The organism is Streptomyces sp. NPDC002055 (assembly GCF_040296705.1).
GTDB lineage: Bacteria > Actinomycetota > Actinomycetes > Streptomycetales > Streptomycetaceae > Streptomyces.
The window spans coordinates 1-57,355 of the sequence record NZ_JBEOXS010000031.1 but is presented as its reverse complement, the minus strand read 5'-3'; the positions used below and the strand labels follow the sequence as shown (position 1 = coordinate 57,355).

Here is a 57,355-nt window from a genome sequence, read left to right as displayed (position 1 = left end):
GGATGTTGAGCTTGCGCGCCTCACCGACGGCGATGTGCTCCTTCTTGGTGTCCACGATCCAGACGGCGCTGGGCACCTTCTGCATCTCGCGGATACCGCCGAGGGTCTTCTCCAGCTTGGCCTTCTCGCGGGAGAGAACCAGGAGCTCCTTCTTGGTGAGGCCGGAGGCGGCCACGTCCTCGAAGTCGATCTCCTCGAGCTCCTTCAGGCGCTGCAGGCGCTTGTAGACGGTCGAGAAGTTGGTGAGCATGCCGCCCAGCCAGCGCTGGTTGACGTACGGCATCCCGACGCGGGTCGCCTGCTCGGCGATGGCCTCCTGGGCCTGCTTCTTGGTGCCGACGAACATGATGGAGCCGCCGTGCGCGACGGTCTCCTTGACGAACTCGTAGGCGCGGTCGATGTACGACAGCGACTGGAGCAGGTCGATGATGTAGATGCCGTTGCGCTCGGTGAAGATGAAGCGCTTCATCTTCGGGTTCCAGCGGCGGGTCTGGTGCCCGAAGTGGACGCCGCTCTCCAGCAGCTCCCGCATCGTGACGACGGCCATGGCCGTTCTCCTTGAGGTACTCGGTTTCACTGCGGCCGGGTGGCCGCTGTGCCTGACGCCCCGACGCGCCGTGCCACGGAAGAGATCTTCCGAGGACCGAGGGACGCGGCCGCGGCGCTGTCCTGGAGGACTCGATGCGCCGGCGGCGGGGCGTGCGAAGTCGACCCGGTGACCCGGATCGCCACCAGAAGTGTACGGGACCGCCGAACCGCGGTGCGACACTCATCGGGGCTCCCCACCGGGCATGGGAGCCGCCGGGGCGCGGCGGGAGGACGGGGCGGGGCGGGGCGGGGCGGGGCGGGGCGGGGCGGACGTACCCCACACGCGTGACGCGGTTGTCCACAACCGCCCGGTACTCCACGGATCCGCCCCATGATCCCCGCGCCACGGGCGCGCCGGTCCACAGTCGCCCCATGCGATCCGACGCCCGTTCCCGTTTCCCGGCCCACCCGGGGCCCTCCCGTCCGCTGATCGCCCTCCTGCTGCTGCCGGCGCTCCTCGGGCTCGCCCTCGTGGCGCTGCCACCGGGGCCGCTCGGGCCTGCCCCGATGCCGTCGGCACCGGGGGCGAAGCCACTCACCCCCACGACTCGCGGCGCGGCAGTGGCCGCACCGGCCGGGCAACGGGAAGGGGCGTCCGACGCGCACCGGACGCCACCGGACGAACAGCGGGAGGCGGCACCGGACCGTCCCGGTGCGGACGGGCCGTCCATCGGCCGAGCGTGGCCGGTGGGCGGCCCGGACGCCGGCGCACGCCCCGAGGTCGTACACGGCTGGGACCCGCCTCCCTCGCCCTACGCCGCAGGTCACCGGGGCGTGGACCTGGCCGCTCATCCCGGCGGGACCGTACGGGCGGCTGCCGCGGGCCGGGTGACGTTCGCAGGGAGCGTCGCGGGCCGCCCCGTCCTGGTGATCGAACTCGACGGCACCGGCAGCCCACCGCTGCGCATCACCTACGAGCCCGTACGCCCCGAGGTCCGGAAGGGAGACCGCGTCACAGCAGGGCAGCCGGTGGGAACGCTGGACGACGGCCCCTCCCACTGCCCTTCCGGCTGCCTCCACTGGGGGTTGCGCCGAGGGGACCGCTACCTCGACCCGCTCTCCCTGCTCCCCGCCTGGATGCTGCGCGGCGGACCGTCCCGGCTGCTCCCCGTCTTCGGGGTCCCCGAGCCGCACGGGACGGCCACGACCGACCATGCCTCCGCCTCTTCACCCGAGGCCTACCACCCTGCGGCACCCCTGGGCAGCCATGCCCCTTCGGATCCCGGCGCCGGGCCTGGCTCCGGCGGAGACGGACCTCGCAGAGCCGCGACGGACGGAGACAACGCACACAGGGCCGGCGCTCACAGGGATACCCCGGAAGCAGGTGGCACGGAGGCGAGTCGAGCGGACACAGGGCACACGGCAACGGGCCTTCCCGGAGCGCTCTCCGTCGCCGGAGCACTGATCGCCGCGGCATGGTGGGCCCATCACCGGCTCGCTGCCGGACCGCGTGGTCCGGCACCGTCCGCACCCCAGGAGACAACAGGCGCACAGGAGGACGAACCAGCACGGACGGACGAGCGCAAAAGAAGGCGCGCCGTCAAGCCCTGGAGTCCAGTCCCCCTCTGGGGCGACCCTCAGCCCTTGACCCCACGCAATGCCATCGTCACCGCGGCCTCGGTGATCTGCTCCGGGTCCTCGGCCGCGCCGAGCTCGATCCGCCGGACAGCCGCGTCGACGACGCCTTGCAGCAGCATCGCGGCCAGGCGCGGCTGCCCCTGTCCGAGCTCGCCGAGAGCCTCGACGATCATGGCGATCAGCCCGCCGTGGGCGGCGCGGATCTTCTCCCGGGCGCCGGCGTCCAGTTCTCCCGCGGAGATCGCGACGACCGCGCGGTGACGGCGGTCCCCGACGAGGGCGAGCTGCCGGCGGACGTACGCCTCGATCTTCCCCTCGGCCGTGTCGGCCAGCTCCATGGCGGCCTCGACCTCCGCCGCCCAGACCGGGAAGTCGACCGCGCAGAGCTCCTCGACGACGGCCGCACGGGAGCGGAAGTACTCGTAGACGGACGACCGCGCGAGCCCGGTGCGCTCGGCGAGGGCGGGGAAGGTCAACGCCTCCGTACCGCCTTCGGACAGGAGGGATCGGGCGGCGTCCAGCAGGGCGCCGCGCTGCATGGTCCGGTGCTCGGCCACAGAGGCCGCTCGAATCCTGGGCACCCCACCACTCTACGGACGGCACGTCGGGCGCCGCACTCCACACCACGAAGACCGCACGGACGCAGAAGTAATTCATCGTTCACGAAGAGACGATTCAGCGAGCCACGTCGGCCAGCTTGGCCCTCAGCTGCAGGACCGACTTGGTGTGGATCTGACTGACCCGGCTCTCCGTCACCCCCAGGACCTGCCCGATCTCCGCAAGGGTGAGCCCCTCGTAGTAGTAGAGGGTGACGACGGTCTTCTCCCGGTCCGGGAGGGTGTTGATGGCCCGTGCCAGCAGCCGGCGCAGCTCCCGGTCCTCGGCCACCTCGACGGGGTTGTCCGCCGCGGTGTCCTCCAGGGTGTCCATCAGGCTGAGCCGGTCGCCGCCCTCGCCGCCGGAGTGCAGCAGTTCCTCCAGCGCCACCACGTTGGCGAGCGACAACTGACTGAAGACGTTGTGCAGTTCGTCGAGTCCGATGCCCATCTCCGCGGCGACCTCCGCCTCGGACGGCGTGCGGCGCAGCGCCGCCTCCAGAGTCGCGTAGGCGCGCTCCACGGCCCGCGCCTTCTGCCGGACCGAACGGGGGATCCAGTCGAGCGCGCGCAGTTCGTCGATCATCGCGCCCCGGATGCGCGTGATCGCGTAGGTCTCGAACTTGATGGACCGGTCCGGATCGAACTTCTCGATCGCGTCGATGAGCCCGAAGACTCCGGACGACACGAAATCGGCCTGCTCGACATTGGGGGGCAGGCCGACGCTGACGCGGCCGGCCACGTACTTCACCAGGGGCGAGTAGTGCAGGATCAACTGTTCCCGCAGCCTGATGTCGGCCGTGGCCTTGTACGACCGCCACAGTTCGTCGAGCGACGAGGGGGCGGCGGGACGCACGCTGCCGCGGGCCGCGGGTGGCACTGCCGCACGGTCAGACCCGGAGGTGTGCTGGGGCATTCGTCGCCTTGAGCCGTTCTGCCGTCACAGGAGTGAGGACGATGTCTTGGTCGGAACGCTTGTGAGCGTAGCGTGACTGAAGCGTCGCAGAGTGCGAAGAGAGCTGGTTCATGCTTGCGCAGATACGTTCCCGGGCCGCTCCTGGGAGTTACGCCTGTGCCGGCAGGTGTCGGCCGTGCACAGAACACAAAGTCGGCTGTTGGGGTCATCGGCCCAACCCTGTCACCCGATCGCCGCAGGTCAAGGACCGCCTCGCGGGGTACCGGTCGGGCCCCCGGGAGAGCTGGGCAACTGCCATCGTTCGCCGTGCCGTTCGACGAACCCCAGTGACTGCAGTTCGCACAGCCTTGCCAATGCTTCGTCATATCCGGTACCTGCATCCCGGGCGATCCTCGGCACGTCGGCACTCGCCCGTGCCGGCAGCGCGTCCAGCACCCTGGTGGCCGTGGGATCCAGCAGGTCCCGCGCGACGACGGGCCCCCGCCGCTCGGGCGCCAGCTCGCCGATGCTCCCGATGAGTTCGACGACCTCGGCGGTGTCGGTGACCAGCTCGGCACCGCCTCTCAGCAGTTCGTGGACCCCTGCCGAGAGGCCCGACGTCACGGCACCCGGCACTCCCATCGCCACCCTGCCCAGCTGCTGCGCGCGCCGCGCCGTCACCAGGGATCCGCTGCGGTACTGCGCCTCGACGACGACCGTGCCCCGGGTGAGGGCGGCGATCACCCGGTTGCGCAGCACGAACCGGCTGCGCGTGGGGTGCGCACCCGGTGGCAATTCGGCCACCAGCAGCCCCTGTTCCGCGATCCTGCCGAGCAACTCGGTGTGCCCGCGCGGATAGGCGACGTCCACCCCGCAGGCGAGCACCCCGATGGTGGCGCCTCCGCCGGCGAGAGCACCCCGGTGGACGGCGCCGTCGACGCCGTACGCACCGCCCGACACCACGGTCCATCCGGCTTCGGCGAGCCCAGCGCCGAGGGTGGCCGCGACATGGGCGCCGTACTCGGTACAGGCCCGCGCCCCGACGACGGCGACGGACTTGAGGGCCCAGATCCGCAGGGAGGGCCGGCCCCGTACCCACAGCCCGACCGGACGGGCGTCCCCGAGGTCGTCGAGCTGCTGGGGCCACTCCGGCTCACCGGGGCAGAGGAACCGGGCGCCGGCCGCCTCCGCCGCGGCGAGATCCGCCTGCGGGTCGAGCCGTTCGGCCCGCAGGCGGTAACCGGCCCAGCGCGCCGCGCCGACCGACGGCGGAGGCTTGCCGGACCCTCTCACCATCGCCAGCACATCGACCGGTCCGGCGTCCCTCAGCCAGGCCCCGACCAGCTCGTCGCCGGGTTCGACGATCCTGGTGAGCGCCGCACGGGCCAGTCGCTGCGCCACCGGGCCGTCCCGCCCGGCGGCCGCGGTCACCGTGCCCCGCCGGTGAGGACGGCACCACGGCTGACACCCGTCCGCAGTTGCAGGGCGTGCGCCACGTCCGGAGCGATGGGGCGGTCCCGCCCGGCCAGATCGGCGACGGTCCACGCGACCCGCAGGACACGGTCGAGACCGCGCGCCGTGAGCAGCCCGCGCTCCATGTCCCGCTCGGCCGCCGCCATGGCCCCTGCCGCGGGCTGCCAGCGGGTCCGCAGTTCGTGCCCGGGCACCTCCCCGTTGATGCGCCACGGGGTGCCGGACAGCCGCGCGGCGGCGCGTTCCCTGGCCTCGCGCACCCGGCCGGTGACGGCGGAGCTGGACTCGCCGGGCCGGACCCCGCCGGCCAGCTCGGCCCGGCTCACGGGCTCGACGTCCACCTGCAGATCCACCCGGTCCATCAGCGGCCCCGACAGCCGTGACTGATAGCGGCGCACCACCGCGGGAGGGCAGTCGCACCCCCGGCCGTGCAGGGCATGACGGCCACAGGGGCAGGGGTTCGCGGCGAGGACGAGGAGGAACCGGGCCGGCAACCGCACCACTCCGGCGCTGCGCGCCACCACCACCTGACCCGACTCCAGGGGCTGCCGCAGGGCGTCGAGGGCGCGGCCGCTGAACTCCGGGGCCTCGTCGAGGAACAGCACACCCCGGTGCGACAGCGAGACGGCGCCGGGTCTCGGCACCCCGTTGCCGCCGCCCACCAGCGACGGCATCGTCGCCGAATGGTGCGGCGCACAGTACGGCGGGACGGTCAGCAGCGGCTTCCCCGGCGGCAGCAGGCCCGCCACCGAGTGCACCGCGGTGACCTCCAGCGACTCCTGCCGGGTGAGCGGCGGCAACAGCGAGGGGAGCCGCTCGGCGAGCATGGTCTTGCCGGCGCCCGGAGGGCCCTTCAGGTAGAGGTGGTGGCCGCCCGCCGCTGCCACCTCCAGGGCCGACCGGGCTCGCTGCTGGCCCGCGACCGCCGCCAGATCCGGCAGCAGGCCGTTGTCGGAGGACCCGGTGAGGAGGCCCGCCCCGGTGCCCGCGCCCGGCACCGTGAGCCCGGCCAGCATCGGGTCCGGCCGCCCCTCCTCCGGAGCTTCCTCCTCCGGGACCGGCTCGTCGGCGAGCACCGCGATGAGCTGGCGCAGACTGCGGACCCCGAGCACCGAGACCCCGGGCACGAGTGACGCCTCCGCGGCCGTCCGCTCGGGAACCACGACCTGGCGGTATCCGGCCTCGGCCGCCGCGAGCACCGAGGGCAGCACCCCTCGCACGGGGCGCACCCGCCCGTCGAGACCGAGCTCCCCGACCATCACCAGGTCCGCGATCTCCCGCGGGTCGATCCGCTCCGAGGCCGCCAGCACGGCACAGGCCACCGCCAGGTCGAAGCCGCTGCCGGCCTTGGGCACCGACGCCGGGCTGAGCCCCACGGTGAGCTTCTTCTGCGGCCAGTCCGCGCCCGAGTTCACCACCGCGGCTCGCACCCGGTCGCGGCTCTCCACGAGGCTCTTGTCCGGCAGCCCCACGAGGGCGAAGGCCGCGACCCCCGGTTCGAGGTCGGCCTGGACCTCGACGACGACGCCCTCGACTCCGACGAGGGCCACCGAGCACGTACGGGCGAAGACCACTCAGGCCACCCCCCGCACGTGCTCCACGACCGGAGCGCCACGCAGCGGCAGCAGCACACCGACGAGATCGATGCGCACCCCTCCCGGCGGCACCCCGCCGTGCCGCTCCAGCCAGCACTCGGCGAGCCAGCGGGAGGCCAGCCTGCGGAGCCGCTCGGACTTGCGCCGGGTCACCGCCGCCATCGGGTGCTCGTAGTGACCGGCGCGGCGGGTCTTGACCTCGCACACCACCAGCGCGTCGCGGTCCGTGGCCACGATGTCGATCTCGCCCTCCTGGCAGCGCCAGTTGCGCTCCAGGACCGTCATCCCGGCCAGGGCCAGCTTCCGCGCCGCCAGGTCCTCCCCGTAGCGGCCGAGCGCTCCTCGTGCGTTCATGAGTACCACCTCCGTCACCGACTGTGACGGAAGGGCGGGATTCTCGGGGATCATGGCCGAGATCTGTGGACAGCACGGTGATTGTGGACAACGCGGCCACTCGATCGAGTGACCGGCCCGCCTGCCCCGACGCCGGGACAGGCCCCGGTGCCACCCTGGTCCGCGGAAGCACCGGCGGGATCACCCCGCACCGCCGGGGCCGCATCACCCAGCGCAACCGAGCAGCCCGCCCGGCGGGGCCCCACACGGGCCCGCACCGGCCGCCCCGTCAGCCGTTGAAGCCCGTCAGCCGTTGAAGCCCGACTCCCCGGAGGGCAGGTCCAGGTCGGCCTTGTTGAGCTCCTCGATGTTCACATCCTTGAACGTGAGCACCCGCACCTGCTTGACGAACCGCGCCGGGCGGTACATGTCCCACACCCAGGCATCCGCCATCGACACTTCGAAGAACACCTCGCCCTGTACCGAGTGCACCTGCATCTCGTAGTCATTGGTGAGGTAGAAGCGCCGCTCGGTCTCGATCACATATTTGAACAGACCGACGACATCGCGGTACTCCCGGTAGAGCTTCAGCTCCATCTCGGTCTCGTACTTCTCGAGGTCCTCGGCGCTCATGGCATGTTCCCCTTCAGCCGTGCGTCCCCCTATTGTGCGTCAGTTCCACGGGCCCTAGACGATTTCTGCGGCCAGGACCTCGGGCGTGCTCGGGGGACCCTCGTCGAGCAGCGTCCGGAGCAGCCCGGCGAGTCTGGTCGGATACACCGTCTCACGCGTCGCGGACAGTTCCTCCGATGTCCACCATCGCAGGCCCCGTACGCTGCGCCGTTCCAGGTCCGTGTGACCGCTCGTGTCGGTCCGTGTCCGTACGGTACGGCCGAGGTAGTACCACTCGTTCTGCTCCCAGCGCCGGCCGTCGAACGGGAAGGAGCAGCTGCGCCGCCACAGCAGCGGCCCGAGCCGTACCTCGCCGATCCCGGTCTCCTCGGCCAGCTCCCGGCATGCCGCCTGCTCCAGGCTCTCGCCCTCCTCGACCCCGCCGCCCGGTGTGAACCACCAGGTGGAGGCGGGGTCGGCGGGTTCGAAGCCGTGCAGCAGCAGAATCCTGTCGTCGGGGTCGAGCAGGACGACGCGGGCGACCGTGCGCTCCATGGTGTCGGGCCTCCGTCCCTTGCTGTCGAGTCTCCGCCCGTCAGACGCCCGCCGGAACCTGTCGCCGCCCCAGACGGCGGGCGAGGGGCCCGTAGGCCGCTCCGCCGAGGATCAGCACGGCGCCGGACACCACCGCGGTGACCAGCAGCGTCATGGGCCCGGGCTGCGAGACCCCGCCGGGCAGCTTCGCGAAGCCCTGCGGCCGGGCGAGCATCCCGAAGCCCTCCGACGGCCACACGGTGCCGTCCACCCGGGCGTCCACCGCGCTCCGCGGCACCGATCCGTGCTCCGCGTCGGCCAGGTGCTCGCGCGAGTCCACGGAGGCGTGCCGGTTGTCGCCCAGCAGGAACAGCTTCCCCCGGGGCACGGAGGCCTGGAACTTCTCGTAGGAGGCGTCCTTGCCGGAGAGGTAGGCCTCGTCGACGGGCTCGCCGTTCACGGTCAGCCGGCCCTGCGCGTCGCAGCAGCCGACCTTGTCGCCGCCGATCCCGACCACGCGCTTGACCATGGGCATGTCGCCCCACACCGCGTCCTGGAAGACGACCACGTCGCCGCGCCGCACCTCGCCGCCGTCGACGCGCTGGGCGAGCACCCGGGCTCCGGGGGCCACGGTCGGTGCCATGGAGTCGGTCGGCACGGTGTACGGCTTGTAGAGCACCGCGCCCCACGCGAAACCGCCGAGGAAGAGCACACAGCCGACGGCCACGGCCAGTCCGGACAGCACACTGCCCAGCCGGCCGCGGCCGTCATCCGTACGTGGTGCCTCGCTCATCCCAGCTCCTCGCCTCGAAGATCTGGGACCGCACCCTACCCGGCGGTATCGGCGCCGTCAGCCGCCCCGCGTCGCCTCCCTCGATCCCGGCCGTCCCCGCCCGGCCACCACCCCACCGGGCGTGATCAGGGAATTTCCGGGATCGACCGGAGCGTTCCGGTGCCGCTCGGGAACGGCGCTCGGCGCCCCGGCCGGATCGCGGACGTGGCCCGGAGGGCCGGCCGGGGGCGGGGAGAGGTCAGAACCGCTCCAGCGGCTTGTCCACCATGCCCTTGGCGATCAGACGCCGGCGGCGCCACAGCACCAGCGGCACCGCGCCGGCCAGCCCGAGGACCGCGGGCGCCGCGGCGCCCGCGGCGTTCAGCCCGGGCCGGTCGAAGGTGTCCGGCACCGGCAGCGTGCTCCAGCGGCTGATCGGCCAGGCCACCACGATCGCGCGCCCGACGACGTCGCTGTTCGCGACCGTGCCGTTGCCCGGCAGGTTCTGGTGGTAGCGCGAGTCGAGGGAGTTCTGACGGTGGTCCCCCATGACCCAGATACGGCCCTCGGGCACCTTGATCGGACCGAACGGCTTGTCGCCGCAGGGCGTGTTCCCCGGGTAGAGGTACGGCTCGTCGAGCTTCTTGCCGTTGACCTTGACCGGCTGGTTCCCGCCCTTGCACTCGACGGTGTCCCCGCCGACCGCGATCACCCGCTTGATCAGGTCCTTCTCCTCGGCGGACGGCATGAGGCCGATGAAGCTGAGGAAGGCCTGGATGCCCTCGGCGACGGGCCCGGAGTCCGTCTCCGGCATCTCGCCGAGCCACTTGCCGCCCGGGTCGTGGAAGACGACGACCTCGCCGCGCTCCGGCTTCGAGCCGAACCACGGGGTGAGCTTGTCCACCAGCACCCGGTCGCCCCGCTGCAGCGTGTCCTGCATCGAGTCCGAGGGAATCGAGAAGGCCTGCACCAGGAACGTCTTGATCAGGAGGGCGAGCAGCAGGGCGATCCCGATCAGGATGGGCAGCTCCTTCCAGAAGGAGCGCTGCTTCTGCTGCTGCTTCACACGGCTGCCGCCCTCCTCCCCCTCCGCTCCGGGCCGCTCGGGGGCCTCCTCAGGCCGCTCCTCCGGGCGTTCTTCGGGCCCCTCGTGACCGGATCGTGCGCCGACCGCCAAATCCCCCACATCCACTCCTCACTCCACGCTGCCGCCTGTCCCGTACGCGGTGCAGGCCCACCACTCCCATAACGAGCGGGAGTTCCGCAGGGGTCGGGAGTTGGATCGTTCCTTGCATTCCGGGGGACTCACCAGGCCTTTCGGCCCCGGTCCCGTAGGACACCCTAGGCGGTGGAGCACCCGCCGCCGTCGTCGCGCCACGCGCTTCGGGCACGGAGGCGTACGTCTCCGGTTCCTCGAGACGCCGCATATGGCCGAACGGCCAGGCGATGACCACGGCCCGGCCGACCACGAGGTCCTCGGCGACCGTGCCGCTGCCGGGCTCGTCCAGGTGGAAGCGGGAGTCGGCGGAGTTCGCCCGGTGGTCCCCCATGACGAAGATGCGGCCGGGCGGGACCGTGACCGAGAACTTCATGTCCGAGGGGCTGTTCCCGGGGTTGATGTAGGGCTCGTCGAGCGGCTTGCCGTTGACCATGACCTTGCCGTCCTTGCCGCAGCACTTGACGGTGTCCCCGCCGACCGCGACGACGCGCTTGATGAGGTCCTGCTCGTCCTCCGACGGCAGCAGCCCGATGAACGTCAGCAGGTCCTTGCCCTGCTTGACCACCACCGGGTCGTCGCTGATGGGGGTCTTCTCCTTCTCCAGCCAGCCGCCCGGGTCCTTGAACACCACGACGTCCCCGCGCTGCGGCTTCGAGCCGAACCACGGGGTGAGCTTGTCCACCAGGACCCGGTCGCTGATCCGGATCGTCTGCTCCATCGAGCCCGAGGGGATGACGAACGCCTGGACCAGGAAGGTCTTGAGCACCAGCGCGATGGCCAGGGCCACTCCTATGAGGAGCGGCACCTCCTTGGTCGCGGAGAGCCGGCGCCTGCGCTTGACCCGCAGCGCCGCCTTGCGACGCTCGGCCCGGCCGGGTGTCACCCGTCCGGTGGTGGGGCGTTCACCCGTCGGCAGACGGGTGTCCATGCGGTGCTGGCCCGTCCGCGGCCGCCCGCGGCTACCCATGGGTGCCGGCCGTCCCGTGCGCGGCGGGATCCGGTACCCGGTCGAAGGCGTCCGGCCTCTCCAGGGAGGCCCAGTGGCCGCGGGGCCAGCCGATCCAGTCCGCTCTGCCGATCACGCGGTCGACCGGAACCACACCGCCGCCGGGCTCGCCGAGGTGGTCGCGGGAGTCACGGGAGGCGCTGCGGTGATCCCCCATCATCCACAGCCGCCCGTCGGGCACCACGATGTCGAAGGGCACCTGTGAGGGGGAGTCCCCCGGATACAGGTAGTCCTCGTCCACGGCCTGGCCGTTCACTGTGATCCTCCCCCGCCGGTCGCAGCAGATGACCCGGTCTCCCCCGACCCCGACCACGCGCTTGACGTAGTCGGTCTCGGCCGGCTGAGCCAGGCCCACCGCAGCGGCACCCTTCCGCAGCAGTGCGGTCACCGGATTCCCGGGCGGTCCCCCCTGGACGAACGATCCGGTGCCGTCGAAGACCACAACGTCCCCGCGCTGCGGATCGTCCCCGAAACGGTATGCCAGCTTGTTCACCATCACCCGGTCCCCGACCCGCAGCGTGTTCTCCATCGAGCTGCTCGGGATCAGGAAGGGCTGGACGACATAGGCGCTGAGCAGCATCAGAACGGCAGTGCAGAGACACCCCGTCAGCGCCGCGCGCCGCACAGGGCTGCGCCGGGAGAGCCCGCTCCACCACTCCTGCCCCGGAATACGCAGGGAGCGCGACCTCCGTTCAGCCCCGTCAGGGGCTGAAGAGCGGTCGCGCTCCGCGAGTTGTGCGTCGGTGTCCATCGGGGCCAGAGCTTATCCGGCCCGGCCCGGACGGCCGAAAGGAGCTCAGCGCTCGCGCTTCTCCTTGATCTTCGCGGCCTTGCCGCGCAGCTCACGCAGGTAGTAGAGCTTGGCGCGGCGCACGTCACCGCGGGTGACGACCTCGATCTTCTCGACGATCGGGGTGTGCACCGGGAAGGTGCGCTCGACGCCGACGCTGAAGCTCACCTTGCGGACGGTGAAGGTCTCCCGGACACCGGCGCCCTGGCGGCGGATGACCACGCCCTTGAACTGCTGGACACGGGAGCGGTTGCCCTCGATGACGCGCACGTGGACGTTCACGGTGTCGCCGGGGCGGAAGGCCGGGACGTCGGTGCGCAGCGAGGCGGAGTCGACGCTGTCGAGAAGGTGCATGACCGTCTGCTTTCTTCGCTGATGCCACAGGTCATCAGCGGAATACGAGATGAGTTTCGGATGCCATCCGGGATGGCGCTGCGGCGGGCGGACGTCGTTCCCCCTGTGGCAGGGGCGCACGCCGGACACAGCAACGGCTCATTCTTCCACGGCCCCGGGCGCCCGCCAAAATCGGCCGTCCGGCCCCTCCGCCCAGCCGAGCTCGGCCAGGATGCGCCGGTCGTGCTTGTCGAGCGCGGCGGGGTCGCAGCGCTCGATCAGGTCGGGCCGGTTGCGGGTGGTCCGGCGGAACGCCTCGTCGCGCCGCCACCGGGCGATCCTGCCGTGGTGCCCGCTGACCAGCACCTCCGGGATGCCCCTGCCGCGCCACTCAGGAGGTTTGGTGTAGACCGGGCCCTCCAGGAGGTCGGCCATCGCGCCGGGGGCGAAGGAGTCGTCCGCGTGCGACGCGGCGTTGCCGAGGACACCGGGCAGCAGCCGGGCGACCGCCTCGGTGATCACCAGCACGGCCGCCTCGCCGCCGGCGAGCACGTAGTCCCCGATGGACACCTCGTGGACCTCGAGCTTCTCGCCGTACTCCTCGATCACCCGCCGGTCGATGCCCTCGTAGCGGGCCGGGGTGAACACCAGCCAGGGCCGCTCGGAGAGCTCGACGGCCAGCTCCTGGGTGAACGGGCGGCCGCTGGGGGTCGGGACGACGAGCACCGGCGCTCCGGTCCCGGCCTCCCCGGACTCGATGACCGCGTCCAGCGCCTCGCCCCAGGGGTCGGGCTTCATGACCATGCCGGGGCCGCCGCCGTACGGGGTGTCGTCGACGGTGTTGTGCCGGTCGTGCGTCCACTCCCGCAGGTCGTGGACCCGGACGTCCAGCTGTCCGCGGGCGCGCGCCTTGCCGACGAGCGAGACGTTCAGCGGCTCCAGGTACTCGGGGAAGATGGTGACGACGTCGATGCGCATCAGCCGCCGTCCTCCGTCTTCCGCTGCTCCTCCGCCCGGCCGGGGCCGTCGGCCTGCTCGGAGCGGCCGCTCGCCACCTCGGCCTCGGCGCCGTCGATCAGCCCCGGCGGCGGGTCGATGACCGCCCGCTGCTCCTCCAGGTCGATCTCGGGGACGATCTCGGCGACGAACGGCACCATCACCTCGCTGCCGTCCGGGCGCCGCACGATCAGCAGGTCCTGGTGGGGCAGATGGGAGATCTCGGCGATCCGGCCGACCTCGGTCCCGTCGACGGTAACCACGTCGAGGTCCATCAGCTGGTGGTCGTAGTACTCCTCGGGGTCCTCGGGGACCTCCTCGGGGTCGATCTCCGCGATGAGCAGGGTGTTCCGCAGCGCCTCGGCGGCGGTCCGGTCGGCCACGCCCGCGAAGCGCAGCAGCAGCCGTCCGCTGTGCACCCGGCCCGTCTCGATGGTCAGCGGTCCGACCGAGGCCGGGTCCGTGGCCAGGACCGCGCCGGGACCCAGCCGCAGCTCCGGCTCGTCCGTGCGCACCTCGACGGTGACCTCGCCCTTGATGCCGTGGGCCCGGCCGATTCGCGCGACTACCAGCTGCACTGTCGGTTCACTCCTCTTCGCGGCTCGACCGCCGCCCCTCCCGAGGGGTTTCCTCGCGTCGAGGTTCTGCATGAATGGTTGCGGTTGACGGGCTGCCTGCAGGGTTGCAGTCGACAAAGGCCGGGGACGGTCCACTGGACCCTCCCCGGCCCGTGCCGGTGTTCAACCGCCTGTCAGTGGACCTGGTCCACGTCGACGAGGTCGACGCGGATACCACGGCCGCCGATGGCGCCCACGACGGTGCGCAGGGCACGCGCGGTGCGGCCGTTACGGCCGATCACCTTGCCGAGGTCGTCCGGGTGCACCCGGACCTCCAGCACGCGTCCGCGACGCAGGGTGCGCGAAGCGACCTGCACCTCGTCGGGGTTGTCGACGATGCCCTTCACCAGGTGCTCGAGGGCCTCCTCGAGCATCCTCAGGCCTCGGTCGACTCGGTGGACTCAGCAGCCGGGGCCGCCTCGTCCGACTTCTTCTCGGCCTTCTTCGCCTTGGGGGTGATGGCCTCACCCTTCGGCTCCTCGCCGGAGTCCTTCACAGCGGCCTCGAAGAGGGCGCGCTTGTCGGCCTTCGGCTCGGCGACCTTCATCGGCGGCGGGGCGGGCAGACCCTTGTACTTCTGCCAGTCGCCGGTGACCTTGAGGATGGCGAGAACCGGCTCGGTCGGCTGCGCGCCGACACCCAGCCAGTACTGGGCACGCTCGGAGTCGACCTCGATGCGCGAGGGGTTCTGCACCGGGTGGTACAGACCGATCTCCTCGATGGCCCGGCCGTCACGGCGGGTACGGGAGTCGGCGACGACGATGCGGTAGTGCGGCGACCGGATCTTGCCCAGGCGCTTCAGCTTGATCTTGACTGCCACGGGAGTGGTGTCTCCTGCTCTATGACGTGTTTGAACGCACGGCTGCCACGTGGGGTTGTGGGATCCGAGTGCTCGATGGACGCGTCAGCCGAGGGAGAGAGGGGTCCGGACCGGCTGCCGAGTACTCAGCGGTCCATTCTGCCACACCACGGCGGCGTCACCGTACGGCCCCCGGGCGCCCTGGACGGGAGCCCGGCGGACCGTGCGGCGACGCCGCCGGGATCAGGCCGCCGCTGCCGCTTCGGGGATCCGGAACGGCTTGCCGCACCCGCCGCAGACGATCGGCGCCTGCGCCAGCACGGACGGAACGACCCGGACATTGCGCCCGCAGTCGCACACGGCCTTGACCCGCACCCCGCCCCCGGAGGAGCCGTGCCGTGCGGCGGGCCCGCGGAAGCTCCGGGCGGAGTCGGTCGCCGTGGCGGCGGTGTGCGCCTTGAGGGCACGCTGCAGCCGCTCGATGGTCGGGCGGTAGCGCTTGCGCGCATCGGGACTGAGAACGACCAGCGAGAAGCCGCTGCTGGGGTGCGGCTCCTCGGAGTGGTCCAGCCCCATCTCCTCGGCGATCGCGAGGAATCTCCGGTTGTGGTAGCGGCCGGCCCGCGACGTGTCGCGGATCCCGCGGGCCGCGGCGAGACCATGGACGGCTTCATGGAGAAGCCGTTCGAAGGAGAGCTCGGCGCCGCAGGCGGACGAGGACTCTCCGATCAGTGATTCGGGCGCGGCGAGATCCGGCAGCTCGGGGTGGTGCCGTTGAATGTCGGCCCACGCCTGCGCCAGTTCCGCGGCGAGGACAGGTGGTGTCGTGCTCACGTCGTGAACAACGAGCCGGAGTGCCCCGGTGTTCCGATTCCGGGGCAACCCAAATAATTTGCACGTACCAGTCAGTTCACACTCATGCGTCGCGACGAGGGCGGGTGCGCCGATCCATGGAGGAGCTGCGCAGCTCCCACCAAGCCGGTACGTACCATCCCGTACGCCGTGAAGCGTAGGGAATCTCCTCACCCCGGGGCGCGGGGCCGTTCCGGGGCCGTCGCCCCTGGTCCGCGCGGTGTCCCCGGGTCCGGCGGACCCGGCGTGCGCTCAGTACGAGCGCGCGACGATCGCGAGCGTACCGGGGGCGTCGTCGGAGTCCGGCACCGACCCGTCCTCGGCGACCAGACAGCGCACCGTCACCGCCTGCTCGGCGAGCCGGGCCTCGCCCTCGGGGCCCAGGTCGGCCCACGGGATCCGCGCCCAGCCGCCGGCCGTCGCGGCCTCGGCCGCCTCGTCGCGGGTGCGCACGTCGGAGGTCCGGGCCTCGCGGCGCTCGCGGGACTGCCGGAGCAGCAGCGCCTGGTCCTCCTCCAGGACCTTCGGCAGCAGGGTGTCCAGCTCGTCGATCCGCACCGGCTCCTTGCCGCCGGGGCTGTGCTTGCCCAGGATGCGCCGGGCCAGCACGGCGGTGCCGCTCTCCAGGTCACGGGGCCCGACCTCGATCCGGACCGGGACGCCCTTGAGCTCCCAGTCGACGGCCCGGCGGCCGAACGGGGTGTCGGTGCGGTCGTCGACCTGAACCCGGATACCGGCGGCCTTCAGCCGGTCGTCGATCTCGCGGACCGCCGCGATCACCGCGTCGTCGCCCTTGATGGCCAGGACGACGGCCTGGACCGGCGCCAGGCGCGGCGGCACCCGCAGCCCGTCGTCGTCGCCGTGGGACATGATGAGGCCGCCGACCATCCGCGTCGAGGCGCCCCAGGAGGTCTGCCAGACCAGTTCCTGCCTGCCGTCCCGGGAGAGGTACTGGGTGCCGAACGCCTTGGCGAAGTTCTGTCCGAGCTCGTGGCTGGTGCCCATCTGCAGGGCCTTGCCGTCGCCCATCATGCCCTCGAGCGTGAGGGTGTTGATCGCTCCGGCGAAGCGCTCCTTGGGCGTCTTGCGGCCGAGCACCACGTCGATGCCGAGGACACCGGTCATGAAGTCCGCGTAGACGTCGCGGTGGATGTGGGCGGCGTAGTCCCGGGCGTCCTCGTAGGTGGCGTGGGCGGTGTGGCCCTCCTGCCAGAGGAATTCGGTGGTGCGGAGGAAGACGCGCGGGCGCATCTCCCAGCGGACCACGTTCGCCCACTGGTTGATCAGCAGCGGGAGGTCGCGGTAGCTCTGCACCCACTTCGAGAAGTACTCGTTGATGATCGTCTCGGAGGTGGGCCGGACCACGACCGGCTCGTCGAGCTCCTTGCCGCCGCCGTGGGTGACCACCGCCAGCTCCGGGGCGAAGCCCTCGACGTGCTCCGCCTCGCGGGTCAGGTAGGACTGCGGGATGAAGAGCGGGAAGTACGCGTTGGCGGCCCCCGCCTCCTTGATCCGGGCGTCCAGCTCCTGCTGCATCCGCTCCCAGAGCCCGTACCCGTACGGCCGGATGACCATGGTGCCGCGCACCGGGCCGTTGTCGGCCAGTTCGGCCTTGTTGATCAGGTCCTGGTACCAGCGCGGGAAGTCGTCCGCCCGGGGAGTGAGCACGGGAGCCTTTGCCATGGCGGAGATGGTACGGCGGTGCCACCCTGAAAGCTGCATCGGCCGGGCGCGCAGGTGGCGACGGGGGCGCACAAAGGGGGCACGCAAGCATTGCGGCACGCCCTCTGGACGCGGGAAGGGATGCGGAGTTCCCTGGCATACGGGGGCAGCGGAGCAGCGCGGTCACGGGGGCGGGTCAACCAGCAGCGGAACGGCTCTCGGCGGATTGGGGCGCATCCATGACACCCACGCTCGTACGGCAGCACCACGCCCACCCGGCATCCCCGCCCCAACCGGACGGCACCGCGCGCGCCCGCGACTGGGCGGAGATCCAGGAGCGCATGCTGGTGCCGCTCTACGAAGCGGTCTACGAGCGGCTGGAGACCGGTCCCGGCACCCGGCTGCTGGGGCTGGGGTGCGGCTCGGGCCTCGCCCTGCTCATGGCGGCGGCGCGAGGGGCGCAGGTGGCCGGCACCGAGCGGGATCCGCGGCGGCTGGACCTGGCCCGGGAACGGCTGCTTCCGGCCTACGACGAGGGCGGGGCGGCGGCGGGCGCACCCCGGCTGGGCCGGGGGCCGGAGGACGTCGCGGCCCCGGGCGGACCGGCGTTCACCCTGGTGACGGCGTTCGACCCGCAGACGTACGCCGAGGGCGACCCGGTGCCGCTGCTCGCCGCGGCGGGCGCGGCGGCGGAGCGGGGCAGCCCGGTGGTGCTGGCCGGCTGGGGTCCCGCCGAACGGTGCGCCACCTCGGCGGTGCTGCGGGTGGCCTCCCGGCCGGCCGACGGCCCGCCCGACGGCGACGGCACGCCGGACGGCTGGCGCCCCGGCGGCCGCGACGACCTGGAGGACCTCGCGCACCGCGCGGGCCTGCGGCCCGACGGATCGGGGCGGGTGGCCTGCCCGTTCGGCTACGCCGGGATGGAGAACGCGCTGCGGGGCCTGATGTCGACCGGACTCTTCGACGCCGCGGTGGCGGCGACCGACCCGGAACAGGTCGAGAAGGAACTGACGGAGGCGCTGCACCCGCATCTGCGCGCCGACGGCACGGTCTGGATGCCGAACGTCTTCCGTTACCTCATCGCCCGGGTGTGAGGCCCCCCGCCCGGAGGCGGGGCCCCGCGGCCCGGGGCGTGGAGCCGGCGCACCGCCCGGAGGCGTGCCACCGGCGCCCCGAAGCCCGCGGCGTACGCGTCACTTGCCGTCCGGCGGCAGCATGTCGCGGAATTCCTTGGGGAGTTCGAAGGAGCCCGGCCCCTGGTCGGCGCCCGGGGCGCCGAACGCGCCGCCCGCGGACGCCGCCCGGCGCTCGGCCGCCGCCTGCTCCTCGGCCTTGCGCTTCATCGGGTTGCCGCTCTTGCGCTTGCCCTTGGCCTGCTTCTGCTGCTTCTTCTGCCGGCCGGGGCCGCCGCCCATGCCCGGGACCCCCGGCATGCCGGGCATGCCGCCGCCCTGCGCCATCCGCGACATCATCTTGCGCGCCTCGAAGAACCGCTCCACGAGGTTCTTCACCGCGCTGACGTCGACACCCGAGCCCTTGGCGATACGGGCGCGGCGGGAGCCGTTGATGATGCTCGCGTCGTGCCGCTCGGCGGGCGTCATCGACTTGATGATCGCGGCGGTGCGGTCCACGTCCCGCTCGTCGAGGTTGTTGATCTGGTCCTTCATCTGCCCCATGCCCGGGAGCATGCCGAGCAGCTTGGAGATGGAACCCATCTTCCGGACCTGTTCCATCTGGGCCAGGAAGTCGTCGAGGGTGAACTCCTTGGGGCCCTTCGCCAGCTTCTGGGCCATCTTCTCGGCCTCTTGCTGGCTGAAGGTCTGCTCGGCCTTCTCGATCAGGCTGAGCATGTCGCCCATGCCCAGGATGCGGGACGCCATGCGGTCCGGGTGGAACGCGTCGAACTCGTCCAGCTTCTCGCCGTTGGAGGCGAACATGATCTGGCGGCCGGTGACGTGCGCGATCGAGAGCGCGGCACCGCCGCGGGCGTCGCCGTCGAGCTTGGAGAGGACCACGCCGTCGAAGCCGACGCCGTCCCGGAAGGCCTCGGCGGTGTTGACCGCGTCCTGACCGATCATGGCGTCGACCACGAACAGGACCTCGTCCGGGCTGACCGCGTCGCGGATGTCCGCGGCCTGCTGCATCAGCTCCTGGTCGATGCCGAGGCGGCCGGCGGTGTCGACGATGACCACGTCGTGCTGCTTGCCGCGGGCGAACTCGATCGAGTCCTTCGCGACCTGCACCGGGTCGCCCACGCCGTTGCCCGGCTGCGGGGCGTAGACCGCGACGCCGGCGCGGTCGGCCACCACGGCGAGCTGGTTGACGGCGTTGGGGCGCTGGAGGTCGCAGGCGACGAGCAGCGGGGTGTGCCCCTGGCCCTTGAGCCACTGGCCGAGCTTGCCGGCGAGGGTGGTCTTACCGGCGCCCTGGAGACCGGCGAGCATGATCACGGTGGGCGGGTTCTTGGCGAACCGCAGACGGCGGGTCTCGCCGCCGAGGATGCCGATCAGCTCCTCGTTGACGATCTTGATGACCTGCTGCGCGGGGTTCAGCGCCTGGGAGACCTCGGCCCCGAGCGCGCGCTCCTTGACCTGCTTGATGAAGGCCCGGACGACCGGCAGCGCGACATCCGCCTCGAGGAGCGCGATGCGGATCTCGCGCGCCGTGGCGTCGATGTCCGCTTCGGACAGGCGGCCCTTGCCCCGGAGGTTCTTGAACGTCGCTGCGAGGCGGTCGGAAAGAGTGTCGAACACGGCGGTCGCGAATCCTCGGATCGGGGGCGGTCTCGGACCTCCCCGGTGGAGCGGGGAAGAGTGCCCCCCAGCGTATCCGTCCGGCCCGGGTACGGTCTGCCCCGCACCCGAGCGGTCCTGCGCCGGCGGGTCAGCGCAGCGCCTCCTCGACGGTCCGCGCCACCTTCCCGGCCTGCGTACCGTCCAGCGGAGAGCCCGCGGCGTCCGTGACATAGAACGCATCCACGGCGTTCGCGCCGAGCGTGCTGACGTGGGCGCTGCGCACCCGGACGCCGGCCCCGTCCAGGGCCCGGCCGATGCGGTGCAGCAGCCCGGGGACGTCCCTGGCGCGCACCTCGATGACGGTGGCGCGGCGGGAGCCCTCCGGGGCGACGGTCACCCGCGGCGGCGGGGCCGGCACACCGCGGCGGCGCGGATGGGCCGCCTCGCGCTCCGCGAGCCGGCCCGGGATGTCGAGCGATCCGTCCAGGGCCCGGAGCAGATCGCTGCGCAGCCGGGCGGCCTGCGGCAGCGAGCCGTACTCGGCGGCCACCCGCCAGGTGAGCAGCAGCACACCGCCGGTCCGGTCGCCCGCGTCCGTGGTCCCGGGCGCCGCGCCCGCCGTCCCGTGCCCGGCGACCCCGTCCGGCAGATCGACGGCGCGCAGGTCCGCGGCGCGCACGGTGAGCCGGTGCATGGCCAGCACCCCGGCCACCGCGGGCAGCACACCGGGCCGGTCGGGAACGGCGATGAGCAGTTCGACGCCGACCGGCTCGGGGCCGCGGTCGTCCGTGCCGGTCCGCGGCCGCTCCGCGTCCGGCGCGGTGCGCTCCTCCCCCGGCGGCTGCGGCTCGGTCCGGGTGTGCAGCGCCAGCACCGGGCCGCCGGTGCGCCAGGACTCCAGCGCGAGCCGCTCCTGTTCCGCGGTGGGCTCCTCGGGGCCGGTCAGGTCCTCCACCGGCTCGCCGGCGAGCACCGCGGCGACCCGCTGGACCAGGTCGGTGACGAGCGAGCCGCGCCAGCCGCTCCACGCCGCGGGACCGGTGGCCAGGGCGTCGGCCTCGGTGAGCGCGTGCAGCAGTTCGAGGGTGCTGCCGCTGCCCACCGCGTCGGCCACGGACCGGACGGTCTCGGGGTCATCCAGGTCGCGCCGGGTGGCGGTCTCCACCAGCAGCAGGTGGTGGCGAACGAGCGTGGCAAGCACGGCCGCGTCGGCGCGGTCGAAGCCGAGCCGGCCGGCCACGTCCCGGGCAATGACCTCGCCCGCGACGGAGTGGTCACCGGGCCAGCCCTTGCCGAAGTCGTGCAGCAGCGCGGCCATGAGGAGCAGGTCGGGACGGCCGACGCGGCGGGTCATGCCGGAGGCGCGGACGGCGGTCTCCACCAGGTGCCGGTCGACGGTCCAGCGGTGGACGGGGTTGCGCTGCGGACGGCACCGGACCCGCTCCCAGTCCGGCAGCAGCCGGGTGATCAGGCCTTCGGCCTCCAGCGCCTCCCAGACGGCCACCGTGGAGACCCCGGCCCCCAGCAGGGTGACGAGCTGTTCGCGGGCCTCGGCGGGCCAGGGCTCGGGCAGCGGGCGTACGGCCGCCGCCAGGCGCCGTACGGCGTGCCGGGAGAGCGGCAGTCCCGCCTGGGCCGCGGCGGCGGCCGCGCGCAGGGGGAGCACGGGGTCCCGCTCGGGGCGCGCGGTACGGGCGAGCACCACCTCGCCGTCCTGCTCCACGACGCCCTCGGCGAGCGGGGTGCGCTCGCCGTACTCCCCGGGCGTGCGGCTGCCGGAACGCGCCCCGCGGCCGCCCAGCAGCCCCCGGAACCGGGGCCTGGCGGCGCGCGACCGGAGCACCCGGCCCACCTCGCGCCAGGTCACGTCCCCCGCGTACGACACGGTGCGCGCCGCCTCGTAGACCTGCCGCAGCAGGGCGTCGCCGTCCAGCAGGCCGAGATCGGCGGCGACCTGGTCCTGTTCCTGCAGGGCCAGCCGGTCGGTGGCCCGTCCGGTGGCCAGATGCAGGGCGTCCCGGGTGTCCAGCAGCCGCCGGCGGGCCTCCTCCAGGCCCTCCCGCGGGGCGTCGGCCAGCCAGGACGCGGCAACGGCCCGCAGGGCGGTCAGGTCGCGCAGCCCGCCACGGGCCTCCTTGAGGTCCGGCTCCAGCAGGAACTGCAGTTCGCCCTGGCGATGGGCGCGTTCCCGGGTCAGTTCGTGCAGCTCGGGCAGCCGCCGCGGCGCCTGGTTGCGCCAGTCGGCGAGCACCGCCGTGCGCAGCCCGGCGGTGAGCCCGGCGTCGCCCGCGACGTGCCGCGCGTCCAGCAGTCCGAGCTGCACTTTCAGGTCCTCGCCCGCAGTACTGCGGGCCTCGGCCGGGGTGCGGACGGAGTGGTCGAGGGCGAGCCCGAGGTCCCAGACCGGGTACCAGATCCGGTCCGCGAGCGCCGCCACGGCTGCGGCGTCCGCGGTCCCGTCGTGCAGGAGCAGCAGGTCGAGGTCGCTGCGCGGCGACAGCTCGCCGCGGCCGTAGCCGCCGACGGCCACCAGCGACACCCCCCGCGGCCGGTCGGCGTCGATCGCCCCGTTCAGCAGCGCGGCCAGCCACTCGTCGGTGAGCGCGGCCAGCCCGGAACGGCGCGGCGGCCCGGACCGCGCCCCCTCCTGGAGGAGGCGCAGCCGGGCCGCCGCATATCCGCCGGGCCCCGAGCCGGCCGGTTCCATCCGTTCTCCGATGCTCTCCGCTGTCACTCGGGCTCCCTGCCGTGGGTCGTGGGTCGTCCGCTCAGGGGCCCTTGCCCTCAGAGCGCGGCCTCAGAGCGCGTCCGGGCCGCGCTCGCCGGTCCGGACCCGGACCGCCGACTCGACCGGGACGCTCCACACCTTGCCGTCGCCGATCTTGCCTGTGCGGGCGGCCTTCACGACGAGCTCGATCAGCTCCTCCGCGTCGGCGTCCTCGACCAGCACCTCGATGCGGATCTTGGGCACCAGGTCGACGGTGTACTCCGCGCCCCGGTACACCTCCGTGTGCCCGCGCTGGCGCCCGTAACCACTGGCCTCGGTGACGGTCAGACCGTGGACGCCGAAGGACTGCAGCGCCTCCTTGATCTCGTCGAGCCGGTGCGGCTTCACGACTGCGGTGATGAGCTTCATGCGTCCACCTTCTTGTTCTTCCGGGCCTTCTCCGCCTGGTGCTGCTCGGTTGCCGGGGCGCTCTCCCTGCCGAGGGCGGGGACCGTACTACGGCCCACCGGCGAGCCCCCGACCGCGCTGAAGTCGTAGGCGGTCTCGGCGTGGAAGGCCTGGTCGACACCGGAGGTCTCGTCGTCCTCGCTCGCCCGGAAGCCGATGGTGGCGTCGACGAACTTCGCGAGGAGCCAGGACACCACGAAGGAGAACGCCATCACCGAGAAGGCGCCGACCGCCTGCTTGCCGAGCTGGGTCAGGCCGCCGACCCCGTCGGTGGCCAGCAGGCCCACCAGCAGCGTGCCGAGGACACCGCCGACGAGGTGGACGCCGACGACGTCGAGGGAGTCGTCGAAGCCCAGCTTGTACTTGAGGCTCACGGCCCAGGAGCAGACCGCGCCAGCGACCAGGCCGATGGCGATGGCGCCGAAGGCGTTCACCGCGGCACCGGCGGGGGTGATCGCGACGAGGCCCGCGACGGCGCCGGAGGCGGCGCCCAGCGTGGTGAACGCGCCGTGCCGGATCCGCTCGTAGACCAGCCAGCCGAGCATGGCGGCTCCGGTCGCGACCTGCGTGTTCAGCGCCATGTTGGCGGCGGTTCCGTCGGCGGCGAGGGCCGAGCCGGCGTTGAAGCCGAACCAGCCGAACCACAGCAGTCCGGCGCCCAGCATCACCAGCGGGAGGCTGTGCGGCCGCATCGGCTCCTTCTTGAAGCCGATGCGCTTGCCGACGACGAGCACCGCGGCCAGCGCGCCGATACCGGCGTTGATGTGCACCGCCGTACCGCCGGCGAAGTCGATCACTTCGAGCTTGAACAGCCAGCCGTCGGCCTGCCACACCCAGTGCGCGACCGGGAAGTAGACGATGCTGACCCAGAGGGTGATGAACAGCGCCCAGGCGCTGAACTTCACCCGGTCCGCGAGCGCGCCGCTCATCAGCGCCGGGGTGATGATCGCGAACATCAGCTGGAACAGCGCGAAGGCGAAGACCGGAATGCCTTCCTTGCCGTCGGTCAGCGTCTCGGGGCTGATGCCCTTCAGGCCGATGTGATCGAGATTGCCGATCAGGCCCATGCCGGTGTCATCGCCGAAGGCCAGCGTGTAGCCGAACAGCACCCACAGCACGCTGACGATGCCGAGGGAGATGAAGGACATCATGAGCATGTTGAGGGCACTCTTCACCCGCACCATGCCGCCGTAGAAGAAGGCCAGTCCCGGTGTCATCAGCATGACGAGCGCGGCACTGATCAATACGAATGCGGTATCTGCACCATTCAATGTCGACGTCTCCTCGTAGCGACGGCCCGTGCGGGCAAGGAACTGCTGTGGGCCGGTTTTCGCCACGAGATTGACTCAGGCCGGTTTCCGTCGATGCCGCACGGTGTTTCGCCGCAGTGACGAAGAGCGGCGGGATGTTACGCACGGATGAACTGCGCGCGTGCTCCGCGTCACCCGGTTACGCTCCCGCCGATCACGCGGACCGGCCGCGGCCGCCATCCGGATGACCTGGCATGAGGGGAGCCGAGTCGGGCTTCACGGGATGGCCGCCGCGGCCGGGGTCGATGGGCCGCGTACGTCGGTGACCAGGGGTTTTCCGAAGGGAACGGCTGGGGCGCCTCGCCTCAGACCGCCTGGGCGACCTCCGGGGTGTCGGGCAGGTGCGTGGCGAGCTCCTCGGTGAGCCGGATGACCTCGGCCACCCCGGAGAAGTCCCGCGCGGCACTGTCCACGGTCTTGCGCAACCGGGTGTTCACCCGCTCCGAGCGGACCTTCCGGGCGATGTCGAGGGCCTTTCCCGCCTGATCGGCGGAGTGCTCGGGCTCCTTCTTGAGCAGGTGGACGGTGGCCATCCCGATCAGATTCAGGGCGTAGGACCGCCGGTGCTCCAGGTCCTCGCGGAAGAGCTCCACGGCCTTGCGCATCACCGGCTCGGCGAGCGAGGCGTAGGTCGGGCTGCGGCCCGCCACATACGCCAGGTCGCGGTAGGAGTGGGCGTTCTCCCCGTTGAGCTCGGCCTCGGAGAAGAAGCGGATCCAGTCCGGGTCGCCGTCCTTCGGCGAGGCGTCCTCGAAGGCGTCCTCGGCCATCCGGACGGCGCGGTGGCACTTGTTGGGCTGGCCCATGTTGGCGTACGCCCGGGCCTCCATCGCATACAGCATCGCCTGGGTCCGCGCGGTGGAGCAGTCCCGGCTGCCGTACTGGGCGAGATGGATCAGCTCCAGGGCGTCGTCCGGCCGCCCGAGGTGGATCATCTGCCGGCCCATGTTGGACAGGATGTACGAGCCGAGCGGCTTGTCCCCGGCCTCCTTCGCGGCGTGCAGCGCCAGGACGAAGTACTTCTGGGCGGTGGGCTGGAGCCCGATGTCGTAGCTCATCCACCCGGCCAGCTCGGCGAGCTCCGCCGCGATCTTGAACAGCCGCTGCGACACCGCCGACGGATGCGGCTCCTGCAACAGGTCGGTGACCTCGTGCAACTGGCCGACAACCGCCTTGCGGCGCAGCCCGCCACCGCACTGGGCGTCCCACTGCCGGAACATCACGGTGGTGGACTCCAACAGATCCAGCTCCGGCCCGGACAGCCGGGCCGACCGCCGGGGGCCGCCCTGCGCGGGCACCGCGGGCCCGTCCGGCAGGCCGGAGGCCGGGGCGGGGACCAGCCAGCGCTGCAGCGGTTCGACGAGGGCCGGGCCGGCGGCGAGCGCCAGCGACGTCCCGAGGAAGCCGCGCCGCGCCAGCATGAGGTCGCTGCGCGAGAAGTCACTGAGCAGCTCGACGGTCTGCGGGCCCGCCCAGGGGAGGTCGACCCCGGACACCGACGGCGACTGGTGCGCGGTACGCAGGCCGAGGTCCTCGATCGCCACGACGCAGCCGAACCGCTCCGAGAACAGCTCCGAGAGGATCCGCGGGATCGGCTCGCGCGGCTGCTCGCCGTCGAGCCAGCGGCGCACCCGGGAGGTGTCGGTGCTGATGTGGTGGGCGCCCATCTGGCGGGCGCGGCGGTTCACTTGGCGCGCCAGCTCGCCCTTCGACCAGCCGCTGCGCACGAACCAGGAACCCAGCTGATCGTTGGGGCGCTTGTCGGCGCTCGTGCCGCCACCGCCGCTGCCGCCCACTGGAATACGCCCCCATCCCGGAACAGCCGTTCCGTCGCGACCGCCTCCGGGGTGCCGCCCGCTGCGGCTTCCTGATCCCGGGAAGTGCCCCTCCGGCCGCATGAGCAGACAGGCTGTCATGGCTCCGGCACACCCAACAGAGGGCGCTCTCCTGGCGGTTCGTGCACCGAAAGTAATCCTACGATCACTGCTCCCGCGAGGCGGTTCGCGGAAACGCCACCATTCGCCACCCCTTGGAATGAACTCCGCTGCGGCTCTTCACGCTTCACTTGACACCGGACGATCAGCGAACGGTGGAGCGGTGCGCGCAGGGGCGCATGCGCCGCCGTGCACCACCCGGCGTGCCGCACCACGCCGCCCGCCGCATGGGGCGGAACCGGAGTCACGACGGACGGTGATGGCGAGACTCCATGACGTAACCATCGGCGACTGCGACCCGTTGGAGGGAGCATGGGCTTCACGATCGGCGGCATCCTCGACATGCGGTCCGGCTCGCGGCGGCGCAGCCGCGCGTCCGAGTCCACGGCGGTGGCGGAGTACACCGGCCTGTGGGGGTGGGACGTCGCCCCCGGTGCCCGGGCCAAGCGGCCCGGTGACGGCGCTCCCGCCGAGTGTTCCTGCGGGGAGCCGGACTGCCACGCCCCCGGTGCCCATCCCCTGGTCTTCGCCCCCGAGGTGAAGGCCGGCGCCACGCTGGAGGAGGTGCTGGCCGCCTGGCGCGAGGTGCCGGGCGCCGCGGTGCTGCTGCCCGTGGGCCGGTCCTTCGACATCATCGAGGTGGCCGAACCGGTCGGCCGGCACGCCCTGGTGCGCCTGGAGCGGATGGGGCTCCCCGTCGGCCCCGTCGCCGTCACGCCGCACCGCCGCGCGCAGTTCTTCGTCGCCCCCGGGGCCGCGGCCGAGCTCCCCGCGCTGCTCTACCGGATGGGCTGGGACGACGCCGCGGAGCTGGATCTGCGCGGGTTCGGCACCGGCGGCCACATCACCGCTCCGCCGTCCGATCCGGCCGGGCTCGGCCCGGTGCGCTGGCTCCGCCCGCCGACGCTCGACACCGCGGGCCGCCCCCCGGAGGCGCGGATCCTGCTGGGCACCCTGGCGTACTGCTGCCACCGCTCGGCGTTCTACGCCTGAGCCGCGGCGCGCATCCGCGCACGGCTGCTGCCGCCGGCCGCCCACGGCTCGCCGCGGACACACGGCCCAAGGGTCCTCGGGGGACTCCGGCACCCAGCACGACGGGGCCCGTGGTCAGCCCACTCACGTGAGTAGGCTGACCACGGGCCCCGTCCGGTACTCCCTCAGTCGCCGATCAGCGCGTCGACGAAGGCCTCGGGCTCGAACGGCGCCAGGTCGTCCGGCCCCTCACCGAGCCCGATCAGCTTGACCGGCACGCCCAGCTCGCGCTGCACCGCGACCACGATGCCGCCCTTGGCGGTGCCGTCCAGCTTGGTCAGCACGATGCCGGTGATGTCCACGACCTCGGCGAAGACCCGCGCCTGCACCAGGCCGTTCTGCCCGGTCGTCGCGTCCAGCACGAGCAGCACCTCGTCCAGCGGACCGTGCTTCTCCACGACCCGCTTGACCTTGCCGAGCTCGTCCATCAGCCCGGACTTGGTGTGCAGCCGGCCGGCGGTGTCGATGAGGACGACGTCCGCGCTCTCGGCGATGCCCTCCTTGACCGCGTCGAAGGCGATCGACGCCGGGTCGCCGCCCTCCGGACCGCGGACCGTACGGGCTCCGACCCGCTCGCCCCAGGTCTGGAGCTGATCGGCGGCGGCGGCCCGGAAGGTGTCGGCCGCGCCGAGCACCACGCTGCGGCCGTCGGCGACGAGCACCCGGGCCAGCTTGCCGGTGGTGGTGGTCTTGCCGGTGCCGTTCACACCGACGACCATGACCACGCCCGGGACCTCTTCGCCGCCGTCGGTCCGGACCGAGCGGTCGGCCTCCGTGCCGATCAGCGCCAGCAGCTCCTCGCGCAGCAGAGCGCGCAGCTCCTCGGGCGTACGAGTGCCGAGCACCTTCACGCGCTCCCGCAGCCGCTCGACGAGCTCCTGTGTGGGGGCGACGCCGACATCGGCGGTGAGCAGGGTGTCCTCGATCTCCTCCCAGGTGTCCTCGTCCAGATGTTCCCGGGAGAGCAGGGTCAGCAGACCCTTGCCCAGGGTGGTCTGGGAGCGGGAGAGCCGGGCGCGCAGCCGGACGAGGCGGCCGGCCGTGGGCTCGGGGACCTCGACCGGCGGGACCGGCTCGGTGACGATCGGCGCTTGTGGACCGGGCGCCGTCGGGGCCTGCGCCTCGGGGAGGCCGACCTCCTCGATGGTGCGGCGCGGTTCGTCGCGCGGTGTCTCGGCCTCCTCGCCGACGTGCGGCTCGGCGGGCGGAGCGGTGATGGTCGGCGTGCTCGACGGCCCGGAGGGCGGCAGCTGCTTCTTCCGGCGGCTGCTGACCACGAGACCGCTGATCGCGCCGATCGCGACCAGGGCGATGACTACGGCAAGGATGACGATTTCCATAACGCACCCAGTATCAGTCACCCTGTGGGTTCTTCCATGTCTCCCCCCTCGGAGTTTTCCGCATGCCCCACACCTCCGACGGCACCGCCGGTGCCGCGAAAGGCGCCATAGAGACCCGCGGTATCGAGCCGGTCCCGGACAGCGAGCGGCACGGCCGGGTCAGGGAACTCTTTCCGACCTGGGTCGCCGCGAACATCAGCGTGCTGCTGCTCACGATGGGCGCGGGCCTGGTGGTCTTCAACGGGCTCAACCTCTGGCAGGTCCTGCTGGTGGGGGTCTGCGCGGCAGGCGTCTCGTACGGCCTGGTGGGGGCGCTGTCGGTGGCGGGCAAGTGGGGCGGCGCGCCCGGCCTGACACTGTCCCGCGCGACCTTCGGCGTCCGCGGAAACCTTTTCCCCGGCATGATCATCTGGATCGCCCGCTTCGGCTGGGAGACGATCAACGCCGTGACCGGGGCCTACGCGATTCTGACCGTGCTGGATCTGCTCTTCGGGATCAAGAGCAACTCCGTGCTGATCGTGGTCACGCTCTTCGCATTCGTCGGATGCACCTTCCTGGTCAGCGGGATGGGCCGCGCGGTGCTCCAGGTGTGCAACACCTGGTCGACCTATCTCTTCGGCGCCTTCAGCGTGCTGGTGCTGGGCTACCTGGTCACCAATACCGACTGGGACAGCGTCTTCTCCCGGCCCGCGGGCAGCACCGCCACGCTGATCGCCGGGATCGGCACCATCGCGGCCGGCGGCATCAGCTGGGTGCCGTCCGGACCGGACTTCGCCCGGTACCTGCCGCACCGCGCCTCGGGGCGGCGGATCGTGGCCGCGACGGCCTCCGGCGCCGGCCTCGTGGTGGTGCCGATGGTGCTGATGGGCGCGGTCATGGCGGTGAGCGTGCCGGATCTCGCCAAGGCCACCGACCCCGTCTCCTTCCTGGGCGACGTGCTGCCGATCTGGCTGGCCGTGCCATACCTGCTCACCGCGCTGGTGGGCATGCTGCTGATCAACAGCCTGTCGATGTACTCGGCCGGCTTCACCGCCCAGACCATGGGCGTGAAGCTGCCGCGGTCCCTGGCGGTCAGTGTGAACGCCGTCATCAGCCTGGTCGGCGGGCTGCTGCTGATGCTGGTGGCCAAGAGCTTCTTCGGCTCCTTCATCACCTTCCTGACCCTGCTGGCCGTCTCCTTCTCGGCCTGGATCGGCGTCTTCGCGGTGGACATGGCCCGTCGGCGGAAGCGGGCGGTCCGGTACGACGGGGACGGGCTGCTGGACACCGGCCGGACCAGCCGCTACTGGTACGCGGGCGGGTTCGCCTGGCAGGCGATGCTCGCCTGGGGCGTCGCGCTGGTCGCGGGGCTCTGCTTCACCAAGGTCGACTGGTACAGCGGCCCGCTGGCGACGACCTGGATCGGCGCCAACGGCCTGGGCTGGGCGGCGACCATCCTGATCGCCGCGGCGGCGTTCGCGGCGCTGCCGGAGCCCCGGGAGAACGTCCCGGCCGCGGAGCCCGCGGCGGCCGGCGCGGAGGGCACCCCGCAGCAGGTGCGCTGACCTGTTCAACTGACGGAACGTCAGCTAGCCTCCCCTTCGCCCACCGCTGGTGAACCGTTTCCCCGGTCCGCCCGCGCCCCGGCGAAGGGGAGGTCAGGCATGCCCGTCACAGTCCTCCGGTTCAACCTCGTCGACCCGGCCGCGACGCCGGAGTCCCTGTCGCACCGCTACCGGTCCGCGCTGGAGATGGCCGCCTACGCCGACGACCGCGGTGTGTCCACCGTGCAGACCGAGGAGCACCACGGCGCCGGGAACGGCTGGCTGCCGTCGCCCCTGGTCTTCGCCGGCGCCGTCCTCGGCGCCACCCGGCGGATCACCGTCACCGTCTCCGCGCTGATCGCGCCGCTGTACGACCCGCTGCGGCTGGCCGAGGACCTGGCCGTCCTGGACCTCGCGAGCGGCGGCCGGCTGGTGACCGTCGCCGGCCTGGGGTACCGCCCCGAGGAGTACGCCGCGCACGGCCGGGACTGGCAGCGGCGCGGGCGGCTCCAGGACGAGGCGCTGGAGACCCTGCTGAAGGCCTGGACGGGTGAGCCGTTCGACCACCGGGGCCGGACCGTACGGGTCATGCCGCGCCCGTTCACCCGGCCGCATCCGCCGCTGCTGGTGGGCGGCGGTTCACGGCCCGCCGCGCGCCGCGCCGCCCGGCTCGGGCTGCCCTTCTTCCCCAGCGCCCATCTGCCGGAGCTGGAGGCGTACTACCTGGCGCGATGCCGGGAGTACGGCACCGCGGGGTGGTGCACCATGCCGTCCGCCGGCACCTCCCTGCTGCATCTGTCCGAGGACCCGGACCGCGCCTGGGCGCTCTACGGCGAACATCTGCTGCACGAGGCGCGCACCTACGCCTCCTGGCAGACGGGCCCGGGTGCCCGGTCCGCGGTGCGGTCCCGCGCCGCCGACGTGGCGGAACTGCGCCGGGAGGGCGTGTACCGCATCGTCACCCCCGAGGAGTGCCTGGCGCCGTCGGGGCCGGCGGGCGGGGACACGCTGGTGCTGCATCCGCTGTGCGGCGGCCTGCCCGTGGACGAGGGATGGCGCAGCCTCCATCTGTTCGGCGAACAGGTACTGCCCCGGCTCAACGGGTGAGCCGGGGCAGTACCTGTCGTGAGGAGAGGGGCAGCGGGGTTTAGCCCATCTCCTCCAACGCCTTGCCCTTGGTCTCCGGCACCCACTTGAGGATGAAGGGGATCGAGAGCACGGCGAAGATCGTGTAGATCACATAGGCGCCGGACAGGTTCCAGTCCGAGAGGGACGGGAACGACACGGTGATCACCCAGTTGGCCACCCACTGAGCGGAGGCGGCGACACCGAGGGCCGCGGCGCGGATCCTGTTGGGGAACATCTCACCGAGCAGCACCCAGACGACCACACCCCACGAGAGGGCGAAGAAGAGCACGAAGGCGTGGGCGGCGACGAGGGCCACGGTGCCCTGCAGGTCGGGCATGGTGATGTCGGTGCCGGTGCCGGTCTTGAACGAGAAGGCCCAGGCGGCGAGGCCGAGCGAGACCGCCATACCGGCGGAGCCGATCAGCGCGAGCGGCTTGCGGCCGATCCGGTCGACGAAGATCATCGCGATCACGGTGCCGACGATGTTGATGATCGACGTCGTGAAGGAGTAGAGGAACGAGCTGCTCGGGTCGATGCCGACGGACTGCCACAGCGACGACGAGTAGTAGAAGATCACGTTGATGCCGACGAGCTGCTGGAAGACCGAGAGGCCGATACCGATCCAGACGATCGGCAGCAGGCCGAGACGGCCGCCGAGGAGGTCCTTGAAGGTGGACTTCTCCTCGCTGTGCATCGCGGTCTCGATCTCGTCGACGCGGACGTCGAGATCGACGTTCTTGCCCTCGACCTCGGCCAGGACCTTGCGGGCCGCGTCGTGGCGCCCGGCGGCGATCAGGAAGCGCGGCGACTCGGGGATCACGAAGGAGAGCAGCCCGTAGACGACCGCCGGGACGACCATCACGCCGAGCATCCACTGCCAGGCCTCGAGGCCGGCTATCTCACCGCGCTGGTCGCCGTCGGCCGAGTTGAGGATGGCCCAGTTCACCAGCTGGGAGACGGCGATGCCGATGACGATGGCGGCCTGCTGGAACGAGGCGAGCCGGCCGCGGTAGGCGGGCGGGGCGACCTCGGCGATGTAGGCCGGGCCGATGACGGACGCCATACCGATGGCGACGCCGCCCAGGACGCGCCACAGGGCGAGGTCCCAGAGGCCGGTCGGCACGGCCGAGCCCACGGCGCTCACGGTGAACAGGAGTGCCGCGATCTGCATGACGCGGATGCGGCCGATGCGGTCGGCGAGACGGCCCGCGGTGGCGGCACCGGCGGCACAGCCGATCAGCGCGGCCGCGATGACCTGGGCGAGCGTCGACGAGCCGACGTCGAAGCGGCCGCGGATGGCCTCGACAGCGCCGTTGATCACCGAACTGTCGTACCCGAAGAGGAACCCGCCCATGGCGGCTGCGGCCGTGATGAAGATGACGTGGCCGAGGTGCTCCGGTCGGGCCTTACGGCCTTCTGTCGCAGGTGGCTGCGCGGTGCTGGTCAACGTTTACTCCTGGAGCCCGGCCGCGTCGCCGGGTTTGGGGGGACTTCCAGTGGGGTGCAATCAGGCAGCCACCACTTGAAGGTAAAAGGAACGTTGCAGAGACTATTCCTTCAAGTTTCTAAGTCAATAGGTCGTGACCAAGATGTTTCCCCGACGCCCATCAGTGGTCGCGTTCAAGACTTGAAGGCCGGAGCAAAGACTTGAAAGTGAGAGCATGAGCACTCAGCGCAATCGCTGACTGATGACCTTCGAGACGCCGTCGCCCTGCATCGAGACCCCGTAGAGGGCGTCCGCGACCTCCATCGTGCGCTTCTGATGGGTGATCACAATCAGCTGGGAGCTCTCCTGGAGCTCCTCCATGATCCGGATCAGTCGCTGCAGATTGGTGTCGTCGAGGGCCGCCTCGACCTCGTCCATCACATAGAACGGGCTGGGCCGGGCCTTGAAGATCGATACCAGCATCGCCACCGCGGTGAGCGACCGCTCCCCGCCGGAGAGCAGCGAGAGCCGCTTCACCTTCTTGCCGGGCGGGCGGGCCTCGACGTCCACTCCGGTGGTGAGCATGTTGTCGGGGTCGGTGAGGATCAGCCGCCCGTCGCCGCCCGGGAACAGGCGGGAGAACACCCCCTCGAACTCGCGGGCGGTGTCCCGGAAGGCCTCGGTGAAGACCTGTTCCACCCGCTCGTCGACCTCCTTGACCACCTGCAGCAGGTCGGCCCGGGTCTTCTTCAGGTCCTCCAGCTGCTCGGTCAGGAACTTGTGCCGCTCCTCCAGCGCCGCGTACTCCTCCAGGGCCAGCGGGTTCACCTTGCCCAGCTGCTGGTACGCCCGCTCGGCGGCCTTGAGCCGCTTCTCCTGCTGCGCACGGACGAAGGGCACCGGCCGGTTGCGCGGGTGCTCCGGGTCCTCCGGCAGCTCCTCGCCCTCGGCCGGCGGCGAGGCGGGCACGAGCTGGTCCGGCCCGTACTCGGCGACCAGACCGGCCGGTTCGACACCGAGCTCCTCCAGCGCCTTCGTCTCCAGCTGCTCGACCCGCAGCCGCTTCTCCGCCCCCAGCACCTCGCCCCGGTGCACCGAGTCGGTCAGCTTGTCCAGCTCGCCCTTGACCTCGCGGCCCCGGTTGCGCTCGGCGGCCAGCTCGGTCTCGCGCGCCGCCTTGGCCTGCTCGGCGGCCGTCCGCTCCGCCTCCGCCCGGACCAGTGACACCTCGAGGTGCGCGAGCAGTTGGCGGGCCCCGTCCGCGACCGCGGCGGCGACCGCGGCCTCGTGACGGAGGCGGGCGCGCCGCTGCTCGGCGCGCGCCCGTGCCTCACGCTCGGCGCGCGCGCCCCGGTCGAGCGCGTCGGCCCGCCCCGCAAGCCCCTTGACGCGTTCCTCGTGGGTACGGGCCTGGAGGCGCGCTTCCATCTCCGTCTGCCGGGCGTTGGCCCCGTCGGCGGCCAGCCGGTCCCGGACCGAGGTGTCCGGTTCCTCCCCGTCGGCGAGGGAGGACTCCTCCTCGGCCACCGCCAGCCGCTCGCTGAGCTCCTCGGCCTCCTCCCGGGCCCGCAGCAGCGCCTCCTCGGCCTTGGCCGCGGCCGCCGTCATCCGCTCGGCCTCACCGGCCGCGCCCCGCGCCTGCCCGGCCAGCCGGCCCAGGGACTGGGCGACCGTCGACTTCTCCCGGTCGGCCGCGCTGCGCCGGGCGGCCAGCTCCTCCACCGACGCGACGCACTCGGTGCGCCGCTCCTGGGCCCGGTGCTGCTCCGCCGCCAGTTCCTCGCACCGCACCGCCAGTTCCTCCAGCTCGGCCGCGGCCTCGTCGACGGAGGCCTGCACTTCGAGCAGGCTGGGCGCGCCGGCGGAGCCGCCGTGCGCGAAGTGCGCGCCGAGCAGGTCGCCCTCCCCGGTCACCGCGATCAGGCCCGGGTGCGCGGCGACCAGATCCTCGGCGTCCTCCAGCGTTCCGACGACCACGATGTCGCGCAGCATGCGGCGCACCGCGGGCATCAGCCCGGCCGGGCCGCTGACCAGCTCCGCGGCGTACGGGCAGCCGTCGGGCGGACGGGGGGCCTCCGCCGCTCCACCGGCCCCGTCGGACTCCGCGCCCAGCAGTATGGCCGCGCGGCCCGCGTCCTGCTTGCGGAGCAGCCGCAGAGCCTCGGCCGCCGTCGCGGTGTCGCCGACGGCGACGGCGTCGGCCGCGGCGCCCAGCGCGGCGGCGATCGGCACCTCGTGGCCCGGCGTGACGGTGAGCAGTTCGGCGGCGGGGCCCAGCAGTCCGGTCAGCCGGTCCCGGGCACCGAGCAGCGCGCCGGTGCCGTCCTTGCGGCGCAGTCCCAGCGCCAGGGCCTCGTGGCGGGCGGCGGTCGCGGCGCGCCGGCGCTCGGCCGCGGTGGCCGCCTCACGGGCGGCGCTCAGCGCGGCCTCGGCGGCGGCGAGCTCCTCCTTGGCCTGTTCGTGGCGGGCGGAGAGCTCGGCGTCGTCCGCGTCGAGCCCGTCGACCTCGGCCCGGAGCTGCTCGTACTCCTCCTGTGCGGTGACCGCCCGCTGCTGGGCCTCGTCCCGGGCCAGCGCCAGCCGGTCGATCTCGGCCTGGGCCGATCCGGCGCGGCTCCGGGCCGCGTTGACCTGGCCGTGCAGCCGGGCCAGCCCCTCCCGCCGGTCGGCGATGGCGCGGGCGGCGTCCTTGAGCCGCCGCTCCTCCTGCGCGAGCTCGCGCTCCAGTTCGGCCCGGTGGGCCACGGTGTCGTCGAGCGCCCGGTGGGCGGCCTCCAGCGCCGCCTCCAGTTCCGCCTCCTGCTCACGGATCCGCGCCGCCTCGCGCTCCATGTCCTCCGGGTCCCGGCCGCGGCGCTCCTCGGCGGGAGCCGCCGTCGCGCTCTTGACCCGGGCGTCGGCGAGGCTGACCGTGCCGCGGACCCGCTCGGCGAGCTGCTGCATCTCGTACCAGGTCTGCTGCGCCCGCTGGAGCCGCGGCGCGAGCACGCGCACCTCCTCCTCGAGCGCCGCCTCGCGCTGCTGCGCCGCGCGCAGATCGGCCTCCGCGGCCTCCTTGCGCTCCTTGAGGGCCGCCTCGTCGGCGACCTCGGCGCGCAGCGCCTCCTGGAGGGTGACCAGGTCGTCGGCGAGGAGCCGGAGCCGCGCGTCCCGCAGATCGGCCTGGATGACGACGGCCCGGCGGGCCACCGCGGCCTGCCGGCCCAGCGGCTTGAGCTGGCGGCGCAGTTCGTCGGTCAGGTCCTGCACCCGCGCGAGGTTGCCCTGCATCGCGTCGAGCTTCCGCAGCGCCTTCTCCTTGCGCTTGCGGTGCTTGAGGACCCCCGCGGCCTCCTCGATGAAGGCCCGGCGGCCCATCGGGTCGGCGTGCAGTACGGAGTCCAGCTGGCCCTGGCCGACGATGACGTGCATCTCCCGGCCGATTCCGGAGTCGGAGAGCAGCTCCTGGATGTCCAGCAGCCGGCAGGTGTCCCCGTTGATCTGGTACTCGCTGCCGCCGTTGCGGAACATGATCCGCGTGATGGTGACCTCGGCGTAGTCGATGGGCAGCGCGCCGTCGGCGTTGTCGATGGTCAGGGACACCTCGGCCCGGCCGAGCGGCGGGCGGCCGGTCGTCCCGGCGAAGATGACATCCTCCATCTTGCCGCCGCGCAGCGACTTGGCCCCCTGCTCGCCCATGACCCAGGACAGCGCGTCCACGACGTTCGACTTGCCGGAGCCGTTGGGGCCCACCACGCAGGTGATGCCCGGTTCGAAGCGGAGCGTCGTGGCCGAAGCGAAGGATTTGAATCCGCGCAGGGTCAGGCTCTTGAGGTGCACGCCGTCGGACTCTACCTTCGGGGTCGGGTTTCACCAGGGAGTTTCACCGTGGGAAACGCAGGGCACATCAGTCGAAGAGGGGAGGCTCCCCCGGATCGGGCGGAAAAGAAAAAAGGGACGCCTGAGGCGTCCCTTGAAGATTCTTCAAGCGGCTGACGTGCAGCCCGACCGGCCTGGGGCTGAGGTCAGGTGAGCGCAGGCTCCGCCTGGGGTACGTCGATGTCGATGCTGTCGAGCAGCGAGTCACCGTGCGCGGCGGCGGACAGCGCGTCGTTCTCGGCCTGAATCCGTACGAGCTCGGACTCGAGGTCCTGTACGCGCTGCTGGAGCCGTCGCATCTCGGCGAGGAGTCGCGGGTCGGAGCCGCCGACGTAACCGAGAAGCGCCTTTGCCATGATGGATGGTCCTCCACACTGAGTGACCGACCGTAGCGGTGGTGGGTCGTGAGGGATTCGCACCCGCATGTCCGTCATCAACGCGGAAATCGATGTCAAACAGGTAGGGTGCGCGGGGATTCCAGAGTCTCACCAAATGGTTTGAGGGTCAACACGATCACACCCCGTATCCTCGGGCGGCCCGGGAGCAGGCGGCGGGGAATGCGCGGCGCTGCTCTCTCCAGGGGGCCCGCGGGGCGTGGAGATCAACTCTTGGGACGGCAGCCTTGCACGACCCGGCGTTCTTGGCAACCACCAGGTCATCCGTCTCCTGCGCACATGCCCAGGGCATCTCTCGGGCCGTCGCCGCCCGGCCCGGGAGCGTGGGCCAAAGGGGTCTCTCAGCGAATCGCGAAGGTGTCGTAGACGCCCCGGGGTGTGTCCCAGATCTCGGTGACTCCGTCGACCCGGCCGGGCGTGTCACCCGCGCTGAGCCAGGCGAGCAGCTTCTCGCAGCTGTGCCGGGGGCCCTCGGCGACGACCTGGACCCGCCCGTCGGGGCGGTTCGACGCGAAGCCGCGCAGGTCACCGATCTCCAGGGCGTTGGCACGGGTGAACCAGCGGAAGCCGACGCCCTGGACGCGGCCGCGGACCCATGCGGTGAGGCGGACATCTTCGTTCATGACCGGCACGCTAACCGGCCAATTGCTCGCGGGGCCCGGCGACCCCGTCCCCCATGGCGTACAGTCCCCGGTCAATGAACCTCACCCGGAGGAGTGAGGGACCGGGATCACGTGGAGGAACGCAGCGATGGGCCGCCACCGACGCACCGCCCCCGAGGCGCTGCCCGCCGGGAATCCGGCGCGGCACCGGGGCGGGCAGCGGGTCGCCGCACCGGTACGGACCGGTCTGCTGGGGGTGTCCGCCGCCGTCGCGATGGGGGCCGCGGCCGTGACCTCCGGGCTGCTGCCCGGCCAGGGCGGCGAGTACACCGTCGGGAGCGAGACGCCGGGCGGCCGGGTACGGACCGGGGACCTGCCCGAGCAGCAGCCCCAGGACACGCCCGCCACGCGGCCGACCGGCCGGAGCTCGGCACCCGCGGACCGCGGAAGCGGGCGCAGCGAGGCCCCCGGCGGGCCGTCCTCCCGCCCCGGCACCCCGGCCGCACCGTCCGGGAAGGCGCCCGAGCGGCCGTCCTCGTCCGCGCCGCCCGAGGACTCCCCCGCGACCCCGGCCGAGACCTCCGGCCCGAAGAAGGGGAAGCCCGCTTCCGCCGCGCCGGAGCGTCCGGTCGGCGAGGAGGCGGCCGAGGCCGAGGTGCTGAAACTGGTCAACCACGAGCGGGCGCGGGCGGGCTGCCGGCCGGTGAAGCCCGACCGGAGACTCGGCGGGCTGGCCGACGACTTCAGCGAGGACATGGCGGACCGGGACTTCTTCGACCACACCGACCCGGACGGGGCCACCCCGTGGGACCGGGCCAAGGGGCTGGGCATCGGCGCGCTGCTGGGCGGCGAGAACATCGCGCGCGGGCAGCGGGACGCCGCGGCGGTGATGGACGCCTGGATGGACAGCCCGGGGCACCGCGCCAACATCCTCAACTGCGGCTACCGGACCCTCGGGGTCGGAGCCCACTACGGGGACGGCGGACCGTGGTGGACCCAGGACTTCGGCTACTGACCGGCCTCTCCCCGCACCGCTGACCGGCCCCTGCCCGCACCGCGCGGGCGTCCTCCGGGGTGCCGTCGCCCTCCGCGCTGCCGCCGCCCTCCGGGGTGCCGCCGCCTCCGGGGTGAGCCACCGGGCTACGGCACCGGGGCGGGGCGGGCGGACCGGCGCGGGACGGTCGCCCGCCACAGCCGGACGCAGGACAGCAGCGCGGCCGTCAGGAGCAGCAGGTTCCGCAGGCCCAGCACCGCCACCCCCTGCCAGGAGCTGTTGAGCACCGCGCCGAAGAAGAGCGGGTAGTCGACCGTGGTCAGCGCCGCCACCAGCAGCAGCAGGACGGCGACCGGGCGCTGGGTGGTCCGGCCGACGGTGAGGCAGACCGCGGCGAGGCCGATCAGCCAGATCAGGTACTGCGGGCTGATCACCCGGCTGGTGGCGGTGAAGAGCAGGACGGCCGCGAGCGCCGCGTCGTACGGGGTGGCGTCGGTCCAGCGGCGGGCCCGCACCCGCCACAACAGCAGCCAGCCGAAGGCCACCACCGTGAGCAGCACCGAGGCCAGGGCGACCGAGGAGACATAGGGCCCGACGAACTCGAACGAGCCGTACTGGTGCCGCACCTCGCCCGGCCAGCCGAGCACCCGCGCGGCGTGCAGCACGGCGCCGCCCATGGACTCGATCTCCACGCCCCGCTCCTGCTGGGCGAAGAGGAAGTCGAACGCCCCGCGGAAGCCGACGGCGAGCACCAGCAGCAACACCCCGGCGGCGGCGGTGAGCGCCAGCCAGGTCTCCCGGGTGGTCCGGCCGCGCGGGGTGCCCAGCACCGTCAGCACCGGCCACACCTTGATCACGGCGGCGAGACCGGCCAGCACCCCGCCCAGCCGCGGCCGCCCGGCGAGGGCCAGCAGCGCCAGGACGGCGATTCCGGTGACGAGGACGTCGTAGCGGGCGTACGGCAGGCTCAGGAGCAGGGGCAGCCCCAGGACCCAGATCCAGGCGCCGCCCAGGCTGCGGCCGCCGCCGCGGTGCGCGGCCCGCACCAGGGCCAGCCCGACCACGGCGTCGGAGGCGAGCATCAGCAGCACGAAGCCCTGGAGGTAGGTGACGAGGGGCAGCAGACCGGGGGCGATCATCACCATCGCGGCACCGGGCGGGTACTGCCAGGCGACGTCCCCGACGGGGAACGTGCCGTCCCGGAGTTGGCCGTCCCAGCGCTGGTAGAGCACATGGACCTCGCCGGCGATGTCGCCGTGGCCCTGCCGGAGCAGGGCGAGCATCACCAGCCGGGACGCCGCCCAGTACCCGGCGAGCAGCAGCCAGTCGCGCGGCCAGGTCCGCGGCCGGTGCCAGCGCAGGGCCGGCTCCAGGGGTACGGGAGGCGCTGCGGGGTGGCTTGCGCGCGGCGTCGGCGGTGCTTCGCTCGCCGTCCTCGGCTGTTCCGGGCCAACCACCGTGGGAGCGTCCGTCACCATCGCCTCCGCATACGCATATGAGGAATCCCTAAAACGGGACAAACCTCACTGAATATAGGCAATCTGCGACGGTCGTTGGCTCACCCGCGCCGGGACGGCCCCCGGCCTCAGCGCGGCGGCAGGACGCGGCGCGCCGGAGGCCGCTGGCAGCGGGGGCAGTAGTAGCTGGAGCGGTTCATCCACGGGCGGCGCCGGATGGCCGTACCGCACCGGCGGCAGGGCTCGTCCTCGCGGCCGTACGCGTCGAGGGAGCGGTCGAAGTACCCGGACTCGCCGTTCACGTTGACGTAGAGGCTGTCGAAGCTGGTGCCGCCGACGGCGAGGGCCGCGTTCATCACGTCCCGGATGTGCCCGAGCAGTTCGGCGGTGCGGGGCCGGGTCATGCCCGCGGTCGGCCGCTCGTAGTGGAGCTTCGCCCGCCACAGCGCCTCGTCCGCGTAGATGTTGCCGACGCCGCTGATCAGCGACTGGTCGAGCAGGGCCCGCTTCACCGTGGTCCGGCGGCGGCGCAGCGCGGCGTGGAAGGCCGGCTCGTCGAACGCCGGGTCGAGCGGGTCCCGGGCGATGTGCGCGATGGCGTCGGGCAGGCCCTCCGGATCGCCGGCGACCTGGGTGTGCAGCGAGAGCCCGCCGAAGGTGCGCTGGTCGACGAAGCGCAGCTCGGTGGGGTCGTCGTCGGCGAACCGCACCCGGATCCGCAGATGGGTCTCGTCGGGGGCGTCGTGCGGCTGGACGAGCAGCTGGCCGCTCATCCCGAGGTGGCCCAGGACGGCGGTGCCGGTGTCCTCGACGGGTATCCAGAGGTACTTGCCGCGGCGGTGCGCGGGGCCGAGGCGGCGGCCCACGAGCCGGTCGGCGAAGTCGGCCGGCCCGGCCAGATGGCGCCGGATGGACCGGGCGTGCCGGATCTCGACCGCGGAGACCGTGCGGCCGGAGATCCACCGCTGGAGTCCGCGGCGGACGACCTCGACCTCGGGCAGCTCGGGCACGGGGCGCTCCTCGGGGAGAAATTCGACGGGTACACGGCGCCGCCCGGCGGGAACGGGCCGGAACGTACGCCGCCCATCCACCCCCTGGGGATGGATGGGCGGTTCACGCCACGGGCCCGGGGGCCCGCACGCGGAGGTCCGCACCCCGCCGCGGGGCGGAGGTGCGGACAGCGGTCCTACTGTGCCTGGCGCGCCGCGCCGGAGCCGGCGGCCTCGCTGTCGGCCGCCTCCCCCGGTGCGCCGGACTCGGCTGCCGCGACGGCCGCCGCGTCGGCGGCCTCGCGGATCGCGAGCCAGGCCGCCTCGGCAGCCTGCTGCTCGGCTTCCTTCTTGCTGCGGCCGGTGCCGGTGCCGTACGCGACACCACCGACGCGGGCAGCAGCCGTGAAGGTCTTCTCGTGGTCGGGTCCGGTCTCGGTGACCAGGTACTCGGGAACGCCCAGCCCCTCGGTGGCGGTGAGCTCCTGGAGACTGGTCTTCCAGTCCAGGCCCGCGCCGAGGTTCGAGGACTTCTCGATCAGCGGGTCGAAGAGCCGGTGCACCAGCTCCCCCGCCGCGTCCAGTCCCTGGTCGAGGTAGACCGCGCCGATCACCGCTTCGAGGGTGTCGGCGAGGATCGATGCCTTGTCCCGGCCACCGGTGCCCTCTTCGCCCCGGCCGAGCCGGATGAAGGAACCGAGTTCGAGGCCGCGGCCGACCTCCGCCAGCGCACGCGAGTTGACCACCGCGGCCCGCAACTTGGCCAGCTGGCCTTCGGGCAGGTCGGGGTGGATGCGGTACAGCGTGTCGGTGACCACCAGGCCGAGCACGGAGTCCCCGAGGAACTCCAGCCGCTCGTTGGTGGGCAGACCGCCGTTCTCGTACGCGTAGGAGCGGTGGGTCAGCGCACGCACCAGAAGGGCGGACTCGAGGTGATACCCGAGCCGCCCTTCCAGAAGCGTGTGGGACGAGGCCGTGTCCGCCTGCTGCGCCGCTGCACCCCCGCGTTTGCGGGGAGGGTTCGGCGAATTGGCGTCTGACATGGAGCCTGTCACCCGCCGATCAGACCTCGAGGACCTGACGACGGTTGTAGGTGCCGCAGCTCGGGCACGCGATGTGCTGCTGCTTCGGCTCGTGGCAGCGCTCGCACGCCACCAGGGTGGGGACCGCAGCCTTCCACTGCGACCGGCGGTGGCGCGTGTTGCTGCGCGACATCTTCCGCTTCGGAACAGCCACGGCTACTTCTCCTGCTTCTCGTCGACGCCCGCTTCGGCGCCGCTCATGTCGTCCTTCTCGCCGCCCTGGATGGTCTCGGCGAGTCCCTGCAGTGCCGCCCAACGGGTGTCGACGGCGTCATGGTGGTGGTCCGGGTCGTCCGCCAGCCGCGCCCCGCATTCGGGGCACAGACCGGGGCAGTCCTCCCGGCACACCGGCTGCAGCGGCAGTGCGAGCACCACCGCGTCCCGCAGCACGGGCTCGAGGTCGAACAGGCCGTCCTCGAGGAAGAGCATGTCCTCGTCCTCGGCGTCGTCGCCGGATTCCGTCTCGCGGTTCCGGTCATCGGCGTCGGGGTAGGAGAACATTTCCTGGAAGTCCGTCCGGAGCTCACGCTCCAGCGGCTCCAGACACCTTACGCATTCGCCCGTCAGCGGCGCACCGGCGGTACCCGTGACGAGTACCCCCTCCATGACCGACTCGAGGCGGATGTCCAGCTCGACCGTCGCGTCGCCGGGCACCCCGATGACCTCGATACCGAGGCTCGCGGGGGCGTCGACGGAGCGGGAGAGCCGCTGAAGCGCACCCGGGCGCCGCCCCAGCTCATGTGTGTCGAACACGAGTGGGTTGCGGTGGTCGAGGCGGGCGTTCAGAGCTTCCTGCTTTCTACGCTGCGGTACTGGCGGCCCGATGCCGAGGCAATGCGGGCAGCCGAGATCGCGGACGTACGCGCGACCGAACAGCCAGGATACTGGACGGGCCGCGTGAGGCCCAATCCGCTCCGGGATCCCCGGTCAGCGGCCCTGTTCGTACTCCCGGAGGCGGTCCAGGTCGATCATGCCCGTGTCGAAGAGGCTGGTCTCGTCCAGGGCCCCGGCGGGCTGCTGCTGCGGCTGCTGCCCCGGCTGGGCCGGGTAGCCGGTGTTCGGGTCGTACGGCTGCTGGTAGCCGTAGCCCGGGTCCTGCTGCGGGTAGCCGTAGGCGTCCTGGCCGGCGTAGCCCTGGTATCCGTACGGGTCCTGCTGATAGGCGGCGGCCGGGGTGTAGTAGTCCTGCTCGGGCCGGCCCTGGTGGGGCAGTTGCACCGGCTCCCCGGGCTGCGGGACGCCGGGCTGCTGCGGGACGCCGGGCGCGGGCTGCTGTGCGGGCGGGGCGGTGGGCTGCTGCGGGAAGGGCGCCTGCCCGTCGCCGGCCAGACCGGCCAGGTAGTCGGCGTCACTGGTCTGCGGCGCCTGGACCATCCCGTCCTGGGCGGCCAGGTGCGCGCCCAGGTCGTCGGCGGTCTGGCGGCCGTGCAGCTTCTGCCGGCCCCGGCCGACGGCCTCCAGGGTCTTGGCGAGCACGGCCTCGAAGGCGCCCAGCTTGGTGTCCACGTAGGCGTCGGCGCGGTCCCGGAGGGTGGCCGGGTCGGCGCTGCGCTCCGGGGCGTCCTCGTCCGCGTAGCCCTGCTCGTCCAGGCCCGGACCGCGGCCGAGGAGCTTCTCCCGGCCTCGGTCGACGGAGCCGATGGTCTTGGTGAGGACGACCTCGAAGTTGGCGAGCTTGCTGTCGACGTAGTCGTCGGCCTCGGCGCGGATCTCCTCGGCCTCGCGGCGCGCGTCGGCGAGGATCCGGTCGGCCTCGCCCTGGGACTGCCGGGCCACCTCGGTGTCGGAGATCAGCGAGCCGCGGTGGGCGTGCGCCGACTCGATGATCCGCTCGGCCTCCCGCTGCGCCTCCTCGACCATCCGGTCACGGCCGCCGATCAGGTCCCGGGCCTCGGCCAGGGAGCCGGGGAGGGCGGCGCGCACCTCTTCGAGCATGGCCAGCAGCTCGGCGCGGTTGACCACACAGGAGGCCGACATGGGCATGGACCGGGCGCTGCCGACGGTCTCGACGATCTCGTCGAGCTTCTTCTGCACGTCCACTGAGGCTGCTCGCAGTCTTGTCTGGCCGGGGTTCCGGGGCGACGGCCGCCGGGCGTGCACGGTGCCGGCCGGCGGTTCGGGTCCCAACGACTGTACGGCCATGCACCACCCCGCCGACACCTGCTGAGGGAACGTCAGCGGGGCGGAGGGGTCACTTCCGCTCGGCGAGGCGCTCGGTGAGGGCTTCCAGCACCAGCGGCGGCACCAGGTGCGAGACGTCGCCGCCCCAGGCCGCGACCTCCTTGACCAGGCTGGAGGAGAGGAAGCTGTAGGTGGGGTTGGTGGGCACGAACAGCGTCTCGACGCCGGAGAGGCCGTTGTTCATCTGGGCCATCTGGAGTTCGTAGTCGAAGTCGCTCACCGCGCGGAGGCCCTTGACGATGGCCGGGATGTCGCGCTGCTTGCAGAAGTCCACGAGCAGGCCGTGGAAGGCCTCGACCTCGACGTTGCCGTACTCCGCGGTGACCTGGCGGAGCAGGTCGATCCGCTCGTCGACGGCGAACAGGCCCTTCTTGGACTGGTTGATCATCACGGCGACGTGCACCACGTCGTACAGCTTGGAGGCACGGCCGATGATGTCGAGGTGTCCGTTGGTGACGGGGTCGAAGGACCCCGGACAGACTGCGCGGCGCAACAGTGGTTCCTCGCTCTCCGGTCCGTTCATGACACGCTGACGGATGACTGGTCGGTGCGCGTCGGGGCGGCGCGACCGTACCAAAGCGTGCCCTCGCCGTATCGACGGGCCCGCAGGCCCTCGAACCCGGCGGGCCACCGGAATTCGCCGCCCCTGGTGCTGCGCTCCACGGTGGCGAGGGCGTCCTCGGTGAGCCAGCCCCTGTCGCGGAGTGTGATCAGAATCTCGCGGAGATCGTCGTCCGTGACCACGTACGGCGGGTCGAGGAAGACCACGTCGTAGGGGGTGGCGGGGGCCGGTCCGGCGACGATCTGCTCCGCCTTCCCGGCACGCACCTCGGCGCCCGGCATGGCGATCACGCCGACGTTCTCCCGGATGACGCGGGCGGCGCGGGCGTCGGCCTCGACGAGCAGCACATGGCCGGCGCCCCGGGACAGCGCCTCCAGGCCGACGGCTCCCGAACCGCCGTAGAGGTCCAGCACCCGGATGCCGTGCAGATCGCCCAGCAGCGACCCCCAGGTGGAGAACAGGCCCTCGCGCGCCCGGTCGGAGGTGGGCCGGGTTCCGGTGCCCGGGGGTACGGCCAGGCGGCGTCCGCCGGCTTCTCCGGCGATCACGCGGGTCATGAGGTCCGGCCCTTCGTCACGGTGGGTGGAGCTGCTGCCGCGGAGCCTGCGGCTGCTGCTCCCACGATATGGCGTCGGGTGGGCCCCCGGTGGCGCCCCAGCGCGGCGGGCGCCTCTCCCCGGCGGACGGCCGAGGGGCCCGGGCGCCCTCAGCCCTTGTCGAGGTACTGCTCGCGGTCGGCATCCAGCAGAGCGTCCAACGCCGTGCGCAGCTCCGGGAATCCGGTGAGTTCCGGGTCGTCGGCGACGATCGCCACGGCCTCCTCGCGGGCCGCCGCGATCACCTCCTCGTCCTCGATGACCGCGAGCATCCGCAGGGACGAGCGGACCCCGGACTGGGCCTGGCCGAGGACGTCGCCCTCGCGCCGCTGCTCCAGGTCGATCCGGGACAGTTCGAAGCCGTCGAGCGTGCCGGCGACCGCGTCGAGCCGGGCCCGTGCGGGGCTCGCCTCCGGCATCTCCGTGACCAGCAGGCAGAGTCCGGCGGCGCTGCCCCGGCCGACCCGGCCGCGGAGCTGGTGCAGCTGGGAGACGCCGAAGCGGTCGGCGTCCATGATGACCATCCCGGTGGCGTTGGGGACGTTCACGCCGACCTCGATGACCGTGGTGGCCACCAGCACGTCCACCGCGCCCGCGGCGAAGCGGCGCATCACGTCGTCCTTGGCGTCGGGGTGCATCCTGCCGTGCAGTACCTCCACCCGCAGTCCGCTCAGCGGGCCCTTCACCAGGCGTTCGGCGACGTCCAGCACGGCCAGCGGCGGCCGGCGGTCGGCGCCGTCCTCGGGGGGCGGGCCGTCGGCGGCGTCCTTGCCCGCCTTCCGGGCCGCCGCGTCGTCCTCCTCGTCGCCGATGCGCGGGCACACGACGTACGCCTGGTGGCCGTTCTCGGCCTCCTCCCGCAGCCGCTCCCAGGTGCGTTCCAGGAAGTGCGGCTTGTCCGCGGCCGGCACGACATGGCTGGCGATCGGCGAGCGGCCGGCCGGCAACTGGTCGAGCACCGAGGTCTCCAGGTCGCCGAAGACCGTCATGGCGACGGTGCGCGGGATCGGGGTGGCGGTCATCACCAGCAGGTGGGGCGGCTGCTTGCCCTTGGAGCGCAGGGCGTCGCGCTGTTCGACGCCGAAGCGGTGCTGCTCGTCGACCACGACCAGGCCCAGGTCGTGGAATCGGACCTTGTCCTCGATCAGCGCGTGCGTGCCGATGACGATCCCCGCCTCGCCGGTGACCAGGTCGAGCAGCGCCTTGCGGCGGGCGGCGGCGCCCATCGAGCCGGTGAGCAGCACGACCCGGGTGGCCCGGTCGGCCCCGCCCAGCATGCCGCCCTCGGCCAGTTCGCCCATCATCTCGACGACCGACCGGTGGTGCTGCTGGGCCAGGACCTCGGTCGGCGCGAGCATGGCGGCCTGCCCGCCCGCGTCGACCACGCCGAGCATCGCCCGCAGCGCGACCATGGTCTTGCCGGAGCCGACCTCGCCCTGGAGCAGCCGGTGCATGGGGTGTTCGGTGGCCAGGTCGCCGAAGATCTCCGCGGAGACCTTCCGCTGGCCGTCGGTGAGGGTGAACGGCAGCTTCGCATCGAAGGCGTCCAGCAGACCGTCCTCGCGGGGGACCCGGGGCACGGCCGGGGCCTGGGCGTCGGCGTACCGCCGCCGGGCGAGGGCGACCTGGAGGACGAACGCCTCGTCCCACTTCAGCCGGGCGCGGGCATCGGCCAGATCGGCCCTGGTGCGCGGCCGGTGGACCTTGCGGAGGGCGTCGGGGAGGGTGCTCAGGCCCCGGTTCTCCCGGAGCGCGGTGGGCAGCGGGTCGATGAGATCGCGCCAGCCGTCGGCCTCGAAGGTGTCCAGCAGCGCGCCGAGCGACTTGGCGATCCGCCAGGAGGGCAGCTGCTTGCAGGCCGGGTAGAGCGGCAGCAGCTGGTTGGCGAAGCCCTCGACGGCGTCGCTCCCGCTGTCCCGGTCGAGCAGTTCGTAGTCGGGGTGGGCGAGCTGCCGGGTGCGGTTGAAGACCGAGACCTTGCCCGCGAACATGCCGCGGCGGCCGGGCAGCAGTTCGCGCTCGTGGTGGTGGGCCGCACGGCCGAAGAACACCAGGGTGAGCGAGCCGCTGCCGTCGGTCACCACGACCTCCAGGCGGACGCCCTTGCCGTGGTTGAAGGTCTTCTTCGCTGCCTTGGCGACCTGGGCGACGACGGTGACGTGCTCGTCCAGGGGCAGGTCGGCGAGCCGGGTCAGCTCACCGCGCTCGGCGTACCGCCGCGGGTAGTGGTGCAGCAGGTCGCCCACGGTGTGCAGGCCGAGCTGGTCGGCCATCACCTTCGCGGTGTTGCCGCCGACCGTCTTCTTCAGGGATTCATCCAGCGCTGGCACGCAGTCCATTGCACACCATCGGTGTGACAGGACGGGCGCCACGACATGGGCTGGGCGGGGCGGACGCGCCCGGTCACCGACCCGGCGCGGGCGCCGCACACACCGCGCCGGGGCCGGCGTCCGGATCCCGCGGCCGACGGCCGGCGCGCTGCCGGGGCCTCTCGGGCGGGGCCGGCGCCGGGCGTCCGGACCGACGGCCGGCACACCAACGGGCCCCTCCGGCGGGCCGGCTTCCGGACCGGCGGCTCACCCCCCGCCGGGCGCGCCTCACTCGACGCCGATGAGCAGCGGCACGGTCGGCTGGCCGCCCCGGTAGACCACGGTGTCGACGGCGAGATGGTGCTCGCGGACGTGCGCCTGGAGGCGGTCGGCGAGGTCGTCGGGGATCCCGGAGCCCAGGACGAGGGTCACCATCTCCCCGCCCGCGGCCAGCATCCGGTCCAGCACGGTCGCGGCCGTTCCGGCCAGGTCGGGCCCGATGACCGCCACGTCGCCGTCGATCAGGCCGAGGACGTCCCCGGCCTGGCAGACCCCGGCCATCGTCCACGACTGGGCCTCCGCGACGGCCAGTTCGGCGTGCCGGGTGGCACCGGCGGCGGCGGTCATGGCGACGACGTCCTCGTCGAAGCGGCGGCCGGGCTGGTGGACGGCGAGGGCGGCGATGCCCTGGACGCTGGAGCGGGTGGGGATCAGCGCCACCCGGACCCCCTCGGCGCGGGCCTGCTCGGCGGCGGCCGCGGCGGTGTGCCGCAGCTCCCCGTCGTTGGGCAGCAGGACGACCTCGTGGGCGTGGGCCCGGCGGATGGCCTGCACGAGTTCGTCCCCGGCGGGCCGCTCCCCGGGGCGGCAGGACACCACGTCCGCGCCGGCCTCGCGGCACAGCGCGGCGAGCCCCTCGCCGGGGACGACGGCGACGACCGCGCGCTGTTCCCGTTCCCCGCGCCGCTCCGGGCCGGCTACGGAGCCGGCCGGGACCCTGCCCGCCGCGGCGTCCGCGGGGCGGGCCGGGGCGGCAGGAGCGAAGTGGGTGATGGCGATCCGGTACGGCCGCCCGGCGACGACCCCGGCCTCCACGGCGGCGCCCGCGTCGTCGACGTGCACATGGACGTTCCACAGCCCGTCCCCGCCGACCACGACGAGCGAGTCACCGAGCGCGTCCAGGGTCCCGCGCAAGGTGGCGACGGCCTCGTCGGACGCCTCCAGCAGGTAGATCACCTCATAGGCGGGCCCCGGGCGGGGCTCCTCGCCGGGCCGCCCGGGGACGAGCCGCCCCGGGACGGAGAGCGCGGGACCGCACGGCGCGGCGGGGCCGCCCGGGGCGGGGTGCGGTGACGCGGGCCGGTGCGGCCGGGTGTGCGGGCCGCCGAGGAGCCCCATCGGCAGCTCTCCGGACACCGCCTCCGCGAGCGCGCGCAGCACGGCCACCAGGCCGCTGCCGCCCGCGTCCACGACGCCCGCGCGCGCCAGCACGTCCAGTTGTCCGGGAGTGGCGTCCAGCGCGGCGCACGCCCCTTCGTACGCCGCGCGCGCCACGGCTCCGGCGCTGCCCTCGGTCCGCCCGGCCGCGTCGGCGGCGGCGGTGGCCACGGTCAGCACGGTGCCCTCCACCGGGTGGGCCACCGCGCGGTAGGCCGATTCCGCGGCCCGGCGAAGCGCGCGGCGCAGGGCGTCCGCGGCGGGGTCCGGTGCCGGGCCCGTCGTGGGGGAGTCGGTCGGGCCCGTCGTCGGAGAGGCGGCCGGGGCCGTCGTGGCAGAGGCAGCGAGGCCCGTCGTTGAAGAGCCGGCCGGGTCCGCCTCGGCGTCGGGCGGGGTGCCGGTGGCCGGTGCGGGGGCCGGTGCGGGGGCCGTGGTACCCGGGAGCGGGGCCGCGTCGTCCGTCCCCGCCTCCGGCGCGCTCCCCGCGGAGGGGGCGGTTCCGGACTCCGGCTGTCGGTCTGTGCCGGGGTGCCCCTCGGCCAGGACCTCCGCCACCCCCCGCAGCAGCTGCGCGAGAATCGTGCCGGAGTTGCCCCGCGCCCCGATCAGCGCGCCGTGCGCCATCGCCCGGACCGCTTCGGCCAGCGCCGGGCCGGTGCCGCCGGGCGCCACGTCCCCGGTGGCGAACACCACGTCCACCGCGCGGGCCGCCGACTCGACGGTCAGATAGAGGTTGGTGCCGGTGTCACCGTCCGCGACCGGATAGACATTGATCGCGTCCAGCCCCTCGCGGGCCTGCCCCAGCTCCTCGAGAGCCAGCTCGCACCACGTGCGCACCGTCGTGGCGTCGAGGGTGTGCGGCACCTGCGTCCTCCTCGGGCCGGGCGGAAGAATTGCCACCGCAGAGTAGTCGCGGGACCGGGGACCGGCCGGGGCGGGGGCCCGGGCCGCCATGGTAGTTTCGTTGTACGGGAGCGGTCGTTGTATGCTGCTCCGGTTGCCCGATGAGAATCGGGCCATTCCCACCCTGGCACCGCCGGTCTTCACCGATCTCGGCGCGCCGGGATTCACCGTAAGTGCATCTGAAGTCTTTGGAGTGACCCGTGGCTGCCAACTGCGACGTCTGCGGCAAGGGGCCGGGCTTCGGCAACAACATTTCGCACTCGCACCGCCGCACTCGCCGTCGTTGGAACCCCAACATCCAGACGGTGCGCGCTGTGGTCGGGCGGACGCCGAAGCGGCTCAACGTCTGCACCTCGTGCATCAAGGCCGGCAAGGTCTCGCGCTGACGTTCCCGTCGTAGCGCAGCCTTCGCCGGTTGCCGGAGCCGGTCCACTGAGGAGTGGGCCGGCTTTCTGCTGTCCCTGGGCGGTTCCGTACTCGCTGCCCACCTGCTGTTCCCGCACGGTTCCGTGCTCGTTGCCACCGGGCGCGAGCGCTTCCGCGCGCCGCCCGGTCGGTCCCGGTCCCTCCGGACGCGGGCTCCCGCCTCCCTCCGGCCCGCCTCCGCGCGCACCTCTGCGGCGACGCACCACCCAGGTGTTCCGCCGTGGGGCAAGGGGCCGAGGCGGACCCCCGGCCCCGCTCGACCCGCCCTCAGCGCCACCGCCAGGCGTGATCCACCGGGCCGATGCCCTCGCCCAGCGGGAAGCCCGCGGCGATCGCGCCCGTCACGTACTCCTTGGCGTCGGCCACCGCCTCCGGCACCGTCCGGCCCGTCGCCAGCCGTGCGGCGACGGCGCTCGCCAGGGTGCAGCCGGTGCCGTGGGTGTGCCGGTTGTCGTGGCGCACGGACCGCAGCCAGTGCTCCTCCGTGCCGTCGGTGAGCAGGTCCACCGCGTCGCCCCCGAGGTGCCCGCCCTTGATCAGCGCCCAGCGCGGTCCGAAGGCGAGGACCGCGTCCGCCGCGCGGCGCAGGTCCGCCTCGTCCTCCACCCGTACTCCGGTGAGCTGGGCGACCTCGTCCAGGTTGGGGGTGGCGACGGTGGCGGCCGGCAGCAGCTTCGTCCGGACCGAGTCGAGCGCCGACGCGGCGAGCAGCGGGTCCCCGTGCTTGGAGACCCCGACCGGGTCCACCACGACCGGGACGCCTGCATCGGCGAGGAGTCCGGCGACGGTCTCGACGAGTTCGGCCGAGGCGAGCATTCCGGTCTTGACCGCGTCCACCCCGATGTCGTCGACGACGCTGCGGAACTGGGACCGTACGGCGTCGGCGGGCAGCTCCCACGCGCCCTGTACGCCCTGTGAGTTCTGTGCCGTGACCGCGGTGACCACGCTCATACCGTGCGTGCCGAGGGCGAGCATCGCCTTCAGGTCGGCCTGGATGCCCGCGCCGCCGCCGGAGTCGGATCCGGCGACGGTGAGGACGCGGGGCGGGGTCTTCCGGGGCAGCTGCGGGTCCGTCTCCATGGGCCCGAATCTACTGGGCGTCCTCGATGTCGCCGAAATGGTCCCAGCCGCCCTTGTCCCAGGGCGCCCCGTCCACCGTCACCTGCGGCAGCGCCGAGGGGTTGAGCACCTCGCCGATCACCTGCCACCGCGCGGGGAGCTTCACGTCCTGCGGGAAGGTCGCCACGATGGCGTGGTCCTCCCCGCCGCCGAGCACCCAGGTCAGCGGATCCACCCCGACGGCCTGCCCGATGTCGGACATCTGCGTGGGGACGTCGATCGCGGCCGAGCGCAGGTCGATCCGGACCTTGCTGGCCTCGGCGATGTGCCCCAGGTCGGCGACGAGGCCGTCGCTGATGTCGGTCATCGCCGTGGCGCCCAGCCCCGCGGCGGCCGGACCGGCGTGGTACGGCGGCTCGGGCCGGCGGTGTGCCTCGACGAAGGCGCGCGGTGAGCGGAATCCCCGGGAGAGCACCGCGTGTCCGGCGGCGGACCAGCCGAGCCAGCCGGTCACCGCGACCACGTCGCCCGGCTGTGCCCCGGCCCGGGTGACCGGCTCGTGGTTGCGCATGTCGCCCAGCGCGGTGATGGCGACGGTGATGGCGTCCCCGCGGACGACGTCACCGCCGACCACGGCCGCGCCCGCCACCTGGCACTCGTCCCGGATGCCGTCCATCAGCTCCACGGGCCAGGTCACCGGGAGTTCGGCGGGGACCACCAGGCCGACGAGCAGGGCGGTGGGGACGGCGCCCATGGCGGCGATGTCGGCGAGGTTCTGGGCCGCGCTCTTGCGGCCGACGTCGTAGGCGGTGGACCAGTCGCGGCGGAAGTGCCGGCCCTCCAGCAGTACGTCGGTGCTGGCCACGACCCGGCGGTCCGGTGCCGCGATCACCGCGGCGTCGTCGCCGGGCCCGAGCCGTACGGCGGGGGTGGTGGTGAGCCGTGAGGTGAGCTCCCTGATGAGCCCGAACTCCCCCAACTCGCCCACGGTGCCCTTCATCGGTGTGCCCCTTCTGCCCCAGTGCGATTGCCCTCGCGGCCCGGCAGTGGTGCCGGGGCCGTCGACCTGTCCTTGCTGTCCACGGCTCCGAGCACGCCGACGGCTGCGCGGGTCTCCCCCTGCCGCTCGGCGACGCGGTACCGTGGCGTCCCTTCTCCCCACATGATCCTCGTGGCCGCCCTGGAGGTTCCGTGGTACAGGCGTACATCCTGATCCAGACCGAGGTCGGCAAGGCGTCGACCGTAGCCGAGACGATCGGTGCGATCCCGGGGGTGATCCAGGCCGAGGACGTGACCGGGCCGTATGACGTCATCGTGCGCGCGCAGGCCGAGACCGTCGATGAACTGGGCCGCATGGTGGTCGCCAAAGTCCAGCAAGTGGACGGCATCACGCGTACGCTGACCTGCCCGGTGGTCCATCTGTAGCCCCCGTCTATGCTCGGCCGGTGAGCGCTTTTTCTCGCCGGATCCTCTGCCTGCCCGCCGCCGCCCTGCTGACCGCCGCCGCCGGCTGTTCCTTCTCCGACAGCGACGGCACCCGTCCGGTTCCCACCCCGTCGGCCGCGGCCGCCGGGATGTGCCGGACGCTCCAGGGGCATCTGCCCGGAACCGTCGACGGGCTCGACCGGAGTTCCACCGGGCCCGATTCGGACTTCGCCGCCGACTGGGGCGACCCCGCGGTGCAACTGCGCTGCGGGGTGGCCCGGCCCACCGTGCTGACGCCCGGGAGCGAACATTACAACCCCACGGCGGACGCGGTGGATGTCAACGGTGTCACCTGGCTGCTGGAGAAGCAGGACGACGGTTACCGGTTCACCACCACCGGGCGCAAGGCCTTCGTCGAGCTGACCGTGCCGGGGAAGTACGCCCCCGAGGTCAATGCGCTGCCCGATCTCGCGGGTGCCGTGAAGAAGAGCGTGCCGAGCGAGCTCTAGGCCCGCTCCCTCCCCCACCGGCCGTCCGGGCCGTGCGCGGTGGAACGGCGCGGAACCGGTGGCGGGCGGGGACGCCGTCGCCCACCGCCCGCGCGCGGGTTCAGCGCAGTCCGGTCGGGCGGCGCAGCGCGGCCTCGATGAGCCGGTCCACCAGCTCGGCGTAGCTCACGCCGCTCTCCTGCCACATCCGGGGGTACATCGAGATCGGCGTGAAGCCCGGCATGGTGTTGATCTCGTTGATCACGAACTCCCCGTCGTCCTGCAGGAAGAAGTCCGCGCGGACCAGGCCCTCGCAGGAGACGGCGTCGAAGGCCCGGACGGCGAGCTCCTGGACCCGGGCGGTCTGCTCCTCGGTGAGCGGCGCGGGCACCAGGCCGGTGGCGGAGTCGATGTACTTGGCCTCGAAGTCGTAGAAGTCGTGCGACTCCACCGGCGGGATCTCGGCGGGGACGCTCGCCCGCGGCCCGTCCTCGAACTCCAGGACGCCGCACTCGATCTCCCGGCCGCGCAGCAGCGACTCCACGATGACCTTGGGGTCGTGGCGGCGGGCCTCCTCGATGGCGGCCTCCAGGTCCTCCGGGCGGTCCACCTTGGTGATGCCCATCGAGGAGCCGGCGCGCGCGGGCTTGATGAACAGCGGCCAGCCGTGCTCGGCGGCGAAGTCCACGATCCGCTTCCGGGCGGCGGACGGGTCCTGCTCCCACTCCCGCGGCCGGATCACCTCGTAGGGGCCGACGGGGAGCCCGAAGCCGGTGAACACCCGCTTCATGTACTCCTTGTCCATGCCGACGGCGGAGGCGAGGACTCCGGCGCCGACGTACGGCACCCCGGAGAGCTCCAGCATCCCCTGGAGGGTGCCGTCCTCGCCGTACGGCCCGTGCAGCACCGGGAAGACGACGTCGACCTCGCCCAGCACCTTGGGCACCGCACCGGGCTCGCTGTAGACGACCTCACGGTTGCCCGGGTCGACCGGGAGCAGCACGGCGCCCTCCCCCGGCTCGGTGAGCTGCTGGACGCTCGGCAGCTGCCGCTCGGTGATCGCCATCCGCTCGGGGTCGTCGGCGGTCAGCGCCCAGCGCCCGTCGGTGGTGATGCCGATGGGCAGCACCTCGTACCGGGAGCGGTCGATGGCGCGGAGCACGGCCCCGGCGGTGACCACGGAGATGGCGTGTTCCGAGCTGCGCCCGCCGAACACGACGGCGACGCGCGGCTTGCGGGCGGGGCTGGGGGAAGAGGACTCGCTGCTCATATCGCGTTGAGATTACCTTGCCTGAACTCGATGGTCCGGGGGCCGTCCCCCGGAATGTCGCGGTGGTGCGGGCCGGCTGCGGTCCGCCGCACCGGCCGCCCGTCCGGCCCGCCCGATGGGATGCGAGCCGTTTCTAGTGCCGTTCCGCCTTGGCGGTGCGGCCCATGAGCTCCTTGAGCGCCACGAGCGGTGCCTTGCCCTCGTGCACGATGCCGACGACGGTCTCGGTGAGGGGCATCTCGACCTCGTGCCGGCGGGCCAGATCGAGTACGGACTGGCAGGACTTGACGCCCTCGGCGGTCTGCGCGGTGGCCGCGATGGTCTCCTCCAGGGTCATGCCCCGGCCGAGGTTGGTGCCGAAGGTGTGGTTGCGGGACAGCGGGGAGGAGCAGGTGGCGACCAGGTCGCCCATGCCCGCCAGGCCCGCGAAGGTGTGGGCGTCGGCGCCCATCGCCAGCCCGAGCCGGGTCGTCTCGGCGAGACCGCGGGTGATCAGCGAGGCCTTGGCGTTGTCGCCCAGGCCCATGCCGTCCGCGATGCCGACGGCGAGCGCGATGACGTTCTTCACGGCGCCGCCCAGCTCGCAGCCGACGACATCGGTGTTGGTGTAGGGCCGGAAGTAGGGGGTGTGGCAGGCGGTCTGGAGCCGCTTGGCCACCGCCTCGTCGGCGCAGGCGACGACCGCCGCGGCGGGCTGCCGGGCCGCGATCTCCCGGGCGAGGTTGGGGCCGGTGAGCACCGCGACCCGCCGCCGGACGTCCTCGGGGCCGGCGCCGCCGGGCGCCTTGCCGACCACTTCCTCGATGACCTCGCTCATCCGCTTGGCGGTGCCGAGTTCGACGCCCTTCATCAGGCTGACGAAGACGGTGTCGGCGGGGAGCAGCGGCGCCCAGTCGGCGAGGTTCTCGCGGAGGGTCTGGGAGGGCACGGCGAGCACCGTGAACTCGGCGCCGCGGGCGGCCTCGGCGGGGTCACTCGTGGCCCGGACGGAAGCGGGCAGCACGGCACCGGGCAGGTAGTCGGGGTTGGTGCGGCCGGTGTTGATGGTCTCGGCCAGCTCGGGGCGGCGGCCCCAGAGGGTCACGTCGCAGCCCGCGTCCCCGAGGATCATCGCGAAGGCGGTGCCCCAGGAGCCGGCGCCGTAGACGGCGCAGCGCGTCATGGGGTTCCCCCCTGTTCCTCGGCCTTGAGCTGCCGGGTCTTCTGCCGCTGCTCCGCGCGGGCCGTGCGGTGGTCGTACGCCTCGGTGGGGGCCGGCTCGCCGCGCACCTCGGCGAGCAGCTCGGTGATGGCGGCCATGATCGTGTCGGTGGCGGCGCGCAGTACGTCGGCGGTGGGCTCCATGCCGTAGTAGGCGGAGAGGTCCACGGGGGGCCCGGCCTGCACCCGCAGCGTCTTGCGCGGCAGGAGGCGGAGCTTGTCCTCCTTGGCGTACGGCGGCATGGCGTGGTTGGCGCCCCACTGGGCGACCGGGATGACCGGGGCCTTGGTCTCCAGCGCGACGCGGGCCGCGCCGGTCTTGCCCTGCATCGGCCAGTGGTCGGGGTCGCGGGTGAGGGTGCCCTCGGGGTAGAAGGCGACGCACTCGCCTTGGTCGATCGCGTCGATGGCGGCCCGGAAGGCGCTGACGGCGTCGCTGGACTCGCGGTAGACGGGGATCTGGCCCGTGCCCCGCAGCATCATGCCGACGAACGGGGTCCGGAAAAGCCCGGCCTTCGCGAGGAATCGCGGCACGCGTCCGGTGTTGTACTGAAAGTGCGCGTAGGAGAGCGGGTCGAGATACGAGTTGTGGTTGACCGCGGTGATGAATCCGCCGTCGGCCGGAATGTGCTCCATTCCCCGCCAGTCCCGTTTGAACAGCACCACCAGCGGCGGTTTTGCGATGACCGCGGCCAAGCGGTACCAGAAGCCGATTCTGCGGCGGGACACTCGGACACCCTCCTCGTGGGACCTGCTGAGCTGCGGACGGGCAGCCGCACAAGTGTCGCCCCAGGTCCCCGGTCTGTCGAGAACACCGTAACCCCGGTCCTCCCGGGCGGCTGCGGCAGCAGGCGAGAATGAGGCCGATGCGAAGAATCGGAAAGGGCGTCGCGGGCGGCGCGTGGTCGCTGGTGGTTCCGCTGAAGCCGCTGGCCCGGGCCAAGAGCAGGCTGGCCGGCGCGACGGGCGACGGGCTGCGGCCGGGGCTCGCGCTGGCGTTCGCGCAGGACACCGTGGCGGCGGCGCTGGCCTGCTCCGAGGTCGGTGATGTGGTGGTCGTCACGGACGATCCGCTGGCGGGGGCGGAGCTGACGGCGCTGGGCGCCCGCACCGTGCCCGACCGGCCGCCCGGCTCCGGCGGGGTTCCGTCGGACGGCCTGAACGCGGCGCTCTCCCACGGCGCCCGCGCGGTCCGCCGGGCGCGTCCGGCGGCCCCCGTGGCGGCGCTCAACGCGGACCTGCCGGCGCTGCGCCCCGGCGACCTCGCGC

Annotated in this window: 52 protein-coding genes and 2 pseudogenes (1 of these 54 cut by a window edge); 10 read left to right on the top strand and 44 right to left on the bottom strand. The window is 72.8% G+C overall.

Annotation, left to right across the window (positions count from 1 at the left end; all coding sequences use genetic code 11):
* On the bottom strand, nt 1–547 hold the 5' portion of the coding sequence (gene rpsB, locus ABT112_RS20420; RefSeq protein WP_351511497.1) for a 30S ribosomal protein S2. Its footprint begins 374 nt before the window's first position; 547 of the gene's 921 nt are visible here — the first part of the coding sequence; it begins with the start codon at nt 545–547; its stop codon lies off the left edge, out of view.
* 134 nt (nt 548–681) lie between these two features.
* Here rpsB and ABT112_RS20415 point away from each other — a divergent pair.
* Nucleotides 682–1,584 (top strand): annotated as a pseudogene (locus ABT112_RS20415) (peptidoglycan DD-metalloendopeptidase family protein); the annotation flags it as partial.
* A gap of 581 nt (nt 1,585–2,165) precedes the next feature.
* On the opposite strand, the gene ABT112_RS20410 reads toward ABT112_RS20415, so the two are convergent.
* The 18 genes from ABT112_RS20410 to proS all read right to left on the bottom strand — a co-directional run bounded on the left by ABT112_RS20410 (nt 2,166) and on the right by proS (nt 17,271).
* A complete protein-coding gene (locus ABT112_RS20410) occupies nt 2,166–2,723 on the bottom strand; it encodes a TetR/AcrR family transcriptional regulator (protein ID WP_351511553.1) in 558 nt (185 codons plus the stop codon).
* A 118-nt stretch (nt 2,724–2,841) separates the two neighbouring features.
* On the bottom strand, nt 2,842–3,678 hold the full coding sequence (gene whiG, locus ABT112_RS20405; RefSeq protein WP_351511496.1) for an RNA polymerase sigma factor WhiG: 837 nt from the start codon (nt 3,676–3,678) through the stop codon (nt 2,842–2,844).
* Between the two features lie 240 nt (nt 3,679–3,918).
* Entirely contained in the window at nt 3,919–5,058 is a 1,140-nt protein-coding gene (gene dprA / locus ABT112_RS20400; protein ID WP_502975397.1) for a DNA-processing protein DprA, read from the bottom strand.
* A gap of 26 nt (nt 5,059–5,084) precedes the next feature.
* On the bottom strand, nt 5,085–6,704 hold the full coding sequence (locus ABT112_RS20395) for a YifB family Mg chelatase-like AAA ATPase (RefSeq protein ID WP_351511492.1): 1,620 nt from the start codon (nt 6,702–6,704) through the stop codon (nt 5,085–5,087).
* Complete coding sequence (locus ABT112_RS20390) at nt 6,705–7,079, bottom strand: YraN family protein (protein ID WP_351511491.1); 375 nt, start codon at nt 7,077–7,079, stop codon at nt 6,705–6,707.
* 285 nt (nt 7,080–7,364) lie between these two features.
* The gene (locus ABT112_RS20385; protein ID WP_351511489.1) at nt 7,365–7,691 is read right to left on the bottom strand and encodes a DUF2469 domain-containing protein; all 327 of its coding nucleotides are present in this window, start codon (nt 7,689–7,691) and stop codon (nt 7,365–7,367) included.
* Nucleotides 7,692–7,745: 54 nt separating this feature from the next.
* Nucleotides 7,746–8,225, bottom strand: coding sequence for an NUDIX hydrolase (locus ABT112_RS20380; RefSeq protein WP_351511487.1), 480 nt, complete (start codon nt 8,223–8,225; stop codon nt 7,746–7,748).
* A 40-nt stretch (nt 8,226–8,265) separates the two neighbouring features.
* Nucleotides 8,266–8,997, bottom strand: coding sequence for a signal peptidase I (lepB, locus tag ABT112_RS20375; RefSeq protein WP_351511485.1), 732 nt, complete (start codon nt 8,995–8,997; stop codon nt 8,266–8,268).
* Between the two features lie 238 nt (nt 8,998–9,235).
* Complete coding sequence (gene lepB, locus ABT112_RS20370; protein ID WP_351511551.1) at nt 9,236–10,153, bottom strand: signal peptidase I; 918 nt, start codon at nt 10,151–10,153, stop codon at nt 9,236–9,238.
* Entirely contained in the window at nt 10,092–11,162 is a 1,071-nt protein-coding gene (lepB, locus tag ABT112_RS20365; RefSeq protein WP_351511483.1) for a signal peptidase I, read from the bottom strand. Before lepB (ABT112_RS20365) ends, lepB (ABT112_RS20370) begins: the two co-directional genes overlap by 62 nt.
* Nucleotides 11,155–11,952, bottom strand: coding sequence for a signal peptidase I (lepB, locus tag ABT112_RS20360; protein WP_351511481.1), 798 nt, complete (start codon nt 11,950–11,952; stop codon nt 11,155–11,157). Before lepB (ABT112_RS20360) ends, lepB (ABT112_RS20365) begins: the two co-directional genes overlap by 8 nt.
* Nucleotides 11,953–11,997: 45 nt before the next feature.
* Complete coding sequence (gene rplS, locus ABT112_RS20355) at nt 11,998–12,345, bottom strand: 50S ribosomal protein L19 (protein WP_351511479.1); 348 nt, start codon at nt 12,343–12,345, stop codon at nt 11,998–12,000.
* A 138-nt stretch (nt 12,346–12,483) separates the two neighbouring features.
* Nucleotides 12,484–13,302: a tRNA (guanosine(37)-N1)-methyltransferase TrmD gene (gene trmD / locus ABT112_RS20350; protein WP_351511477.1), complete on the bottom strand. Its 819-nt coding sequence runs from the start codon at nt 13,300–13,302 to the stop codon at nt 12,484–12,486.
* Nucleotides 13,302–13,898, bottom strand: a complete 597-nt coding sequence (gene rimM, locus ABT112_RS20345) for a ribosome maturation factor RimM (RefSeq protein ID WP_351511475.1) — start codon at nt 13,896–13,898, stop codon at nt 13,302–13,304. The genes trmD and rimM overlap by 1 nt, the downstream gene beginning before the upstream one ends.
* 173 nt (nt 13,899–14,071) lie before the next feature.
* Entirely contained in the window at nt 14,072–14,311 is a 240-nt protein-coding gene (locus tag ABT112_RS20340; RefSeq protein ID WP_073726853.1) for an RNA-binding protein, read from the bottom strand.
* 2 nt (nt 14,312–14,313) lie between these two features.
* Nucleotides 14,314–14,757 (bottom strand): 30S ribosomal protein S16, encoded by a 444-nt coding sequence (rpsP, locus tag ABT112_RS20335; RefSeq protein WP_351511473.1) that lies wholly within the window; start codon nt 14,755–14,757, stop codon nt 14,314–14,316.
* A gap of 222 nt (nt 14,758–14,979) precedes the next feature.
* The gene (locus tag ABT112_RS20330; protein WP_351511471.1) at nt 14,980–15,618 is read right to left on the bottom strand and encodes a hypothetical protein; all 639 of its coding nucleotides are present in this window, start codon (nt 15,616–15,618) and stop codon (nt 14,980–14,982) included.
* Between the two features lie 222 nt (nt 15,619–15,840).
* Nucleotides 15,841–17,271: a proline--tRNA ligase gene (gene proS, locus ABT112_RS20325; protein WP_351511469.1), complete on the bottom strand. Its 1,431-nt coding sequence runs from the start codon at nt 17,269–17,271 to the stop codon at nt 15,841–15,843.
* Between the two features lie 218 nt (nt 17,272–17,489).
* On the opposite strand from proS, the gene ABT112_RS20320 reads away from it, so the two are divergent.
* Nucleotides 17,490–18,344 carry an SAM-dependent methyltransferase gene (locus ABT112_RS20320; protein WP_351511467.1) on the top strand — a complete coding sequence of 285 codons (855 nt, stop codon included), beginning with the start codon at nt 17,490–17,492 and terminating at the stop codon, nt 18,342–18,344.
* Nucleotides 18,345–18,443: 99 nt separating this feature from the next.
* On the opposite strand, the gene ffh is transcribed toward ABT112_RS20320, so the two are convergent.
* The 5 genes from ffh to nsdA all read right to left on the bottom strand — a co-directional run bounded on the left by ffh (nt 18,444) and on the right by nsdA (nt 26,266).
* Nucleotides 18,444–20,003 carry a signal recognition particle protein gene (gene ffh, locus ABT112_RS20315; protein WP_351511465.1) on the bottom strand — a complete coding sequence of 520 codons (1,560 nt, stop codon included), beginning with the start codon at nt 20,001–20,003 and terminating at the stop codon, nt 18,444–18,446.
* 130 nt (nt 20,004–20,133) lie between these two features.
* Nucleotides 20,134–22,692 carry a [protein-PII] uridylyltransferase gene (locus tag ABT112_RS20310; protein ID WP_351511549.1) on the bottom strand — a complete coding sequence of 853 codons (2,559 nt, stop codon included), beginning with the start codon at nt 22,690–22,692 and terminating at the stop codon, nt 20,134–20,136.
* 90 nt (nt 22,693–22,782) lie between these two features.
* A complete protein-coding gene (locus tag ABT112_RS20305) occupies nt 22,783–23,121 on the bottom strand; it encodes a P-II family nitrogen regulator (protein WP_351511463.1) in 339 nt (112 codons plus the stop codon).
* Nucleotides 23,118–24,431, bottom strand: coding sequence for an ammonium transporter (locus ABT112_RS20300; protein WP_351511461.1), 1,314 nt, complete (start codon nt 24,429–24,431; stop codon nt 23,118–23,120). Before ABT112_RS20300 ends, ABT112_RS20305 begins: the two co-directional genes overlap by 4 nt.
* Nucleotides 24,432–24,775: 344 nt before the next feature.
* On the bottom strand, nt 24,776–26,266 hold the full coding sequence (gene nsdA / locus ABT112_RS20295; RefSeq protein ID WP_351511459.1) for a transcriptional repressor NsdA: 1,491 nt from the start codon (nt 26,264–26,266) through the stop codon (nt 24,776–24,778).
* Between the two features lie 450 nt (nt 26,267–26,716).
* Between nsdA and ABT112_RS20290 the strand changes: the two genes are divergently transcribed.
* Nucleotides 26,717–27,397 (top strand): bifunctional DNA primase/polymerase, encoded by a 681-nt coding sequence (locus tag ABT112_RS20290; RefSeq protein WP_351511457.1) that lies wholly within the window; start codon nt 26,717–26,719, stop codon nt 27,395–27,397.
* 164 nt (nt 27,398–27,561) lie between these two features.
* On the opposite strand, the gene ftsY is transcribed toward ABT112_RS20290, so the two are convergent.
* Nucleotides 27,562–28,776 carry a signal recognition particle-docking protein FtsY gene (gene ftsY / locus ABT112_RS20285; protein WP_351511455.1) on the bottom strand — a complete coding sequence of 405 codons (1,215 nt, stop codon included), beginning with the start codon at nt 28,774–28,776 and terminating at the stop codon, nt 27,562–27,564.
* 62 nt (nt 28,777–28,838) lie between these two features.
* On the opposite strand from ftsY, the gene ABT112_RS20280 reads away from it, so the two are divergent.
* A complete protein-coding gene (locus ABT112_RS20280; RefSeq protein WP_351511454.1) occupies nt 28,839–30,320 on the top strand; it encodes a purine-cytosine permease family protein in 1,482 nt (493 codons plus the stop codon).
* Between the two features lie 99 nt (nt 30,321–30,419).
* A complete protein-coding gene (locus ABT112_RS20275; RefSeq protein ID WP_351511452.1) occupies nt 30,420–31,406 on the top strand; it encodes an LLM class flavin-dependent oxidoreductase in 987 nt (328 codons plus the stop codon).
* Between the two features lie 40 nt (nt 31,407–31,446).
* Here the strand turns inward: ABT112_RS20275 and ABT112_RS20270 are convergent, their stop codons facing one another.
* From ABT112_RS20270 to ABT112_RS20255, 4 genes are all read right to left on the bottom strand, one after another.
* Nucleotides 31,447–32,874, bottom strand: coding sequence for a sugar porter family MFS transporter (locus tag ABT112_RS20270; protein WP_351511450.1), 1,428 nt, complete (start codon nt 32,872–32,874; stop codon nt 31,447–31,449).
* A gap of 222 nt (nt 32,875–33,096) precedes the next feature.
* Nucleotides 33,097–36,672 carry a chromosome segregation protein SMC gene (gene smc / locus ABT112_RS20265; protein ID WP_351511448.1) on the bottom strand — a complete coding sequence of 1,192 codons (3,576 nt, stop codon included), beginning with the start codon at nt 36,670–36,672 and terminating at the stop codon, nt 33,097–33,099.
* Between the two features lie 185 nt (nt 36,673–36,857).
* Complete coding sequence (locus tag ABT112_RS20260; RefSeq protein WP_351511446.1) at nt 36,858–37,067, bottom strand: hypothetical protein; 210 nt, start codon at nt 37,065–37,067, stop codon at nt 36,858–36,860.
* A 380-nt stretch (nt 37,068–37,447) separates the two neighbouring features.
* Nucleotides 37,448–37,729 carry an acylphosphatase gene (locus ABT112_RS20255; protein ID WP_351511444.1) on the bottom strand — a complete coding sequence of 94 codons (282 nt, stop codon included), beginning with the start codon at nt 37,727–37,729 and terminating at the stop codon, nt 37,448–37,450.
* 127 nt (nt 37,730–37,856) lie between these two features.
* Between ABT112_RS20255 and ABT112_RS20250 the strand changes: the two genes are divergently transcribed.
* Nucleotides 37,857–38,723 (top strand): CAP domain-containing protein, encoded by an 867-nt coding sequence (locus ABT112_RS20250; protein WP_351511442.1) that lies wholly within the window; start codon nt 37,857–37,859, stop codon nt 38,721–38,723.
* Nucleotides 38,724–38,848: 125 nt separating this feature from the next.
* Here ABT112_RS20250 and ABT112_RS20245 read toward each other — a convergent pair whose 3' ends face one another.
* The 10 genes from ABT112_RS20245 to ABT112_RS20200 all read right to left on the bottom strand — a co-directional run bounded on the left by ABT112_RS20245 (nt 38,849) and on the right by ABT112_RS20200 (nt 50,119).
* On the bottom strand, nt 38,849–40,159 hold the full coding sequence (locus tag ABT112_RS20245; RefSeq protein WP_351511440.1) for a glycosyltransferase 87 family protein: 1,311 nt from the start codon (nt 40,157–40,159) through the stop codon (nt 38,849–38,851).
* A gap of 128 nt (nt 40,160–40,287) precedes the next feature.
* The gene (gene mutM, locus ABT112_RS20240; RefSeq protein WP_351511439.1) at nt 40,288–41,169 is read right to left on the bottom strand and encodes a bifunctional DNA-formamidopyrimidine glycosylase/DNA-(apurinic or apyrimidinic site) lyase; all 882 of its coding nucleotides are present in this window, start codon (nt 41,167–41,169) and stop codon (nt 40,288–40,290) included.
* Nucleotides 41,170–41,345: 176 nt separating this feature from the next.
* A complete protein-coding gene (gene rnc / locus ABT112_RS20235) occupies nt 41,346–42,191 on the bottom strand; it encodes a ribonuclease III (RefSeq protein WP_351511437.1) in 846 nt (281 codons plus the stop codon).
* 19 nt (nt 42,192–42,210) lie between these two features.
* A complete protein-coding gene (gene rpmF / locus ABT112_RS20230) occupies nt 42,211–42,384 on the bottom strand; it encodes a 50S ribosomal protein L32 (RefSeq protein ID WP_009714764.1) in 174 nt (57 codons plus the stop codon).
* Between the two features lie 2 nt (nt 42,385–42,386).
* Nucleotides 42,387–43,016, bottom strand: a complete 630-nt coding sequence (locus ABT112_RS20225) for a YceD family protein (RefSeq protein ID WP_351511547.1) — start codon at nt 43,014–43,016, stop codon at nt 42,387–42,389.
* Between the two features lie 141 nt (nt 43,017–43,157).
* The gene (locus tag ABT112_RS20220) at nt 43,158–44,270 is read right to left on the bottom strand and encodes a F0F1 ATP synthase subunit B (RefSeq protein ID WP_351511435.1); all 1,113 of its coding nucleotides are present in this window, start codon (nt 44,268–44,270) and stop codon (nt 43,158–43,160) included.
* Between the two features lie 151 nt (nt 44,271–44,421).
* Nucleotides 44,422–44,904, bottom strand: coding sequence for a pantetheine-phosphate adenylyltransferase (gene coaD, locus ABT112_RS20215; protein WP_351511433.1), 483 nt, complete (start codon nt 44,902–44,904; stop codon nt 44,422–44,424).
* A gap of 26 nt (nt 44,905–44,930) precedes the next feature.
* Nucleotides 44,931–45,530 (bottom strand): 16S rRNA (guanine(966)-N(2))-methyltransferase RsmD, encoded by a 600-nt coding sequence (rsmD, locus tag ABT112_RS20210; RefSeq protein ID WP_351511431.1) that lies wholly within the window; start codon nt 45,528–45,530, stop codon nt 44,931–44,933.
* A 149-nt stretch (nt 45,531–45,679) separates the two neighbouring features.
* Nucleotides 45,680–47,908 (bottom strand): ATP-dependent DNA helicase RecG, encoded by a 2,229-nt coding sequence (gene recG / locus ABT112_RS20205; RefSeq protein WP_351511429.1) that lies wholly within the window; start codon nt 47,906–47,908, stop codon nt 45,680–45,682.
* Between the two features lie 258 nt (nt 47,909–48,166).
* Nucleotides 48,167–50,119 (bottom strand): DAK2 domain-containing protein, encoded by a 1,953-nt coding sequence (locus tag ABT112_RS20200; protein WP_502975400.1) that lies wholly within the window; start codon nt 50,117–50,119, stop codon nt 48,167–48,169.
* A 299-nt stretch (nt 50,120–50,418) separates the two neighbouring features.
* On the opposite strand from ABT112_RS20200, the pseudogene rpmB reads away from it, so the two are divergent.
* Nucleotides 50,419–50,529, top strand: a pseudogene (rpmB, locus tag ABT112_RS35385) (50S ribosomal protein L28); the annotation flags it as partial.
* Nucleotides 50,530–50,911: 382 nt separating this feature from the next.
* Here the strand turns inward: rpmB and thiD are convergent.
* Both thiD and ABT112_RS20185 read right to left on the bottom strand, forming a co-directional pair.
* Nucleotides 50,912–51,724, bottom strand: a complete 813-nt coding sequence (gene thiD / locus ABT112_RS20190) for a bifunctional hydroxymethylpyrimidine kinase/phosphomethylpyrimidine kinase (protein ID WP_351511426.1) — start codon at nt 51,722–51,724, stop codon at nt 50,912–50,914.
* Between the two features lie 10 nt (nt 51,725–51,734).
* Nucleotides 51,735–52,703 (bottom strand): thiamine-phosphate kinase, encoded by a 969-nt coding sequence (locus ABT112_RS20185; protein WP_351511424.1) that lies wholly within the window; start codon nt 52,701–52,703, stop codon nt 51,735–51,737.
* Between the two features lie 191 nt (nt 52,704–52,894).
* On the opposite strand from ABT112_RS20185, the gene ABT112_RS20180 reads away from it, so the two are divergent.
* The gene (locus ABT112_RS20180; RefSeq protein WP_351511422.1) at nt 52,895–53,128 is read left to right on the top strand and encodes an Lrp/AsnC family transcriptional regulator; all 234 of its coding nucleotides are present in this window, start codon (nt 52,895–52,897) and stop codon (nt 53,126–53,128) included.
* 20 nt (nt 53,129–53,148) lie between these two features.
* Nucleotides 53,149–53,637, top strand: a complete 489-nt coding sequence (locus ABT112_RS20175) for a DUF3515 domain-containing protein (RefSeq protein WP_351511420.1) — start codon at nt 53,149–53,151, stop codon at nt 53,635–53,637.
* A 100-nt stretch (nt 53,638–53,737) separates the two neighbouring features.
* Here ABT112_RS20175 and ABT112_RS20170 read toward each other — a convergent pair whose 3' ends face one another.
* The 3 genes from ABT112_RS20170 to ABT112_RS20160 all read right to left on the bottom strand — a co-directional run bounded on the left by ABT112_RS20170 (nt 53,738) and on the right by ABT112_RS20160 (nt 56,815).
* On the bottom strand, nt 53,738–54,886 hold the full coding sequence (locus tag ABT112_RS20170; protein WP_351511418.1) for a D-alanine--D-alanine ligase family protein: 1,149 nt from the start codon (nt 54,884–54,886) through the stop codon (nt 53,738–53,740).
* A 133-nt stretch (nt 54,887–55,019) separates the two neighbouring features.
* Complete coding sequence (locus ABT112_RS20165) at nt 55,020–56,048, bottom strand: NAD(P)H-dependent glycerol-3-phosphate dehydrogenase (protein ID WP_351511417.1); 1,029 nt, start codon at nt 56,046–56,048, stop codon at nt 55,020–55,022.
* A complete protein-coding gene (locus tag ABT112_RS20160; RefSeq protein WP_351511415.1) occupies nt 56,045–56,815 on the bottom strand; it encodes a lysophospholipid acyltransferase family protein in 771 nt (256 codons plus the stop codon). Before ABT112_RS20160 ends, ABT112_RS20165 begins: the two co-directional genes overlap by 4 nt.
* Nucleotides 56,816–56,952: 137 nt before the next feature.
* Here ABT112_RS20160 and ABT112_RS20155 point away from each other — a divergent pair.
* The coding region (locus ABT112_RS20155) for an NTP transferase domain-containing protein (RefSeq protein WP_351511413.1) at nt 56,953–57,355 on the top strand (403 nt) is incomplete at its 3' end.

Coding starts and splice junctions, on each gene's coding strand:
- ABT112_RS20255 (WP_351511444.1), bottom strand. CDS start 37,729: ATGAACGAAGATGTCCGCCTCACCGCATGGGTCCGCGGCCGCGTCCAG.
- ABT112_RS20310 (WP_351511549.1), bottom strand. CDS start 22,692: ATGGAACCGGCCGGCTCGGGGCCCGGCGGATATGCGGCGGCCCGGCTG.
- lepB (WP_351511481.1), bottom strand. CDS start 11,952: ATGGACACCGACGCACAACTCGCGGAGCGCGACCGCTCTTCAGCCCCT.
- rplS (WP_351511479.1), bottom strand. CDS start 12,345: ATGCACCTTCTCGACAGCGTCGACTCCGCCTCGCTGCGCACCGACGTC.
- ABT112_RS20250 (WP_351511442.1), top strand. CDS start 37,857: ATGGGCCGCCACCGACGCACCGCCCCCGAGGCGCTGCCCGCCGGGAAT.
- lepB (WP_351511483.1), bottom strand. CDS start 11,162: ATGGGTAGCCGCGGGCGGCCGCGGACGGGCCAGCACCGCATGGACACC.
- ABT112_RS20340 (WP_073726853.1), bottom strand. CDS start 14,311: ATGCTCGAGGAGGCCCTCGAGCACCTGGTGAAGGGCATCGTCGACAAC.
- trmD (WP_351511477.1), bottom strand. CDS start 13,302: ATGCGCATCGACGTCGTCACCATCTTCCCCGAGTACCTGGAGCCGCTG.
- ABT112_RS20165 (WP_351511417.1), bottom strand. CDS start 56,048: ATGACGCGCTGCGCCGTCTACGGCGCCGGCTCCTGGGGCACCGCCTTC.
- ABT112_RS20380 (WP_351511487.1), bottom strand. CDS start 8,225: ATGGAGCGCACGGTCGCCCGCGTCGTCCTGCTCGACCCCGACGACAGG.
- ABT112_RS20305 (WP_351511463.1), bottom strand. CDS start 23,121: ATGAAGCTCATCACCGCAGTCGTGAAGCCGCACCGGCTCGACGAGATC.
- ftsY (WP_351511455.1), bottom strand. CDS start 28,776: ATGGAAATCGTCATCCTTGCCGTAGTCATCGCCCTGGTCGCGATCGGC.
- ABT112_RS20385 (WP_351511489.1), bottom strand. CDS start 7,691: ATGAGCGCCGAGGACCTCGAGAAGTACGAGACCGAGATGGAGCTGAAG.
- ABT112_RS20275 (WP_351511452.1), top strand. CDS start 30,420: ATGCCCGTCACAGTCCTCCGGTTCAACCTCGTCGACCCGGCCGCGACG.
- ABT112_RS20320 (WP_351511467.1), top strand. CDS start 17,490: ATGACACCCACGCTCGTACGGCAGCACCACGCCCACCCGGCATCCCCG.
- proS (WP_351511469.1), bottom strand. CDS start 17,271: ATGGCAAAGGCTCCCGTGCTCACTCCCCGGGCGGACGACTTCCCGCGC.
- recG (WP_351511429.1), bottom strand. CDS start 47,908: ATGGACTGCGTGCCAGCGCTGGATGAATCCCTGAAGAAGACGGTCGGC.
- ABT112_RS20185 (WP_351511424.1), bottom strand. CDS start 52,703: ATGAAGGGCACCGTGGGCGAGTTGGGGGAGTTCGGGCTCATCAGGGAG.
- whiG (WP_351511496.1), bottom strand. CDS start 3,678: ATGCCCCAGCACACCTCCGGGTCTGACCGTGCGGCAGTGCCACCCGCG.
- ABT112_RS20280 (WP_351511454.1), top strand. CDS start 28,839: ATGCCCCACACCTCCGACGGCACCGCCGGTGCCGCGAAAGGCGCCATA.
- ABT112_RS20260 (WP_351511446.1), bottom strand. CDS start 37,067: ATGGCAAAGGCGCTTCTCGGTTACGTCGGCGGCTCCGACCCGCGACTC.
- thiD (WP_351511426.1), bottom strand. CDS start 51,724: ATGGAGACGGACCCGCAGCTGCCCCGGAAGACCCCGCCCCGCGTCCTC.
- ABT112_RS20170 (WP_351511418.1), bottom strand. CDS start 54,886: ATGAGCAGCGAGTCCTCTTCCCCCAGCCCCGCCCGCAAGCCGCGCGTC.
- ABT112_RS20390 (WP_351511491.1), bottom strand. CDS start 7,079: ATGAACGCACGAGGAGCGCTCGGCCGCTACGGGGAGGACCTGGCGGCG.
- ABT112_RS20290 (WP_351511457.1), top strand. CDS start 26,717: ATGGGCTTCACGATCGGCGGCATCCTCGACATGCGGTCCGGCTCGCGG.
- lepB (WP_351511485.1), bottom strand. CDS start 8,997: ATGAGCGAGGCACCACGTACGGATGACGGCCGCGGCCGGCTGGGCAGT.
- rsmD (WP_351511431.1), bottom strand. CDS start 45,530: ATGACCCGCGTGATCGCCGGAGAAGCCGGCGGACGCCGCCTGGCCGTA.
- rnc (WP_351511437.1), bottom strand. CDS start 42,191: ATGTCAGACGCCAATTCGCCGAACCCTCCCCGCAAACGCGGGGGTGCA.